47 protein-coding genes and 3 tRNA genes (1 of these 50 only partly in view) are annotated in these 57,522 nt (G+C 64.7%); 23 read left to right on the top strand and 27 right to left on the bottom strand.

From position 1 onward, the window contains the following. The 3 genes in view from ML540_RS17425 to ML540_RS17415 are tightly spaced (at most 49 nt apart) and all read right to left on the bottom strand, a layout consistent with a single transcriptional unit that may run on beyond the window. A protein-coding gene (locus tag ML540_RS17425; RefSeq protein ID WP_243364553.1) for a sigma-54-dependent transcriptional regulator crosses the window boundary here: on the bottom strand, window positions 1-1,309 show its 5' portion. The gene continues 98 nt to the left of window position 1, outside the view; 1,309 of the gene's 1,407 nt are visible here — the first part of the coding sequence; the start codon lies at window positions 1,307-1,309; its stop codon lies off the left edge, out of view. Between the two features lie 7 nt (window positions 1,310-1,316). After that, entirely contained in the window at window positions 1,317-4,328 is a 3,012-nt protein-coding gene (locus ML540_RS17420; protein ID WP_243364552.1) for a PAS domain-containing protein, read from the bottom strand. Window positions 4,329-4,377: 49 nt separating this feature from the next. After that, window positions 4,378-5,286 carry a lipase family alpha/beta hydrolase gene (locus ML540_RS17415; RefSeq protein ID WP_243364550.1) on the bottom strand — a complete coding sequence of 303 codons (909 nt, stop codon included), beginning with the start codon at window positions 5,284-5,286 and terminating at the stop codon, window positions 4,378-4,380. A 180-nt stretch (window positions 5,287-5,466) separates the two neighbouring features. Between ML540_RS17415 and ML540_RS17410 the strand changes: the two genes are divergently transcribed. From ML540_RS17410 to ML540_RS17390, 5 genes are all read left to right on the top strand, one after another. Further along, complete coding sequence (locus ML540_RS17410; protein WP_243364548.1) at window positions 5,467-5,898, top strand: hypothetical protein; 432 nt, start codon at window positions 5,467-5,469, stop codon at window positions 5,896-5,898. Between the two features lie 67 nt (window positions 5,899-5,965). Continuing rightward, window positions 5,966-6,041 (top strand) — tRNA-Val (locus ML540_RS17405). 9 nt (window positions 6,042-6,050) lie between these two features. Continuing rightward, window positions 6,051-6,127 (top strand) — tRNA-Asp (locus ML540_RS17400). A gap of 178 nt (window positions 6,128-6,305) precedes the next feature. Next, a complete protein-coding gene (locus tag ML540_RS17395) occupies window positions 6,306-6,914 on the top strand; it encodes a DUF2238 domain-containing protein (RefSeq protein WP_243364817.1) in 609 nt (202 codons plus the stop codon). A gap of 118 nt (window positions 6,915-7,032) precedes the next feature. Then, window positions 7,033-7,109: transfer RNA gene (locus ML540_RS17390), tRNA-Asp, on the top strand. An 84-nt stretch (window positions 7,110-7,193) separates the two neighbouring features. On the opposite strand, the gene ML540_RS17385 is transcribed toward ML540_RS17390, so the two are convergent. Further along, window positions 7,194-9,344, bottom strand: coding sequence for a methyl-accepting chemotaxis protein (locus tag ML540_RS17385; protein WP_243364546.1), 2,151 nt, complete (start codon window positions 9,342-9,344; stop codon window positions 7,194-7,196). 324 nt (window positions 9,345-9,668) lie between these two features. Here ML540_RS17385 and icd point away from each other — a divergent pair, with 324 nt between their 5' ends. The 3 genes from icd to ML540_RS17370 all read left to right on the top strand — a co-directional run bounded on the left by icd (window position 9,669) and on the right by ML540_RS17370 (window position 12,528). After that, complete coding sequence (icd, locus tag ML540_RS17380; RefSeq protein WP_243364544.1) at window positions 9,669-10,817, top strand: NADP-dependent isocitrate dehydrogenase; 1,149 nt, start codon at window positions 9,669-9,671, stop codon at window positions 10,815-10,817. Between the two features lie 278 nt (window positions 10,818-11,095). Further along, window positions 11,096-11,689, top strand: a complete 594-nt coding sequence (locus ML540_RS17375; protein ID WP_243364542.1) for an O-methyltransferase — start codon at window positions 11,096-11,098, stop codon at window positions 11,687-11,689. 485 nt (window positions 11,690-12,174) lie between these two features. After that, window positions 12,175-12,528: a hypothetical protein gene (locus ML540_RS17370; RefSeq protein ID WP_243364540.1), complete on the top strand. Its 354-nt coding sequence runs from the start codon at window positions 12,175-12,177 to the stop codon at window positions 12,526-12,528. Between the two features lie 31 nt (window positions 12,529-12,559). Here the strand turns inward: ML540_RS17370 and ML540_RS17365 are convergent, their stop codons facing one another. Together ML540_RS17365 and ML540_RS17360 are read right to left on the bottom strand one after the other, a co-directional pair. Next, window positions 12,560-14,779, bottom strand: coding sequence for a heavy metal translocating P-type ATPase (locus ML540_RS17365; protein ID WP_243364538.1), 2,220 nt, complete (start codon window positions 14,777-14,779; stop codon window positions 12,560-12,562). Window positions 14,780-15,075: 296 nt separating this feature from the next. Continuing rightward, window positions 15,076-15,306, bottom strand: coding sequence for a hypothetical protein (locus tag ML540_RS17360; protein WP_243364536.1), 231 nt, complete (start codon window positions 15,304-15,306; stop codon window positions 15,076-15,078). 215 nt (window positions 15,307-15,521) lie between these two features. Here ML540_RS17360 and ML540_RS17355 point away from each other — a divergent pair, with 215 nt between their 5' ends. The 9 genes from ML540_RS17355 (at window position 15,522) to rpsT (ending at window position 26,907) form a co-directional block, all read left to right on the top strand. After that, the gene (locus ML540_RS17355) at window positions 15,522-15,998 is read left to right on the top strand and encodes a chemotaxis protein CheW (protein WP_243364534.1); all 477 of its coding nucleotides are present in this window, start codon (window positions 15,522-15,524) and stop codon (window positions 15,996-15,998) included. 69 nt (window positions 15,999-16,067) lie between these two features. Then, window positions 16,068-19,511, top strand: a complete 3,444-nt coding sequence (gene mfd, locus ML540_RS17350) for a transcription-repair coupling factor (protein ID WP_243364533.1) — start codon at window positions 16,068-16,070, stop codon at window positions 19,509-19,511. Further along, complete coding sequence (locus ML540_RS17345) at window positions 19,508-20,428, top strand: peptidylprolyl isomerase (RefSeq protein WP_243364532.1); 921 nt, start codon at window positions 19,508-19,510, stop codon at window positions 20,426-20,428. Before mfd ends, ML540_RS17345 begins: the two co-directional genes overlap by 4 nt. A gap of 105 nt (window positions 20,429-20,533) precedes the next feature. Further along, window positions 20,534-21,481, top strand: coding sequence for a SurA N-terminal domain-containing protein (locus tag ML540_RS17340; protein ID WP_243364530.1), 948 nt, complete (start codon window positions 20,534-20,536; stop codon window positions 21,479-21,481). Between the two features lie 23 nt (window positions 21,482-21,504). After that, a complete protein-coding gene (locus ML540_RS17335) occupies window positions 21,505-22,539 on the top strand; it encodes a helix-turn-helix domain-containing protein (protein ID WP_243364528.1) in 1,035 nt (344 codons plus the stop codon). 113 nt (window positions 22,540-22,652) lie between these two features. Continuing rightward, window positions 22,653-23,402: a DNA repair protein RecO gene (gene recO / locus ML540_RS17330; protein ID WP_243364527.1), complete on the top strand. Its 750-nt coding sequence runs from the start codon at window positions 22,653-22,655 to the stop codon at window positions 23,400-23,402. Window positions 23,403-23,426: 24 nt separating this feature from the next. Continuing rightward, the gene (glyQ, locus tag ML540_RS17325) at window positions 23,427-24,296 is read left to right on the top strand and encodes a glycine--tRNA ligase subunit alpha (RefSeq protein WP_243364526.1); all 870 of its coding nucleotides are present in this window, start codon (window positions 23,427-23,429) and stop codon (window positions 24,294-24,296) included. Window positions 24,297-24,308: 12 nt separating this feature from the next. Continuing rightward, window positions 24,309-26,393, top strand: a complete 2,085-nt coding sequence (gene glyS, locus ML540_RS17320; protein WP_243364525.1) for a glycine--tRNA ligase subunit beta — start codon at window positions 24,309-24,311, stop codon at window positions 26,391-26,393. Window positions 26,394-26,640: 247 nt separating this feature from the next. Continuing rightward, complete coding sequence (rpsT, locus tag ML540_RS17315) at window positions 26,641-26,907, top strand: 30S ribosomal protein S20 (protein WP_243364524.1); 267 nt, start codon at window positions 26,641-26,643, stop codon at window positions 26,905-26,907. Window positions 26,908-27,173: 266 nt separating this feature from the next. On the opposite strand, the gene ML540_RS17310 is transcribed toward rpsT, so the two are convergent. From ML540_RS17310 to ML540_RS17270, 9 genes are all read right to left on the bottom strand, one after another. Further along, window positions 27,174-28,991, bottom strand: a complete 1,818-nt coding sequence (locus tag ML540_RS17310; RefSeq protein ID WP_243364523.1) for a methyl-accepting chemotaxis protein — start codon at window positions 28,989-28,991, stop codon at window positions 27,174-27,176. Window positions 28,992-29,220: 229 nt separating this feature from the next. Continuing rightward, window positions 29,221-29,841 carry a uracil-DNA glycosylase gene (locus ML540_RS17305; protein WP_243364521.1) on the bottom strand — a complete coding sequence of 207 codons (621 nt, stop codon included), beginning with the start codon at window positions 29,839-29,841 and terminating at the stop codon, window positions 29,221-29,223. A 57-nt stretch (window positions 29,842-29,898) separates the two neighbouring features. Continuing rightward, complete coding sequence (locus tag ML540_RS17300) at window positions 29,899-30,570, bottom strand: adenylate kinase (RefSeq protein WP_243364511.1); 672 nt, start codon at window positions 30,568-30,570, stop codon at window positions 29,899-29,901. Window positions 30,571-30,609: 39 nt separating this feature from the next. Next, complete coding sequence (gene tilS, locus ML540_RS17295) at window positions 30,610-31,644, bottom strand: tRNA lysidine(34) synthetase TilS (RefSeq protein ID WP_243364501.1); 1,035 nt, start codon at window positions 31,642-31,644, stop codon at window positions 30,610-30,612. A gap of 22 nt (window positions 31,645-31,666) precedes the next feature. Further along, entirely contained in the window at window positions 31,667-32,074 is a 408-nt protein-coding gene (locus ML540_RS17290; protein WP_243364492.1) for a bacteriohemerythrin, read from the bottom strand. Between the two features lie 9 nt (window positions 32,075-32,083). Continuing rightward, entirely contained in the window at window positions 32,084-32,419 is a 336-nt protein-coding gene (locus tag ML540_RS17285; protein ID WP_243364491.1) for a hypothetical protein, read from the bottom strand. Then, the gene (gene hemA, locus ML540_RS17280; protein ID WP_243364489.1) at window positions 32,420-33,742 is read right to left on the bottom strand and encodes a glutamyl-tRNA reductase; all 1,323 of its coding nucleotides are present in this window, start codon (window positions 33,740-33,742) and stop codon (window positions 32,420-32,422) included. It lies immediately after the preceding gene. Beyond that, window positions 33,742-34,566 carry a cytochrome c biogenesis protein CcsA gene (gene ccsA, locus ML540_RS17275; RefSeq protein WP_243364479.1) on the bottom strand — a complete coding sequence of 275 codons (825 nt, stop codon included), beginning with the start codon at window positions 34,564-34,566 and terminating at the stop codon, window positions 33,742-33,744. The genes hemA and ccsA overlap by 1 nt, the downstream gene beginning before the upstream one ends. After that, window positions 34,553-35,230 (bottom strand): precorrin-2 dehydrogenase/sirohydrochlorin ferrochelatase family protein, encoded by a 678-nt coding sequence (locus ML540_RS17270; RefSeq protein ID WP_243364477.1) that lies wholly within the window; start codon window positions 35,228-35,230, stop codon window positions 34,553-34,555. Before ML540_RS17270 ends, ccsA begins: the two co-directional genes overlap by 14 nt. A 79-nt stretch (window positions 35,231-35,309) precedes the next feature. Between ML540_RS17270 and ML540_RS17265 the strand changes: the two genes are divergently transcribed. After that, the gene (locus tag ML540_RS17265; RefSeq protein WP_243364476.1) at window positions 35,310-36,536 is read left to right on the top strand and encodes a glycosyltransferase family 9 protein; all 1,227 of its coding nucleotides are present in this window, start codon (window positions 35,310-35,312) and stop codon (window positions 36,534-36,536) included. Beyond that, window positions 36,533-37,807, top strand: coding sequence for a CgeB family protein (locus tag ML540_RS17260; RefSeq protein ID WP_243364474.1), 1,275 nt, complete (start codon window positions 36,533-36,535; stop codon window positions 37,805-37,807). The genes ML540_RS17265 and ML540_RS17260 overlap by 4 nt, the downstream gene beginning before the upstream one ends. Window positions 37,808-37,884: 77 nt before the next feature. On the opposite strand, the gene ML540_RS17255 is transcribed toward ML540_RS17260, so the two are convergent. The 6 genes from ML540_RS17255 to lspA are packed head-to-tail and all read right to left on the bottom strand — an operon-like array spanning window position 37,885 to window position 41,231. Further along, the gene (locus ML540_RS17255) at window positions 37,885-38,619 is read right to left on the bottom strand and encodes a protein phosphatase CheZ (protein ID WP_243364472.1); all 735 of its coding nucleotides are present in this window, start codon (window positions 38,617-38,619) and stop codon (window positions 37,885-37,887) included. Window positions 38,620-38,624: 5 nt separating this feature from the next. Then, a complete protein-coding gene (locus ML540_RS17250) occupies window positions 38,625-39,152 on the bottom strand; it encodes a PilZ domain-containing protein (RefSeq protein ID WP_243364470.1) in 528 nt (175 codons plus the stop codon). 23 nt (window positions 39,153-39,175) lie between these two features. Then, a complete protein-coding gene (locus tag ML540_RS17245; RefSeq protein WP_243364468.1) occupies window positions 39,176-39,604 on the bottom strand; it encodes an NIL domain-containing protein in 429 nt (142 codons plus the stop codon). A 12-nt stretch (window positions 39,605-39,616) separates the two neighbouring features. Then, window positions 39,617-40,474, bottom strand: coding sequence for a tol-pal system protein YbgF (ybgF, locus tag ML540_RS17240; RefSeq protein WP_243364466.1), 858 nt, complete (start codon window positions 40,472-40,474; stop codon window positions 39,617-39,619). Further along, window positions 40,474-40,692 carry a PLDc N-terminal domain-containing protein gene (locus ML540_RS17235; RefSeq protein WP_243364464.1) on the bottom strand — a complete coding sequence of 73 codons (219 nt, stop codon included), beginning with the start codon at window positions 40,690-40,692 and terminating at the stop codon, window positions 40,474-40,476. Before ML540_RS17235 ends, ybgF begins: the two co-directional genes overlap by 1 nt. Window positions 40,693-40,748: 56 nt before the next feature. After that, on the bottom strand, window positions 40,749-41,231 hold the full coding sequence (lspA, locus tag ML540_RS17230) for a signal peptidase II (protein WP_243364462.1): 483 nt from the start codon (window positions 41,229-41,231) through the stop codon (window positions 40,749-40,751). Between the two features lie 199 nt (window positions 41,232-41,430). Here lspA and carB point away from each other — a divergent pair, with 199 nt between their 5' ends. From carB to ML540_RS17215, 3 genes are all read left to right on the top strand, one after another. Beyond that, the gene (gene carB, locus ML540_RS17225) at window positions 41,431-44,661 is read left to right on the top strand and encodes a carbamoyl-phosphate synthase large subunit (protein WP_243364433.1); all 3,231 of its coding nucleotides are present in this window, start codon (window positions 41,431-41,433) and stop codon (window positions 44,659-44,661) included. 78 nt (window positions 44,662-44,739) lie between these two features. After that, entirely contained in the window at window positions 44,740-46,152 is a 1,413-nt protein-coding gene (gene purF / locus ML540_RS17220; protein ID WP_243364424.1) for an amidophosphoribosyltransferase, read from the top strand. A 4-nt stretch (window positions 46,153-46,156) separates the two neighbouring features. After that, window positions 46,157-46,492: a hypothetical protein gene (locus tag ML540_RS17215; RefSeq protein ID WP_243364421.1), complete on the top strand. Its 336-nt coding sequence runs from the start codon at window positions 46,157-46,159 to the stop codon at window positions 46,490-46,492. Window positions 46,493-46,616: 124 nt separating this feature from the next. Here ML540_RS17215 and ML540_RS17210 read toward each other — a convergent pair whose 3' ends face one another. The 6 genes from ML540_RS17210 to ftsY form a co-directional block, all read right to left on the bottom strand. After that, entirely contained in the window at window positions 46,617-46,937 is a 321-nt protein-coding gene (locus ML540_RS17210) for a phasin family protein (RefSeq protein ID WP_243364419.1), read from the bottom strand. Window positions 46,938-46,982: 45 nt separating this feature from the next. Then, window positions 46,983-48,644, bottom strand: coding sequence for an ABC1 kinase family protein (locus ML540_RS17205; RefSeq protein ID WP_243364417.1), 1,662 nt, complete (start codon window positions 48,642-48,644; stop codon window positions 46,983-46,985). A 62-nt stretch (window positions 48,645-48,706) separates the two neighbouring features. Then, window positions 48,707-51,076 (bottom strand): mechanosensitive ion channel family protein, encoded by a 2,370-nt coding sequence (locus ML540_RS17990; protein ID WP_243364414.1) that lies wholly within the window; start codon window positions 51,074-51,076, stop codon window positions 48,707-48,709. A gap of 211 nt (window positions 51,077-51,287) precedes the next feature. Continuing rightward, entirely contained in the window at window positions 51,288-53,219 is a 1,932-nt protein-coding gene (locus tag ML540_RS17195; protein ID WP_243364407.1) for a RecQ family ATP-dependent DNA helicase, read from the bottom strand. Between the two features lie 191 nt (window positions 53,220-53,410). After that, window positions 53,411-53,932: an HD domain-containing protein gene (locus ML540_RS17190; RefSeq protein ID WP_243364403.1), complete on the bottom strand. Its 522-nt coding sequence runs from the start codon at window positions 53,930-53,932 to the stop codon at window positions 53,411-53,413. A 74-nt stretch (window positions 53,933-54,006) separates the two neighbouring features. Continuing rightward, the gene (gene ftsY / locus ML540_RS17185; RefSeq protein WP_341482672.1) at window positions 54,007-55,416 is read right to left on the bottom strand and encodes a signal recognition particle-docking protein FtsY; all 1,410 of its coding nucleotides are present in this window, start codon (window positions 55,414-55,416) and stop codon (window positions 54,007-54,009) included. A gap of 108 nt (window positions 55,417-55,524) precedes the next feature. On the opposite strand from ftsY, the gene asnS reads away from it, so the two are divergent. Next, complete coding sequence (gene asnS / locus ML540_RS17180; RefSeq protein WP_243364393.1) at window positions 55,525-56,901, top strand: asparagine--tRNA ligase; 1,377 nt, start codon at window positions 55,525-55,527, stop codon at window positions 56,899-56,901. Window positions 56,902-57,522: the final 621 nt, after the last annotated feature.

The following is a 57,522-nucleotide window of genomic DNA, read 5'->3' as shown; positions in this document are numbered from 1 at the left end:
AGAGCAGGGCGTCCAGGTATTCGCGCTCCTTGGATTCCTTGAATGCCTTGAGCGTGGGGAGGATGCCCGCGCAGGGCTCCTTGTGCTGGGGCACGGGGAGCTGCACCGGCGTCTCCTCCCTGCGGCCGCGCTCAATGGAGGCCTTCATCACCTGGATGCGCACCTCCGGGGGCAGGTGCTTGGCGTAGAGGGTGGGCTCCATGCCGGCGGCCGCCAGGGCGCGCTCCAGCACCCCGAAGAGCTCGCGTACGTTGCCGGGCCAGGAATAGGCCATGAGCATGTCCGAGAAGTCCGTTCCCACCCCCTTGGTGGGCAGGCCGTAGCGCTGGCACAGGGCGTCCAGGTGGCTCAGGGTGAGCAGCTTGATATCCTCGCGCCGCTCGCGCAGGGACGGCAGGGCGATGACGAAGGTCTTGAGGCGGAAGAGCAGGTCCTGGCGGAACTCGCCGCGCGCGGCCATCTCCTCCAGGTCGCGGTTGGTGGCCGCGATGAGCCGGAAATCGCTCTGCACCTCGGCGCTGGCCCCCACCGGCCGGAAGCGCTTCTCCTGGAGCACGCGCAGGAAGGCCTTCTGGATGCCCATGGGCATCTCGCCCACCTCGTCCAGGAAAAGCGTCCCCCCGTCGGCCAGCTTCACCAGGCCCGGCCGGTCCTGGTCGGCTCCGGTGAAGGAGCCCTTGCGGTGCCCGAACAGGGTGCTCTCCAGCAACGTCTCCGTGAGCGAGGCGCAGTCCACGGCCACGAAGTCCCCGGTGGCCCGGGGCGAGTTCTGGTGGATGGTGCGGGCCATGAGCTCCTTGCCGGTGCCGGTTTCGCCGGTGATGAGCACCGGGCCGGTCAGGCGCGAGGCCTGGGCCACCAGGTCCAGGCAGGCCTCCATCCTGGGGCTCGACCCGATGATGGCCTCCCGGCGCAGAGACACCGTGGAGACGTCCTGGCCTTTTTCCTTGTGGTACTTGAGCGCTCGGGTGAGCGAGAGCATGGTTTGCTTGATGGGCGCGGGCTTGACCAGATAGTCCCACGCGCCGCCGGAGATGGCCATTTCCGCGCCGTCCGGATCGCCGAGGCCGGTCAGGATGATGACCTCCGGCGGATTGTCCCCGCGCCGGATGTCGGGCAGGGCGTCCAGGCCGTTGCCGTCCGGCAGGCGGATGTCCAGGAGGACCACGTCAACGGCCTCCGAGCGGACCAGGGCCAGGCCGTCCGCCAGGTTTCCCGCCCCGAGGAAGCGGTAGTGCATGCGCCTGGAGAGGCTCTGGAAGGTGTCGCGGATTTCCTGATCGTCGTCGATTACGAGAATTGTGGACATGTATTTGCTATTTGCGCCCGGCGTCGAGAACCTGCCCGATGGCCCGGGCCAGGTCGTCGCCGTTGTAGGGTTTGAGAAGCACCGTACGGATGTTGCCCGCGCGTTCCGCCGCGGTCAAGGAGCTGCGCCTGCCGGAAACCAGGATCACAGGCAGTTTCGGGGCAAGGGTGGCCAGGCGTTCGGCGAATTCCACTCCGGAGAGTCCCGGCATGTCGAAATCCGTGACCACAACTTCCACCTGGCCGGGGGTCTTGGCCAGGAAATCCAGGGCGTCGGCCGCGCCGTTCTTGGCCGTGACCGCGTACCCCAGGAGCTTGAGCACCCGGGGGATCACCTTGAGCTGGTCCTCGTCGTCCTCCACGAAGAGAATGTGCTCGTCCCCCCGGCGCACGGGGCCGGCGGCGGGCAGGGCGAGGAGCTTGCCGGAATCGAAGTCGCCCTGCTTGGGCAGGTAGATTTCGAAGCTGGTGCGGCTCCCCGGCTGGCTCACCACCTTGAGCCCGCCCCGGTGGGACTTGACGATGCCGTGCACCACCGCCAGCCCCAGGCCCGTGCCCTCGCCCTTGGACTTGGTGGTGAAGAACGGATCGAAGATGCGGTCCATGATGTCCGGCGGGATGCCCGGCCCCGAGTCGGTGACGGAGAGGCGCAGGTAGCGTCCGGCGGGGATGTTGATCATCTCGGCCTGGACCTCGTCCAGTTCCCTCTCGGTGAGCTCGATGGACATGTGACCGCCCTTTTCCCGCATGGCCTGGAAGGCGTTGGCGCACAGGTTCATGACGATCTGGTGCACCTGGGTGGGGTCGGCGAAGGCGATGGCCGGGTGGACGTCGATACGTTCGCTCAGGGTGATGTTGCGGGGCAGGGTGGCCGCGAAGATGGCCAGGGCCTCGTGCACCACCTCGGCCATGTCCGTGGGGGCGAAGCCCTCCTGGGAGGGGCGGCTGAAGGAGAGTATCTGCTGCACCAGCCGCGAGCCGCGCCGGGCGGCCTTGAGGGTGCGCTCCAGGTCCAGGGCGGTGTCGGATTCCGCCGGCAAGTCCATGAGGGCCAGTTCGGTGGAATTGATGATGGAGGTGAGGATGTTGTTGAAGTCGTGGGCGATGCCCCCGGCCAGCGCGCCGATGGCCTCCATCTTCTGGGACTGCAGCAGCTGGCGCTCCAGGCTGAGCTTTGCGGTGACGTCCTCGGCGGTGCCCAGGACGCCCATGATCTCGCCCTTCTCGTCGTGCAGGGGGACGATGGTCATCTCCAGGCTGACCGGCTCGCGCCCGTCCATGTTCAGGGTCCACTCGCGCCGGTGCACCGGGTGGCCGGACAGGAGCACGCGCCGGTTCGCCTCCTCGATGGAGGCGGTGTCCTCGTCGGGGAGCAGGGCGGAGACGTCCTTGCCCACGATGTCCTCGGGACCCTCCAGTCCGAAAAAGTCCAGGAAGGACCGGTTCACGCCCAGGTAGTTGAGGTCCCTGCCCTTCCAGTAGACCAGCTGGGGGATGTTGTTGAGCACGGTCTGGAGCATGGACTGGGAGCGGCGCAGGGCCTTTTCCGCCTCGCGGCGCAGGGTGATGTCCTGGATGGCCTCCACCACGCCCGCGATCTCGCCCTTGGCGTCTCTGTAGGTGGCTTTGCTGACGATGACGCCGTGGGTGTTGCCCACGGCGTCGAGCATGTCGGTCTCGAAGCTGAGCACTCCGGGCTTGGCCAGCAAGTGGCGCTCGGCGGCGTCGAAGCGTGTGGCCAGCGGGTGCGCGGCGTTGCCCAGCAGGTCGCCCCGCATGACCCCGAACCACTTCTCGAAGGCCATGTTGCAACCCAGGTAAAGCCCGTCCAGGCTCTTGTAGGACAAGGGGAGGGGGATGGTGTCCATGAGGATGGACAGGAACGACAGCTGGTTCTTGATCTGCATCTCCACCGAGCGCTTCTGGATGATGGACGTGGCCAGGAGCACCAGCACGAACACCAGCAGGAAGAAGCCCGAGAGGCTGATCCAGACGATCTGCTTGTTGATGGTGTAGAAGGAGAGGGGCTCGTTGATGAGGGTCGCGCCCATGGGCAGCTTGTCCTCGGGGATGGAGAACCTCTTGAGCACGAGATAATCGAACAGATAGGGATCGTCGAACTTGTCCACCACGGCGATGTGCGACGGCGGCTCCCCGGCCAGGATCTGCAGGGCCATCTTGGCCGCCAGTTCACCCTCGCCCTGTCCCGAATGGAGCTTGCCGCCCACGATGCCGTGGCCCAGCATGAACTGCCATGCACTGTAGATGGGCACGGTGAGGCGCTTGGAGATGATGTCGCAGACTTCCTCCACGGAATAGACCTGGTTCTCGGTCCCCAGGTAGATGGGGATGAGAAAGATCATGTCCTTGTCCGTGAGCTCGGCGGTCCTCTCGTAGAGTTCGGGCAGGGTCCTCACGTCCCAGAACTCGAAGGTCATCTGGCTGCGGAACTTGGCCGCGCTTTTGAGCAACTGCTTGCGGATGGCCTGGCCGGTGAGGGAGTAGTCCCCGATGACCACCATGCGGGTGGCGTCCGGCGTGAGCTTGTTGGCCAGCCGGATGTTGGCCTCGAAATCGGGGTATTCCACCACGCCGGTGATGTTCATGCGGCCCTTGATCTGGGCCGGGTCGAAGTCGTTGACGCCGCAGAAGATCACCGGGACTCCCGGGAACAGCGACTGGCCGTACGCCAGGATGAACTGGTAGGCGTTGTCGTCGGAGACGATGATGGCGTCGAAGCTGGAGCCCCGGTACTTCTCCCGGTAGAGGGTCTCCAGGGTGGAGTCCATGTTCGGGCCCGTGAACCGCTTGGAGTCCATGTACTCGATCTGGAGGTCGTAAGGCACGGTGGACTTGTCCAGGGCGGTGCGCATGCCCTCGAGTATCTGGTCGGACCAGGCGTAGCCGTTGTGATAGGAGTTGACGTAGAGAATCTTCTTCTTGTTCACCTCGACCTGGGCGTGGCCCAGGCCGCAGAGGAACACGAACAGGAGGACGGCTGCCGCCGTTAAGCTTTTCATGGTGTGAGTCTCGCCGTGGGGCCTCAGTAGACCAAGGCGAGGCCACATATCAAGCGGTCGCCGACCCGCGCTGGGCCAGGGGCAGCGCCAGACCCTGGCCGCGCTGGCATCCCGGAACGAATTCGTCAAGGAATTCCATGACAAGGCGCACCGTCGGCAGGTGGTAGAGCATGCTCACGTGGCTGATGGGCGCGGTCTCGGCCTGTATCCATCCCGGCTCGTCGATCGTAAGCGACGATGTGGGCAGCACCATGTTGTCCAGGGGCGAAAAGATGTTCAGCTTGGGCATCTGGCGCGGGGAGGGCATGGCGTTCAACCGCCGCACGAGCTCGCCCTGATACGTGATGCTGCGGCCGAGCCGCCCGAAGGCCAGGGCCGAGAGCTTGCTGCCGTGGTGGGGAGAGCCAAGCACCGCCACCGCCCGCACGAGCTGGGCCGTGGCTGGGTCGGCTATGGCGGCCCGGGCCAGCAGGCCGCCCATGCTGTGTCCCACCAGGATGACGGGTTCCCCGCCGCAGAGCCCGGCCGTCTCGCGCACGACGTCCTTGAGCTGGTCGGCCAGTTGCCAGAAGTCGTACTTGAGGGTGTTGTAGCTTAAGCAAAAAACCTTCTCATAGCCGCAGCGCCTGAGCCGCCATTTGTAGAGATACCAGGCCGAGGCGTTGTGGTAGAGCCCGTGCACCAGGAGCACGGGCGGACGGGAGCAGTTCGCCGACGGGGAGGGTTTCCAGAGCCGCCTGGCGAAACCGAGGGGATAGGTCAGGTAGACCATGAGCTGGCTGGAGACACTGGAGAGAAAGCCCACCACCACGCACCGCAGGAGGCCGCGCGGTCCCCGGCAGTTGGCGCTGTGCGACGGGTGCGGGTTGTTTGCGGCCTCGTACCAGAAAAAGGTGTAGGTCAGCGCGGAGACGAAGCATCCGGCGCCGAGCAATGTGAGAAGCAGGGTGATGAGCATCGCGTTTACTCCGAATCGTGCCGGATGGCCCTCCGGCGTGAACGCCGCCCCTGTACACCAGGGTGGAGAGTGTGGCAATACGAAGGCGAATGTTACGAATGTTACATTTTCGCCCTCGCCTTGACGGGGGCTGTCGAAAAGAGGACCAGTGCGCATTCACTCATAATGAAGGAGTCCACGATGGCGGCTGTGTTTCGGGAGTTGAGCCGGTGTTTCACCGCCGGGGTCTTCGGCGGGCTGGTGAACAGCGTCTTCATATGGGGGGCCGGCGCGGCGGGCCTGAGCGCGCTCGTGGGCGTGAACATTGCGCCGGCCTGGACGCCGCCGTGGCTCTACCAGCGTCTTGTCTGGGGCGGCGTGTGGGGATTTCTCTTCATGCTGCCGGTATGGACCGGGTCCGTGTTTTTCCGAGGCCTGGTCTTCGGACTGGCCCCAAGCGCGGTGCAACTGCTGGTGGTCTTTCCGGAGATGCTGGGCAAGGGCATGTTCGGGCTGGCGCTCGGCGGCATGACGCCCGTGTACGTGCTGATCGCCAATACCTTCTGGGGAGTGGGCGCGGCCTGGTGGGAGATCATGAATCACGACCGGATGCGCTTCTCGAACCGGCTGTAAGAAGGTGCGAAAAAACGGTTGACCATTTTGAGGCGCGGATATAGAAGTCTCTTCCTCGTGAGGGCGGGGGCGGGTAGCTCAGTTGGAAGAGCACCGGCCTTACAAGCCGGGGGTCACAGGTTCGAGCCCTGTTCCGCCTACCACGAAAATGCGCGGGAGTAGCTCAGTTGGTTAGAGCGCTGGCCTGTCACGTCAGAGGTCGCGGGTTCAAGTCCCGTCTCTCGCGCCAGTAAAATCTGAAGAGCCCGGAGTGATCCGGGCTCTTTCTTTTTTGCGCGATCCCGGCGGATTTCGCACGGGGGAGGTCGGGCAAAGCCGATGCGTGGTCAGGCTCCGGGGCCATGCGGGTGGGCAAGACCCTCGTCGCAGGACTGGGCTTTCCCCCGCGCACGGTGTACGCGGGGCACATGAACACGCGTTATCCTCTTCTTCTCGGGTTGGCCTTCGCGGTCTTCTGGTCGATCCTGGCCGTTTCCCCGGTGTCGCGCGATGTCTGGTGGGCGGAGAACATCCCGGTGATGGCTGTTTTCGCGTTCCTGGCGGTTTCGTACCAGCGTCTTCGTTTTTCTTCCCTGGCCTGCACGTTCATGGCGGCGTGGCTCTTCCTGCACACGGTGGGCGGGCATTACACCTTCGCCCATGTCCCGTTCGGATGGGTGACGGACCTTTTCGGATTCCAGCGCAACAATTACGACCGCATCGCGCATTTTTCCGTGGGATTTTACGCCTTCGCGCTCGCGGAATACCTCCAGCGCAAGCGGTTGGCGCACCCGGCGGTGGTGCTGGCGTTCAGCCTCGCGTCGGTGATGGCCGTGGCATGCGCGTACGAGATCATCGAGTGGTGGTACGCGGCCCTTGAGGGCGGAGAGGCGGGAGTCGAGTTCCTGGGAAGCCAGGGAGACCCCTGGGATGCCCAGAAGGACATGCTCGCCGACACCCTGGGAGCGGTATTCGCGCTGGTCGTGTTCGTGGCGCGCGAGAAGAGGGGTGCGCTCTTGAGCGCTCAGGGGGAATGAAAGTCGGGCAACCGACCGGTTTCTCTGCGCGAAAAGTTTTCAAAAGAACGCTTGACGGCGGGCGCGCGTCGGTATAGTTACCGCTTCCCCGTGGCGGTGAAGCCGCTACGAGGCATGCGCGGGAGTAGCTCAGTTGGTTAGAGCGCTGGCCTGTCACGTCAGAGGTCGCGGGTTCAAGTCCCGTCTCTCGCGCCACTGAAATCAAGGGGAACATCCCCACCACGAACCGGCCTGGATCAGCTCCAGGCCGGTTTTGCTTTTGCCGTCCGTCGGACCGGTTCACCGCCGTCCGGCCGTGAGCTGCCTGGCGGGCGGCGGGCAGGCGCCCGGGGCTCCCGCGTCGGACTGGAGTTCGTCGATGAGCGACTGAAGCACATGGGCCTGCCCCGCCAGCTCGGTGACGGCCTTGGCCGCTTCGGTCATCGCCTGGGACGTCTCCGCGGAAATCGTGCTCACGTCCTCGATGGAGCGGCTGATCTCCTCGCTTGCGGCGGATTGCTCCTCCGAGGCGGTGGCGATGGACCGCACCTGGTCCGAAGCCGAATCGACCAGCTGCACGATCTCGCCGAGGGCGTCTCCGGATTTGCCAGCCAAGGTCGCGGCTTCAGAAATGAGGGACACCGAGCGCTCCACGTTTTCGACATTGCGCCGGGTGCTCTGCTGGATGTTGGCGATGGCGTCGCCCACCTCCTTGGTGGCGGTCATGGTCTTTTCCGCGAGTTTGCGGACCTCGTCCGCCACCACGGCGAACCCTCGTCCGGCCTCGCCCGCGCGGGCGGCTTCGATGGCGGCGTTCAAGGCGAGCAGGTTGGTCTGGTCCGCGATGTCCGTGATCACGGTGAGGACCCGGCCGATATCTTCGGCCTGGCGGCCCAGCTGGTGCATGTCGTCCTTGAGGCGGGCCGACTGGTTCTGGACCTCGGTCATCCCCGCGAGGACGGTGCTGACCACCTGGGATCCTTCCTGGGCTTTCAACCGTGCCGATTCTGACGTTTGGGCCGCCTGGGAGGCGTTCCTGGCCACTTCCAGCACGGTGGAGTTCATTTCCTCCATGGAGGTGGCGGTTTCGGCGACGCGCTGGGCCTGTGTTTCGGCGCCCCGGCTTGATTCTTCGATCTGCGACGAGAGCTGCTCGGACGCGGACCCCACCACCGCGACAATGTTTTCGAGCTTGGACGCGGCCTGGAGCATGCCCTCGCTCCTGGCCTGCTCGGCCTTGCACCTGGCGTCCTCGGCCTCTTTCGTGGCCTGTTCCGCGGCCAGCGCCTTCTGTTCGGAATCGAGGGTCTTGCGCTTGATCTCCTCGATATTCTCTCCGAGCATGCCGGCCGTGCCGTTGAGCGCGTCCAGAATGGCGCCGAGTTCGTCCGTGCGGGTGTGCCGAACCCGGTGGGCGTAATCGCCGCGCGAGATGCAGGCCAGGAATTCGCTCACCTGCCGCAACGGGTTGATTATCACCCGCGTCGAGAACAGCCACACCATGACGGTGATCACCGCCAGGCTCGCGAGGACCACCAGGGCGAGGTTCAAGATGGTCTGCTTCACCGGGGCCATGATTTCGTCGCGCTCGATGAACCCCAGCAGCTTCCAGCCCGTCTTGGGGGAGGTCGCCACCAGGCCCAGATACTCCTTGCCGTCCACGGTCAGGGACTTTTCACCCGTGCCGAGCTTGAAGAGTTCGTTCAGGTGTTGCGAGGCAATGTCCGTGACCTTCTTGAAGTTGTACTGCTCGTGCCTGGGATCGGCCATGATGACGCCGTCATCCTGTATGAGCACCAGATAGCCGGTCTGGCCCAGTTTGATGGATTTGACGAGGTCGGTGAGCTTCTTGAGCGAAATGTCGATCCCAATCACGCCGATCGTCTCGGAACCGCGTTTCACGGTGCGCGTGACGCTGGTGACCGCCTCCCCAGTGGTGGACATGTACGCCTTGGACATGGACGGCCTGTCGGTGATTGGCAGGGCCTCGATGTACCAGGGACGTTTGCGCGGATCATACCCGGCGGGCATGTCGGAGTCCTGCAGGGCGCTGATGAAGCCTCCGTTCTTGTTCCCGAGGAAGACCTCCACGAAGGCGGGGTGCGATGCCTGCATGGCGGTGAACAGCTCGACGAGTTGTTTTCCCGCCTGGTCGTCAGGATCCACCCGCGCCTTGCGCGCCTGCGTGCTTTTGACGTGGCTCGTGGTGACTTCGTCGAGTTTCATGGCCAACGGGTCTCTGGCCATCATGTCCACGTTCATTTTGCTTTCATCGAGAAAGAGGGTGATGGAATAGTCGACATGGGCGAGTTCCTTCCTGGCCGACTGGATGAATGACTCAAGCGATTGGTTGCTGAAGTTGAACCCCACCAGCAGGAAGATGGACGCCATGATCACCGTTATCACGAGCAGCAGACCGGTGATCAGTTTGGTCTTGATCGAAAGCTTCATGCGGCCACCTCTTCTGGTTTGGAGTTGAAACGCCACCGGCCCAATCCAGACCGGCGAGCTCCGAATTTGAGCGCCGGATAACGGTATGTACTTTCCCCTACATTTTTGCATGAATGAAGGCCCGAGGCAACAAATACAGGAAGAATCCTGAAGCGCCCGGGTGCGCCTGGGTGCCGGAAATCATCCGCCAGGCCTTGCCGTCAGACCTCTTCATCCCGGGTTCTTTTCCGTCTCGGCGGCCGCGTCTTCCCACTCGGCCGCGGTTGACATCAGCTCCCCCAAGCCCGTAAGCGCTTTTTCTCACATGAACTCCAGGAGCGCCAAATGAACAAAACCGTCCATTACATCATCGGAGACGGCATCGGACCCGAGGTCTTCGCCGCCGCCCGCCCCGTCATCGACGCCGCCGTGGCCAAGGCCTACGGCGATTCCCGCAAGCTCGAATGGAAGGAGCTGCTGGCCGGCGAGAAGGCTTTCAAGGAAACCGGCAACTACCTGCCCCAGGAGACACTGGATACCCTGGCCAAGGCGGAGCTGGCCATGAAGGGCCCCCTGGGCACTCCGGTGGGCGGCGGCATCCGCAGCCTGAACGTCACCATGCGCCAGGTGCTGGACCTCTACGCCTGCATCCGTCCCATCAAGTATTTCAAAGGTATTGAGTCTCCGGTGAAGCGCCCCGACCTGGTGGACATGATCGTGTTCCGCGAGAACACCGAGGACGTCTACGCGGGCATCGAGTGGGCCTCGGGCACTCCCGAGGCCAAGCGCCTCATCGAGTTCCTGGCTTCGCTGGGCAAGAACGTGGACGAGACCGCGGGCGTGGGCATCAAGCCCATGACCCCCAAAGGCTCCAAGCGCCTCATCAAGAAGGCCATCGAACACGCCATCGCCCAGAAGAAGTCCAGCGTGACCATGGTGCACAAGGGCAACATCATGAAGTTCACCGAGGGCGCGTTCCGCGCCTGGGGCTACGAGATGGCCGCCGAGGAGTTCGCCGCCGAGGTCATGACCGAGCAGCAGGCCAAGGAAGGCGGCACCAAGCCCGTCATCCTCAAGGACCGCATCGCCGACGCCATGTTCCAGGAAGTGCTCATCCGCCCCGAGCAGTATTCGGTGATCGCCACCACCAACCTGAACGGCGACTACCTCTCCGACGCCCTGGCCGCCCAGGTGGGCGGGCTCGGCCTGGCCCCCGGCGTGAACATGAGCGCCAGCCTGGCCTTCTACGAGGCCACCCACGGCACCGCCCCCACCATCGCGGGCATGGACAAGGCCAACCCCGGCAGCCTGGTGCTCTGCGGCGCCATGATGCTCGAGCACCTGGGCTGGTTCGAGGCCGCCAAGAGCATCCACGACGCCATGGACGCCGCCATCAGCGCCAAGACCGTCACCGTGGACCTGGCCGGACAGATTCCCGGCAGCACCACCGTGGGCTGCACCGCCTTCGGCGAGCTGCTCCAGAAGAACCTGTAGCAGGCAGCGGCAGGGGCGAATATGCCTCCGGCGGCCAAAGGGACTTCGTCCCATTGGAATCCCGCTTCGCTTCGCAGGGATCTGCCCGCCGGGCATGAGGAGGCGTATCCGTTAGGACCGGGCAAATTGCCGATCGAAACAGGCCGGGAGGGCGAAAGCCTTCCCGGCTTTTCATTTTCCCGCAGGAGTTGTACGCGAAGGGACGCCCGGAAGAAGCCGCCGCACGCGGGAAAAGGGGCTTCTTCGAACCGTTTCCCGCCCTTTCGCAAGGAGCCGGCATGTTCCACGACCTCTCGCCAGCCATGCTCGAAAGAATGCGCGTGCTGGAAGCACGCGACGCCGAGGATCGCACCGATGGCACCCCCCACGCAGACCGCCTGCGCCAGATCCCCCCGGATACGGGCAAGTTTCTGGCCATCCTGGCCGCATCGACCCCGGAGGGGGACTGGGTGGAGGTGGGGTCGGGGGCGGGCTACTCGGCCATGTGGCTGTCCCTGGCCTGCAAGGCCAAAGGGCGCGGGCTCACCACCTATGAGCTGTCGGAGAAGAAGGCCGCCCTGGCCCGCGAGACCCTGCGCCTGGCCGGGATAGAGTCACAGGTGGAGCTCGTCCAGGGCGACGCTCTGGAAGAACTGGAGAAGCGCCGTGGCGTGGCTTTCGCCTTCCTGGACGCCGAGCGCTCGATCCTTGCGCCCTGCTACGAGTTGCTCCTCACCCGCATGGTCCCGGGCGGGATCATCTGCGCGGACAACGTCATCAGCCACAAACATCAGATCGAGGATTTTCTGGCCATGATTCCCCAGGACTCGCGGGTGGATAGCGTCATCGTGCCCATTGGGTCCGGGGTGCTGGTCTGCCGCTTGCCCGGCTGACCGGCAGGGCTCAGCGGGGCCGGGCGCGAGCGTTCCCGCCCAGCCTCGCTGGGCGTCTGGTTCATCCTCCCCCCTTTCATATCCAGAAAGCTTCGCCTCCCGGGCTGTGCTCCCGCTTGGGGCGCGGGGCCGGCTTTTCCGCATTCCAATTTCCCGCAAAATTACCCTGGTTGAATGTACTTATATTTTGAAAGTTTATCCGGGGAATGCGCAGCCCGTGGCTCTTGAAGGCCGGATCTTCCTGAGAGGGAGTCCCGCATTTCTTGCCGAAACGGATGGTCGCGGGTGATTTGTGTGTTATACAATCGAGGAACTCAGTCCCATTTTTTAGGGGGCCAGTCTGGATGGATCGCATATGCTTTGGATGTGCTTGTTATAGTTTATCGTTTTGAGGCGATGGTTCCTTGGCAGTGAATCGCCGTTCCCGGGAAGGTCCTGTCCGTTGACACGGCCCGGGGGCACCACTCCTGAACAAAGGAGCATCCATGTATTATGTCAACAGCAAAGGGAAAACATTTTGGTGGGATTTGGCACTCGAGTGGCTTCTCGAAGATGATCCCGAACTGGCGAAAAGGTTGATGAAGGAGGGCCGCTTGATCCGCTATCTGGACGAGCGCCCAGGCCGTGGGGCAGGGAATGGCCCTGCGTACGCTCGGGGTCCTGTTGCTGAAGATGTGTTCGTGGAGCATCTGTTGTCGACAATTCCCCATCATGCGCGGGATTCATCCGGGAGACGGGTGGATTCGCAATTCTGCCGAACCGGCGAACACGATGAATTCAGCGCCTTGATCGGCGAAGTGTTGCGCGACTCTGACAAGAACTCGCGAAACGCTGTTTAGGGCTGGTTCATTCCAGAAGGCCAATCCGGCTTCATTTGCGGATGCGCAGCAGGCGCAGTCCGTTGAAGATCACGATGAGCGACGCCCCCATGTCGGCCAGGATGGCCATCCAGAGGGTGGCCAGCTGCAGAAATGCCATCGCCAGGAAGAGCGCCTTGAGCCCCAGCGCGAAGCCGATGTTGCACTTGATGGTGCCAAGCGTGCGGCGCGAGTGGCGGATCAGCCAGGGCAGCTTGGACAGATCGTCGGACATGAGGGCCACGTCGGCGGTCTCGATGGCCACGCCGGTGCCGATGGAGCCCATGGCCACGCCCAGGTTCGATGCCGCCAGGGCAGGGGCGTCGTTGACGCCGTCGCCCACCATGGCCACCTTGACGCCGCCTTCCGCCATCTCGGACACGATGCGGGTCTTGTCCTGGGGCAAGAGGTCCGCCTCGTAGCCGGTGACGCCGGTGCGGCGCGCCATGGTTTGGGCCGCCGCTTCGTTGTCGCCGGTGAGCATCACGACGCGCTCGACTCCCAGTTTCAGCAGTTCGGCCACTGCGGCCGGGGCTTCCGGGCGCACCTTGTCCTCGATCGTGAGGATGCCGAGTACGCCCGACTCGTTCCAGACCGCCACTGCGGCCGCCGCCTCGCCGGCGCATTTTTCGAAGCGCCCGGCCAACTCCGGCGTGAGGAGGGCGGGCGACTGCTCGCGCAGGAGCCGCGCGTTGCCCACGAAGTGGAGCACCCCGCCGATGAGCCCTTGCGCGCCCAGGCCCGGTATGGCCCGGGCGTCCTCCACCACGGGAGGTTCGACGCTCTCGCGCCGGGCGTGGGCCAGCACGGCCCCGGCCAGGGGGTGGCTGCTGCGGGATTCCAGGGCCGCCGCCGCAGCCAGGAGCTCCCGCGCGGAGACCTTCCCGAACGCCTCCATGGCCGTGACCGAGGGCCGGCCGAGTGTCAGGGTGCCGGTCTTGTCCAGGGCCACGGCGGTCACGGAGGCGGGCGCTTCCAGGTAGGCCCCGCCCTTGACCAGCACGCCGTTGCGCGCGGCCGAGGCCAGGGCGGCCACCACGCTCACGGGCGTGGAGATCACCAGGGCGCACGGGCAGGAGATCACCAGCACCACCAGGGCTTGGTAGAACCACTGGGCCCACGCGCCACCGAAAAGGAGCGGGGGGATCACGGCCACCAGAAGCGACAAGCCGATCATGGCCGGGGTGTAGACCACGGCGAATCTGTCCACCCATTGCACGGCCTTGGCCCGGCGGGACTGGGCGGCCTCCACCATGTGCATGATGCGGGCGAGGGTGGTGTCCGAGGCGGGCCTGGTGGTCTCGACCTCCAGGGCTCCCTCGGCGTTGATGGTGCCGGCGTAGACCGCGTCGCCCGGCCCCTTGGGCACGGGCATGGATTCGCCGGTGATGGGCGACTGGTCCACGGCCGAGGCCCCCTTGCGCACAACGCCGTCCAGCGGGACCTTGTCGCCCGGGCGCACCAGCACCGTCGCGCCCACGGCCACCTCCTCAACTCGCTTCTGAACCGGGGTGAGCATGAGCGGCTCGAGCACCAGGGCCGTGGCCGGCGTGATGTCCGCCAGGGACTGGATGGCCCGGCGCGCCCGGCCCATGCTCCAGGATTCCAGCTCGTTGGCCAGGGCGAAGAGGAAGGCCACGGACGCGCCCTCGGAGTAGTCGCCAAGGGCCATGGCCCCTACCGCCGCCGCCACCATGAGCAGGTTCATGTCCGGGCGGAGAGTTTTGAGTGACGCCCAGGCGCGGGGCAGCACGTGCCACATGCCCGCCAGGGCCGCGAACAACCAGAAGGCCATGGAGGCGGCCGGAGCGTTCGCGCCTTCGCGGAAGGCGGCCAGGAACGATCCTCCGGCGACGGCGGCGGTGACAAGCCCGGCGATCCAGGCCGTTCCGCTGGCCGCGCAGGCGATGGCCCGCCGGTTGCGGCGGAGGTAGCTTTGCTTCTGGCTCCCGGTGGAGCACGACCCGCCGCAACAGGAGCAGCCGTCGAGCATCCCGCCGCCGGTCCCGGACTGTTCCGATGCGGCAAGACCCGTGGAGGCCACGGCCGCCAGGATGCGCTCCCGGGACACGTCCAACCCGTCCAGGTTCACGGTCATGCGCCGCCCGATGAAGTCGAAGTCCAGGCGGTCCTCATCCTGCACCAGCGGGGCGAGCGCCCTCTTGAGGAGCGCGGCCTCCTCCATGCAATCCATTTCAGGTACCGAGAACGTCATCTTGTCCGGTGCATTCATGCGTACTTCCTGATGGCCGGCCAGGTCCCCCGGCAGTGTCAGCAGCCGGGGGAATTCTGTCTGGTGTTTCGATAAAAATGAAAGTCATTCTCAATGTGTTTCTTGGGTAATCCCTCGGCGCTCGCGAGTCAATCCCAAGGAGGGTATTCTGGAAGGGGGCGTGGTCGGCGATCGGTGGGCGAGGTGTCGGTGAGAAGGGCCGGGCCGAGCAAGGGGGCTTCGCAGCCGAATGGAAAGAAAAAGCCCGGCCTGGGCCGGGCTTGAAAAATGTGCGTGGCGTCGCGAAACGCGCGGGGCTACCGGATGCCTTCGGTGCCCGCGCCGCGGATACAGGATCGCAGCATGAGCTCCTGCAGGATGATGCGCTCGTACTCGAGTTGGTTCACCGGCACGGGGGCCGATTCTTCGGCGAACGGGCGGTCGAGGAATTGGGCTTCCTCCCAGAAGTCGAGCAGTTCGTCGTCGGCTAGGGTCTTGACCTGTTCTTCCAATGGGAATCGATCATTCTCGGGAAAGTACTGTCCCATACCGTCAGGGCGCCTCCGCCGGAAGCATCCGGCGCGCCACCATGTAGCAAGCATGAAATTTTTGCAAGTATGCATATTGGGTCAAGGTGTTCAGATCAGGTATGAAATAGGCGGTTGCCACTGCCTGGAAATCCGGTTACGAAATAGACCTTCCATGTTCCCGCGGAATGCCCCGTGCCGCGGGAACTCAACGACCTGTCCGGGAGGAACCCAGGATGGACGAGGTTTTGAAGAAACAAGACGCTGAACTCATGCAGCTGGTGACTTTCAGCATCGGCGAAGAGGAGTTCGGGGTCGACATCCTCAAGGTACAGGAGATCATCCGCATGATGGAGATCACCAAGGTGCCGCGAGCCCCCGAATTCGTCGAGGGTGTCATCAATCTTCGCGGCAAGGTCATCCCCATCATCGACCTGCGCAGGCGTTTCGGGCTTTCTGCGCGTGGGCACGATAAGCATACCCGGATCATCGTCATCGAGATCAACAACATGATCGTCGGTTTCGTCGTCGATTCGGTCTCCGAGGTGCTGCGGATTCCTTCGAGCACGGTGGAGCCGCCTCCGCCGGTGGTCTCGGGCATGGAGTCCGAATATATCAGCGGCGTGGGCAAGCTGGAAGACCGCCTGCTCATCCTACTCGACCTGGACCGCCTGCTCTCCCACGAGGAGAAGGAGTCCCTCACCGGCGTCTAGAACCGGTGCGCAACCCGAACCCGACGCCGCCGGGCCGAAACGGCCCGGCGGCTTTTCCACGTTAGGCCCATGGCCATCCAGATAAACCCCGTCCACGACATCCTCTCCGGCAGAACCCAGTCCGTAAGCGTCTACAAGAGCGGGCCGGGCAGCCTTGTGACCTTGTGCCGCGACATGCTGGCCAAGGGGCGCACCGTGGTCCTGGTGACCCCGGGCGCCGCCGACCTGGCCCAGATCTCGGCGCTTCTGCATCTTTTTTTCCCCGCATCGGATGAACCGGCCGTACTGAAGCCCTGGGCAGCCCTGCCGTCCTACATGCCGGGACTGCCCGGCCAGGCCTCCTGGGCCAAGCGCTGGGCCTTCCTGCACGCCTGCGCCGACTCTTCCAGACCCAAGATTCTGTGCATGAGCGTGGAGAACCTGCTGCCCAAGTGGCCGCCCTTGCAGGCCCTGGAGCACAACATCCTGGACATCCGGGCGGGGGAGGACCTCTCGCCCGAGATGATCCTGGAGCAGGCCGCCGCCTGGGGGTACCGCCGCATGGGCATGGCCTCCCAGTTGGGCGACCTGGCCCTGCGCGGCGACCTCATGGACATCTTCCCGCCGGGTTACGACCACCCCGTGCGCCTGGAGTTTTTCGGCGACACTGTGGAGAACATCCGCCTCTTCGACGCTGCCAGCCAGCGGTCGCTGGCCGACATCCGCGAGGTGTCCATCCTGCCCGTGGCTCCGGCCATCCTGGCCGAGCCGTTCCTCTCTCGCGCCAGGGCTGTCTGGGCCAAGCTTGCCCAGACCGGCGAACTCAGCCGCGCCACCCAGGCCCACCTGGAGGACATGCTCATCAAGGGCGACGGCAACATCTGGCCCGGGCTCTTCTACGACGCCCCCGCCACCCTGGAGAGCTGGCTGCCCAAGGATGCGGTGTTCGTGCTGGCCCAGTCCACCAGCCTGCGCCCCCGCCTGGAGGAGCAGGAATTCGGCTGGGTGACGGAGTTCGAAAAGCTTTCCTCCTCCCATGGCGTGTCCTGGCCCCGCCACCAGGTCCTCTGGCCTGAGGCCATGGCCCGGCGAGCCTGGCAGGGCAAGCCGCAGATCGTGTTCGAGGACATGGTAATCGGTCACGAAAAGCACGGCCAGGACCTGCCCGAGCGCAAGATCGAGAACTTCCAGGACCTCTTCTGGCGCCCCGACGAGGGCCGCCGCCCCTGGAGCACCCTGGTCGCGGCCATGAAGCAGTGGGAGGAGGAGCGCCGCCAGGTGCTTCTGTCCTTCCATTCCAAGCAGTCGCGGCGAAAGTTCCTGAAGCTTTGCGAGCACGAGGGCATCACCCTCACCCAGGATCCGGCCACCGGCAAGCCCGGCCTGCACGCCCTCATCTCGCCGTTGCGCCGGGGCATGGAACTCGGCTGGAACAACTGCCTCATCCTGCCCGAGGACGTCATCCAGCCGGGCAGCACCGCGTCCGCGCGCCCCAAGCCCGAAAAGGGCTTCAAGGGCATGACCGCCTTCGACGACGTCAATCCCGGCGACCTTCTGGTGCACCGCGACTACGGCCTGGCCCGCTTCGAGGGACTCTCGCGCCTCTCAGTTGACCAGGCCGCCAACGACTACCTGCTGCTCGTCTTCGATGGCGGGGACAAGCTCTACCTGCCCGTGGACCGCCTGAGCCTGGTGCAGCGCTACAAGGGCCCCGAGGGCACGGATCCGTCGCTTGACCGCCTGGGCGGCACGCGCTGGAAGTCCAGCCGCGAGAAGGCCAAGAAGGCCATCGAGAAGATCGCCCAGGATTTGGTGGAGATGTACGCCTACCGCCGCGTGGCCAAGGGCTACGCCTACGGGCCGGTGAGCGAGCTCTACTGGGAGTTCGAGGCCACCTTCGGCTTCGAGGAGACCCCGGACCAGGAGCGGGCCATTTCGGAAGTGCTCGATGACATGGAGCGCCCCGAGCCCATGGACCGCCTGGTCTGCGGCGATGTGGGCTTCGGCAAGACGGAGGTGGCCATGCGCGCCGCCTTCCGCGCCGTGCTGGACGGCAAGCAGGTGGCCCTGTTGTGCCCCACCACGGTCCTGGCCGAGCAGCACTACCAGAATTTCATGAAACGCCTGGAGGGGTTCCCCGTCAATGTGGGCATGCTCTCACGCTTCGTGCCCCCCAAACGGGCCAAGATGGTCACGGCGGCCGCGGCCAAGGGCGAGCTGGACATCCTGATCGGCACCCACCGCATGCTCTCCAAGGACGTGAGCTTTCCCCGCCTGGGGCTCATCATCCTGGACGAGGAGCAGCGCTTCGGGGTCAAGCACAAGGAGAAGCTCAAGGCCCTCAAGATGAACGTGGACGCGCTCACGCTCTCGGCCACGCCCATCCCGCGCACGCTCCAGCTCTCGCTCTCGGGCATCCGGGGGCTCTCGGTCATGGAGACTCCGCCCGCCGACCGCAAGGCCGTGGACACCGCCCTGGTGGACCGCGACGAGCGCATGCTGGCCAACATCGTGGCCCGGGAGCTCGAACGAGAGGGCCAGGTGTTCTGGGTGCACAACCGGGTGCAGAGCCTGCCCCAGGTGACGGACTTCGTGCGCAAGCTGGCCCCGGGCGCGCGCATCGCCGTTGCCCACGGCCAGATGAACGAGAAGGAGCTGGAAGAGTCCATGCACAAGTTCTGGCACGGCGAGATCGACGTGCTGGTGTGCACGGCCATCATCGAGTCCGGCCTGGACTTCCCCCGCGCCAATACCCTCATCGTGGACAACGCCCAGATGTTCGGGCTGGGACAGCTCTACCAGCTGCGCGGCCGAGTGGGGCGCTCGGACCGCCAAGCCTACGCCTATTTCGTGGTGCCCTCCATCGACCACATCCCAGAGCTTGCCCGCAAGCGCCTCCAGGTCATCCTGGACATGGACTACCTGGGCGCGGGCTTCCAGATCGCCATGGAGGATCTGCGCCTGCGCGGCGCTGGCAACATCCTGGGCGAGGCCCAGTCCGGGCACATCGCCAAGATCGGCCTGGACCTGTTCCTGGAAATGCTCGACGAGGAAGTGCGCCGGGTCAAGGGCGAGCCCGCCCGTGAAGAGGTGGAGACCGAACTCAACCTGAGCGTGCCCGCGCGCATCCCTGAGCAGTACGTGCCCGACTCCAAGGAGCGACTGCGCCTCTATAAAAACCTCACAGCGGCCCAGACCGAGGCCGGACTGGCCGAGGCCATGGCCGACATCAAGGACCGCTTCGGCCATGCCCCTGAGGAGCTGGAGAACTTCGCCGCCGTGCTGGCCTTGAAGCGCGTGCTCACCAAGCTCGGCGTGCGCCGGGCGGACATCCACGCCGCCAAGGTGGCCCTCACCTGGGACGAGGGGGCCAAGGCCGTGTCGCCCGAGGCGCTCATCGCCTGGATCACTCCCAGGCAGCCCCAGGCCAAGCTCCTGCCCCCCGCCAAACTGGAATTCAGGCTCGACCAGGGTGCGCCGCTGCGCAAGGCCCTGGAACAGGCCACGGCCGAACTGGCCAAGCTGGTCGCATGAAGTTCGTTCTTGCACTTCTGATGGCGCTGTGCCTCTCGGCCTGCCAGGACGACCCCCTGGAAAAGGGGCTGGCGGCCAAAGTCAACGGAAAGCCCATCGACCTGAAGATCCTGGAGTTCGCCCAGGGCCTCAAGGTGTCCACCGCCTCGGCCGTGCCGGGCGAGGCCATGTCACGCCTCCGGGATGAGTACGGCGAAACCCTGGCCGGGCTCATCGTGGAGGAACTGGTCTTCCAGGAACTGGAAAAGCGCGGCATCGAGGTGGGCGAGGCCGATCTCAAGAACGCCGAAACCGCGGTACGCGCCGGGTATCCTGGCCGCACCTTCGAGGAAACCCTCCGGGAAGAGGGGCTGGACCTGGACGTCTGGCGTGAACGGCTGCGGGCCAGGGTGGGCATGGACGTCTTCGTGGCGCGCGTGCTCCGGCCCAGGGTCTCCATCGCCTCCTGGGAGGTGCAGCAATACTACAAGACCCACGCCCAGGAATTCGCCCAGCCTGCCCGGGTGCGCTATATCAAGGTTGAGTCCAAGACCGCCGACGCCCTGAAGAAGGCCCTGGACTCCGCCAGGAAGGCCCCGGATCCGGCCGGCATGCTCACCGTGTTCGAGGACGTGGCCATGGACATCCAGGCCCTGCCCGAGGAATCGCTCCCAGTCCGGACGCGCGAAATGCTCAAGGGCGTCCAGCCCGGGCAGGCGAGCCCGGTGACGCAGGGGGGGATGGGCTTCCAGGCCTATCTTGTGCTGGAGCGCTCCGAGTCCAAGGTGGAAGGGCTCGTGCAGGTCTACCCGCTGGTGGAAAAGCGCCTGTCGGAAGCCAAACTCGCCCAGGAGTTCTCCCTCTGGCTGGCCCAGGCCCTGGAACGGTCGGTAATCGCCATCAGTCCGGGGCTTGTTCCCGAAAAAGCGAAGCCCTGATCACGGGTTTCGTTGCAAGGTTTCAAAAAAGCGCATACAAGGGCCTCGCCGTAAGGCCGGGCGTTGCCCGCCAACCCGCCTCCGTGGAGGATGCCATTGTCCGCCGTGTCCCGATTCATCATTGCCGCAGCCGTGTTTCTTTCCTTGGCCACCTCGTCCTTCGCCGCCCAACAGGTGGTGGACAAGATCGTGGCCCAGGTCAACGGTGAGATGATCACCCTGTTCGACCTCAATGAAAGGGTGCGTGGTTACATCACGCAGGTCGAAAAAAAGGCTTACAACCCGGATAGCCCGGGCTTCAAGGAGATCCAGGATCGCATCCTGCGCACCATGATCGAGGACATCCTGCTCAAGCAGGAAGGTGTCCGGCTCAAGGTCAACATCTCGGACACCGAGGTGGATTCGCGTATCCGAGAGATGCGTGAAAAGGCTGGCCTGAGCGAGGAGAACTTCACCCAGCAGCTCAGGGTCGAAGGACTGACCCGCAAGCAGCTGGCCGAGAGCCTCAAGAAGGACATGCTCAAGAAGCAGATCCTGGGTTACATGGTGCAGCGCAAGGTCGTGGTGACCGAGGATGAGATCAAGAGCTTCTACGACGCCAACAAGGGGTCCCTGCGAGTCGAATCGGGACAGCGTATCGGCCTGATCATGGTCGCCAAGATGGACGAGGCCAAAGCGCTCAGGCAGCGCATCCTCTCCGGCCAGATCGCCTTTCCCGATGCCGCCCGCAAGTTCTCCATCGGGCCCGGCGCGGACCAGGGCGGCGACCTGGGCAAGGTCGAACTCAAGGACCTGGCCCCCGAACTGCGCCAGGCCCTGGAAAACGTGAAACCCGGCGGGGTGAGCGAGCCCGTGCTGCTCGACGGCAAGCCCGTGCTGCTCACCATCGGGGGCGACTCCGGACAGGCCGCTGCCAAATCCGGCGGCGCTCCGGATTTCGAGGCCGTGAAGGACTCCATTTACGAGCGCCTTTATCGTGAAAAACTCGAGAAACAGTTCACCGAATACATGGACAAGCTGCGCGCCAAGTCCGTCATCAAAGTGAACCTCTGATTCGTCTCACCTTCGGAAGGTACATGATGACCCTCGAGGAAATGGGCGCTCTTTTGCGCCAAGAGCGGGAACGCCAAGGGATAAGCCTGGAGAAGGCCGCCACCGAGATCAAGATCAGCAAGAAGTACCTGGTCGCGCTCGAGGAAGGCTACACCAAGGATTTGCCCCATCCGGTCTACGCCAAGGGCTTCGTCAAGAACTACGCCCGCCTGCTCGGTCTCGACCCCGAGGAGATGGGTGCGGTGCTCTCCAATCATTACGCCGTGGACGACGACCAGCTCCGGGAGACCCACCGGACGGAGATCCGCGAGCCCGTGGCCGCCATCAAACCCCGCAAGGAACGCCGCGATCGCGGATCGTCCATGGGGGCGTCGTCCGGCTCCTCCGGGTTCAGGCCCTCCTTGTGGCTTGGACTGCCCCTGCTGCTCGTCTTCGGCGGCTTGGTCTGGTACTTTTTCTTCTCAAGCGCCGGCAAGAGCTTCAACATCGAGGAGATGACCGGGTTCCTGAAATCCAAACTGGAGAGCCAGGCCCCCGAAGCACCCCAGCCGTCCAAGGCCCAGCAGGGCAAGACGGACGCCAAGTCCGCGCCCGCAAAGCCTGAGCCCAAGCCCGAGCCCAAGGCCGAATCCAAGCCGGAGGCCAAGCCCGAGCCCGCCCAGGCCTCCGCGCCGGAACCGGCTCCGCTCGTCCCTCGCGACCTGTTGGCCACCACTCCGGGGTCCGGCGGCGTGAAGCCCGCTCCCGCCCCGGCGCAGCAGCCGTCAGCCGACCAGGACATCACCCCGGAGAAGCTGGCCGCCGAGGCCCAGTTCGCCGCAAGCGGCAAGCAGGTGGTGGAGATCAACGCCAGCCAGCCGGCCACCCTCGAGGTTTCAACCGAGGACGGCCAGAAGCGCTCCTTCACCCTGGTGAAGGGCCAGCGCCTCACCCTACGCTTCGATGACAAGGTGGGCGTGCGCTTCCAGCAGGCCCCTTCGGTTGACGTGAAGCTGAACGGCAAGGCCTATCCGCTGGAAGGCGGCAAGGCGGAGGGGCGCAGCATCCAGTTCCCCTAGCCGTGCTCCTGCGGGAGTTCGCTTGCGCGGATTTCCGGCCTGACACGCGTAAATCATGAACTCGTTCCTGGATGAGGCCGTCGCGCCTCCCAGGAATGCCACACCGGGTCCCCATGGAGTCCACCGAAAAAGCCCTGGTGCTCAAGGTCGGACGCTTCCGCGAAGTCGATGCCTGGGTACGCCTGTTCTCGCCCCGCAAGGGAATATTCAATGCCTTCGCGTTCGGCGGCTCCGTGAGCCGCCGCCGCTTTTTGGGCTGCCTGGACCCGTTCAACCTGGTGGCCTTCAAGGTGCGCACCGATTCGGCCAAGGGCTACACCTACCTGCTGGAAGGCTCGCTCATCGCCTCCCACCCCAGGCTGCGCCAGGACACCGAGCGCCTGGGCATGGCCGTAAACTGCGTGAAGTTTCTCGAGGCGGCCCACCTGGGGCCGTCCGGGTCCGATGCCGCCTTCAGCCTGCTCCTGGAAACCCTGGCCGCCCTGGAGGAGAGCGAGGAACCGCCGCGGATGATGCCGCTGTATTTCCGGGCGCGCATGGCCTTCGACCAGGGATTCGCCCTTCAGCTCGACGCCTGCGCCCGCTGCGGAGTCGACCTGACGGCCTCGGGTGACGCGCAGCTCCTGGTGGAGCAGGGAAGGCTGCACTGCATGGACTGCCGCCGCTGGGGACACGGGGCCAGCGTCCATCTCGGGCGCGAGGCGCTTCTCGTGCTGCGGGCGGTGTCCGTGCTTCCCCCCGCCGGATGGGCGGACATCCCCGTGACCGGGCAGGCCCGCATGGAGTGCGGGCGCGCCCTGGACCTGTTCGTGGAGTATCACCTGGGCTTGACCTGGGACCACGGCTCGTTTAGGCGCATCTGACGCCTTTTACTCCGAGGAGTTCTCATGCACTTTCAAGACGTCATTCTCACCCTGCAGAGCTACTGGGCCAAGCAGGGGTGCCTGATCGTCCAGCCCTACGACCTTGAAGTGGGCGCGGGGACCTTCAACCCCTCCACCTTCTTTAGGGTCATCGGCCCCGAGCCCTGGCGCGTGGCCTACGTGGAGCCCTCCCGCCGCCCCACCGACGGGCGTTACGGCGAGAATCCCAACCGCCTGCAGCACTACTACCAGTTCCAGGTGATCCTGAAGCCTTCGCCCGACAACGTGCAGAGCCTCTATCTGGAGAGCCTGCGCGCCCTGGGCGTTCCCCCCGAGGCCCACGACATCCGCTTCGTGGAGGACGACTGGGAATCCCCCACCCTGGGCGCTTCCGGCCTCGGCTGGGAAGTGTGGCTGAACGGCATGGAAGTCACGCAGTTCACCTACTTCCAGCAGATCGGCGGCATCGAGCTCTCGCCGGTGGCCGTTGAGATCACCTATGGCCTGGAGCGCATCTCCATGTACCTGCAGGAGAAGGAGTCCGTGTACGACCTCTCCTGGAACGACAAGGTCACCTACGGCCAGGTGCACCACCAGGGCGAAGTGGAGCACTCCAAGTATAATTTCGAGCTGTCCGACCCGGACATGCTGCTTTCCTTCTTCAACGCCTGCGAAGCCGAGTGCAAGCGCCTGTGCGAGGCGGGGCTTCCCTGGCCCGCCTACGACTACTGCCTGCGCTGCTCGCATACCTTCAACATGCTCCAGGCCAGGGGGGCCATCTCCATCACCGAACGCACCGGCTACATCGCCCGCGTGCGCGCCCTGGCCTCGTCGCTTGCCCGGCTCTACGCCGCCCAGCGCCGCGACATGGAATACCCCCTTCTCAAAAGCTAAAGGACGCCATCCATGCCCGCCTTTCTACTGGAAATCGGCTTCGAGGAAATGCCCTCGCGCTTCCTGGCCTCCCTCACCGGGGAGCTGCGCCAGGGACTCGCCGGGCTTCTGGAGCAGAACAAACTGGGATTCGTCGAGGTCAAGGCCTGGGCCACCCCGCGCCGCCTGACCGCGCTGGTGGAAGGTCTGGACGCCGTGCAGCGCCGCGAGGAAGAGGTCGTCACCGGTCCGCCCGTGAAGGCCGCCTACGACGCCTCCGGCAACCCCACCCCTGCCGCCCTCGGGTTCGCCAAGGGCCAGGGCGCGCAGATGTCCGACGTGTTCACCGTGGACACCCCAAAGGGCCAGTACCTCGCCGTGCGCAAGGCCACAGGCGGGACCGAGGCCGCCGCGCTCCTGCCCGGCATCTGCGCCGCCGTGTTCAAGTCCTTCAACTTCCCCAAGAAGATGCACTGGGGCAGCCTCGACTACACCTTCGGCCGCCCCATCCGCTGGATCGTGGCCTTGCTGGATAACGAGGTCATCCCCTTCGAGGTGGCCACCGTGGCCTCCGGGCGCGCCACCTACGGCCACCGGGTCATGGGGGCCGGCCCCTGGGAACTGGCCACTGTGGCCGACTATTTCCCTACTCTTGAGAGCAAGGGCTGCGTGACCCTGGACCCCGAGGTCCGTCGCGCATCCATCGTCAAGCAGTGCGAGGAGGCCTCCGCCTCTGCCGGGGGCAGGGCCATCATCGGCGAGCGCTTGCTGGAGGAAGTCTGCGGACTGGTGGAATACCCGCTGGTGATCCTGGGCAATTTCGACAAGCGCTATCTCGAACTGCCCAGGCAGGTGCTGCTCACCAGCATGGAGAGCCACCAGAAGAGCTTCGGCGTGGAGGACGACAAGGGCCGCCTGCTGCCGCACTTCCTGACCACGGCAGGGCTCAAGCCCACCGACGTGGCCCTGGTGCGCAAGGGCTGGGAGCGCGTGCTCAAGGCTCGCCTGGAGGACGCCCGCTTCTTCTGGGAGACCGATCTGGCCTCCAGCTTCGACACTTGGCTTAACAAGCTCGACAACGTCACCTTCCTGGCTCCGCTCGGGTCCATGGGGAGCAAGACCCGGCGCATCGAGGCCCTGTGCGGCAAGCTGGCCGAACTGGCCGCCCCCTCCATCATGCTGGACCTCTGCCAGGCCGGACGGCTTTCCAAGGCCGATCTGGTGTCCGAGATGGTGGGTGAATTCGCCGACCTCCAGGGCGTCATGGGTGGCGTCTACGCCCGCAAGAAGGGCGAGAACGAGCAGGTTGCCCAGGCCATTTCCGAGCAGTACCTGCCGCTCGGCCCCGACAGCCCCGTGCCCGCGAGCTTGGCCGGAGCGCTCCTGTCCGTCGCCGACAAGATCGACACCCTGGCTGGATGCTTCGGCCTGGAGATGATCCCCACCGGCGCGGCCGACCCCTACGCCCTGCGCCGCCAGGTGCTGGGCATCTGCCGTACCGTCATCGAGCACGGCCTGCGCCTGAATCTGGAAGCCCTCGTGGACGCGGCTTTCGCGGGCTACTCCGGTGTGGCCTGGAAGCTCAACCCCGCCGAGGCAAAGACCAAGCTGGTGGAGTTCTTCGGATCGCGCCTCAAGGCCTGGTACCAGGGCAAGGGCGTGCGCCCGCAGGTGGTGGAAGCCGCCATGGGCGCGGGCTTCACCGACGTCTGGGCTCTGGACGCCCGCGTGGCCGCCCTGGTGCGTTTCAGCGAGGGCGTGGGTTTTGACCAGGCCGTGCTGGCCTTCAAACGCGCGGCCAACATCATCCGCAAGCAGGCCGCCGAACTCACGCTGACCGGTTCCGTGGACAAGGCGTCCCTGGTTGAGCCTGCCGAATTGGCCTTGGCCGACACCCTGGCCGCCACGGCCTCCCGCTTCGAGGAGCTGTGGGCCGCCGACGACTTCGACGCCCTGTTCGGTTTGCTTGGCGAACTGCGTCCGGCCGTGGACGCGTTCTTCGACAACGTCATGGTGATGTGCGACGACGAGACCTTGAAGATGAGCCGCCTCAATCTGCTGAAATCGCTGGTGGACCGCCTGGGACGCCTGGCGGACTTCGCCGCGCTGCAGGTGTAGGGCGCAGGGGATTCGCCGTGGGGGAGGCCTCCGGCGGCCAACGGGACAAAGTCCCTTTGGAATCCCGTATCGGGTATGGTTTGCTTCCGGTACGTCCGGCATCGCGCGAATGGTTGACGCGGGCCGGATGCGGAAGCGTATGGAGAATTGCCGGTTTGATGGCCGTTTTGCCAACTGGATGCTTGACAGGGTTGGCGTTCGCGTCTATCAAGTCCGTCTTTGAACTTGCTTTGAGGAGGGAGATCCCTTGGCCAATCATAAGTCCGCGCTGAAAAGGCACCGTCAGAGCCTCGTTGCCCGCGCCCGCAACCGTTCCGCTAAGACCCAGGTGAAGAACGTCATCAAGGCCGTGCGCGCCGCCATCGACCAGAAGGACGCCGCCGCTGCCACCGCCGCTCTGAAGGAAGCCACCGCCGTCCTCGACAGCGCCGCCTCCAAGAAGATCATTCACTGGAAGACCGCCGCTCGCAAGGTCTCCCGGCTGAATCTGGCCGTCAACAAGATCGGCGCCTAGCTGGTCTGGACGATTGTTCCCAAGCCCGCCGGCCCTGGGCCGCGCGGGCTTTTCGTTTTGCCTGCGGGATGCCGGGGAGGGAAGAGGATGATGCCTCCGGCGGCCAAAGGGACAAGTCCCTTTGGAATCACCAATAGCTTCGCGAGCTTTACCGGCATGCCGGTAAAGCTCGCGAAGCTCATTGAGGGGTAAGGCGGGATCATCCCCCTGGCGGGTGCAGGGCGGAGCCCTGCCGGGGTCTGGGGCGGAGCCCCAGGTCATCTCCACTACGTCCCACCGGCTTCGTGCTGTAGGTCCTGGATGAGTTCCTGGAGCTTGTGGGCCTGTCCCGCCAGTTCGGCCACTGCCGTGGCCGCTTCGTTCATGATGCGCGACGTGTCGGCGGAGATGGCGTTCACCTGCTCGATGGAGCGGCTGATCTCCTCGCTGGCGGCTGACTGTTCTTCGGAGGCGGTGGCTATGGAGCGCACCTGATCCGAGGTCGATCCAACCAGCCCGACGATTTCACTGAGCGCCTGGCCTGATTTTCCCGCGAGCCCGGCCGCGTCGCCGATGAGGGCCACGGAGCGTTCCACGTTCTCCACGTTTCGCCTGGCGCTTTGCTGGATGGAGGTGATGGCGTCGCCCACTTCGCGGGTGGCGGTCATGGTCTTTTCGGCGAGCTTTCTCACCTCGTCGGCCACCACGGCGAAGCCGCGCCCCGCGTCCCCTGCGCGGGCGGCTTCGATGGCCGCGTTCAGGGCCAGCAGGTTGGTCTGGTCCGCGATGTCCGATATGACAGTGAGCACCCGTCCGATGTCCTCGGCCTGTTTGCCCAGTTGGCGCATGTCCTGCTTGAGCTGGTCCGACTGGGCCTGAACCTGTCTCATGCCCGCCAGCACGTCGCTGACAACTTGCGACCCCGATTCCGCCTGGGTCCGGGCCGAATCGGACGTCTCGGCGGCCATGGCCGCGTTCTTGGCCACCTCCAGGACCGTGGCGGTCATCTCATCCATGGCCGTGGCCGTTTCCGCTATGCGGTCCGCCTGGGAGTGGGCTCCCCTGTTCGAGTTCTCGATCTGTTCCGTGAGCTGGTCCGAGGCCGCGCCCAGCACACCCACGATGGACTCGAGGCGGCCGGCAGCCTGCAGCATGCCTTCGCTCTTGGCCTGCTCGGCCTGGCACTTGGCCGCCTCGGCTTCGCGCGAGGCCAGTTCGGCTGCCTCGGCCTTCTGTTCCGCTTCCCGGGTTTTAGCGGTGATCTTTTCAATGCTTTCGCGCAGGGTGCCTGACATGGAGTTCAGCGCCCGGGCGAGCTTGGAAGCTTCATCCCGCCCGGCCTCGTCGACGCGGATGTCGTAGTTGCCCTCGGCCACCTGTTGCGCCGCGTCGGTGGCCAGCGCGATGGGCCGGGTGATGCTGCGCACGACGAAATAGGTGGATGGCAGAACCAATAACAGGATCGCGAGGCAGACGCAGACGAGAACAGTGGTCGTGTTCTTTCGGATCACACTCGTTATGACATCCCCGATGCGGGCCTTTTCCGCGTCGATGTTGTCGATGTACACGCCTGTTCCGACCCAATAAGGAGTGTCCGGGATGGTTGTTGCGAACGACAGCTTGGGCTGGTCTCCTTTGCCGGGCTTGGGGAAGGTATATTCGACGAATCCACCGCCTTGCTTGGCTTTCTGCTGCATCTCGTTGGTGAAGTAGACGTTGTTCCTGTCCTTGACGTCGGACATGTCCTTCCCCTGGAGTGCCGCGTTGACCGGGTGAACCCGGATGGTGTTGCCTTCGTTGATGAAGAGATACCCGGATTTGTCCTCTTCGTAGCGGAACGTCGAGATGGCCTTGCGCAGGAAGTCGAGCTGCTGCTCCTTGGGGACGGACTGCAAGAGCTGTCCGAAGGTTTCGGCCGCCCCCCGCGTGGCCACTTCGATTTTGGCTTTCTGGGCGTCGAGCATCATCACGCCGACCTCTGTGAGGATGAGATCGCGGATCCTGTCCGCACCGAAGAGGAATCCGCCTACCGTGGCTATCAGGAAGAACGCAAGGCCAAGGAGCGACAGGTATATGCGGGTGGAGATGGACAACGAACGCAGCATGGGAACCTCCGGGAAACAGTCCTCCTTTCTCTAGAACACAGTCTGGATGCCGTGCCAAGCCGGAAGTGGAAATGCCGGACAGGTGCGCGCGGAAGCCTCTCTCCGGCCGTGAAGAGTGCGGCCTGGGGGAGGCGAAGGCGTGTGGGACGACGGCGAAGCGCGCCGCGCTCATGAGCAGATGCGCGCCGACGTACAGGATGCGAAGGCTCGGCTGCCTCGGTGGAAAGTGTCAGGAGGTCTTCAGAATCGCGGCCATCTGGGCCTTGAAGAGCGTGCTGCCGCCCATGGCCGGGTGGCGCACCGTGGTGAACTCGAGACCGGGGTAGAGCTTGCGCAGGGACTGCTCGGCCTTCTTGCCCACGGCTACTACGGCGCTGGGCGTGAAGATGTCCAGAATGGCGGTGAGGAAGGGCTCGCCCATCTCGAGTTCGGCGTTGGTGGGCGTGCGGTTGGAGCGCGGCTTGCCGGGCTGGTGCGGGTGGAAGGGCAGGGCGTTCCAGAGCAGCGGGACGATGCCGTGGGCGTCGGCCACGCCCCACACGTAGCGCCCGCTCTGCTCAAAGATCTCCCCCTGGCGGAACATCCGCTCCCGGTGGGAGGCGAAGAAGGCGTTCGGGCAGTCGCGCAAGGTTTCCGGGCTGGTGAAGGGCATGCCGGTAAGCGCACAGCCCCGGTGTCCGGCGGCCTCGCCGATCAGGGCCAGGGGCGCGGGGCGCGCCGCGAGAAAATTCAGATACAGCTTGAGATTGCCCGCGAGCCGCGAGTCCGCGAAGGGGTTTCCCAGGGACCGGGTGGCTGGGACAGCCGCGAGGCGGGCGAGCAGGGCGTCGATGGAGGCGGTTTTGGTCATGGCCTAAAAAAAGCCCCGGGGCGCAAAGCCCCGGGGCCGTGATGGCATGGCTTGGAACTAGGCCAGCTGAGAGAGCAGCTTGTCCTTGATGTCCCCGATGGAGCCTTCGCCGTTCAGTTCAATGTACTTGCTCACGCCCTTGGCTGCCAGGTCCTTGAAGAAGTAGGCGGCGGCCAGGGTGCCGGTCTTGGTGTCGTAGTAGATGTCGTGGCGCTTGCCGATGGCGCCCTCGTCCTGGTCGTCGGCGCGGGCGGAGAGATCGCCGCCGCAGACCCGGCACTTGTCGCCGTTGGGCTTGATGGCGTCGATGAAGATATTGTTGGGGTGGTTGTTGTCGTTCTTGCAGAGGCGGCGGCCCATGATGCGGTTCTTGGCCACTTCGCGGGGCAGCAGGATCTCGATGACGTAGTCGAGCTTCACGTTCGCGGCCTGCAGGGCTTCCCAGAGCTTCTGGGCCTGCACGATGCTGCGGGGGAAGCCGTCGAGGAGCCAGCCGCTGCCGCCCTTGGACTTCAGGGTCTCAAGCACCATGGGGATGGTGATGTCGTCGGGCACGAGGTCGCCGCGGTCGATGTACGCCTTGGCCTTCTTGCCCAGCTCGGTGCCGCCGCCGATGTGCTCGCGGAAGATGCCGCCGGACTCGATGTGAGCCAGGTTGTACTTGTCTTTCACCAGGGAACCCTGGGTTCCCTTACCGCTGCCGTTGGGCCCGAAGATCAGGATATTCACGCGCCGCCTCCTTGTATAAAAAATAACAATCGGGAATCTCTACCCCCCGGACCCCGAAGTGTCAACGCCGGGTTCCGGTCCGGGTTGGAAGCGGATGCCGCCGCGTTCCACATGGGCCTCTTTGCCGCCCGGAAACTGAAAGCGCTTTCCTGTCGCACGGTTGCGCCAGGCTTCGTCCAGGCCGTGCAGGGCGGCGGAGAGGGGTTGCCCGGGGCCCAGGGCCTCCACGGCCCGCTTGTAGAGGCGCAGCCGCAGGGCCTGGCTCGATGCCCGCAGGATGGCGTCGTCCAGAAAGCTCCAACCTGGGCCTCCAGCCTGTGGTGTGGCCTTCAACACCTCTTCATTCCAGTGGTTTTCGTCCATCCTGGCCTGCCTCCAGAGCTCGGCCGCGCTGCCGAGATAGTCCGGATTTTCACGAGCCATGAGCGGAAGGATGTTCAGGCGCACCCGGTTGCGGGTAAAGTCGTGGTCTGCGTTGCTCGCGTCCTCGCGCCAGGACAGGCCGGACTCCGCCAGCAGGCGGCGCAGGTCCGCCTTGGGGGTGAGGAGCAGGGGGCGCAGCACATGCCTGCGCGGGTCCCAGGCGGGCATGCCGCCCAGGGCGGGCCAGCCGGCCCCCCGGATCAGGCGCATGAGCTGGTCCGCGGCCAGGTCGTCCAGATGATGGGCGCAGCTCACGGCGCAGGCCCCGGCGTTATGGCGGATTTCCTCGAGCCAGGCGTAGCGCGCCCGGCGTCCCGCGTCCTCGATGCCGGTCTTCCAATCGGCGGCAAGGGCCTTCACGTCCCGGGAGGCATCGTCCAGGGGGATGCCCAGCTCCCCGCAGAGGGAGCGGCAGAAGAGGGCGTCGCCGCCTGATTCCGGACGAAGCAGGTGGTCTAGGTGCGCGGCCCGCAGGCGAACGCCCAGGCGGGGGGCGAGAAGCTTTGCGATCACGGCCATGGCCGTGGAGTCCAGGCCGCCAGATACGGCCAGCACGAGCGTGCCGCCTTCCAGGCCCTGCGGGCCCAGTTCCCTGATGAAGGCTTCCGTGCGCAGGCACAGACGCGCCCCCCAGGGAGTCAGGTCACTCAAGCCCGCCGGGATCGGCATGGGATCAGACGAGGCCCCGCTCCAGGAAGTAGCTGGCGTAGAGCTGGTCGAAGCCGGTGACGTGCACTTTGAGCCAGTCCATGAGGTAGTCGAAGAGGTCTTCGGGGAGGTCGGCCTTGCCGCCCAGGTAGTCGAGCTCCACGTGGAGGAGCTTTTCGATGAACGCCTCGTGCTGCGCTGCGTGGGCCGGAAGGCCGGGGAAGCCGTACTTGCGCATCAGGCGCTCTTCGGTGGTGAAATGCTCACGCACGTAGGCGTTGAGCTCCTTGATGACCCCTCCGAGGACGTCCTTGCCGTGGCCCTCGGCCAGGGCCGTTTCCAGCTCCGCGATGAGCGCCACCAGCTGGCGGTGCTGCAGGTCGATTTCCTGGATGTTTACGGAAAGCTCTTCGGACCACTGGACTTTGGCCATGGGGCACTCCTAGACGGCGATGTCGAGATCCCGGATGAGGCTGTCGATCATGTCCACCATGTGTTCGCGCAGGCCGGGGTTGGCGTAGGCGATGCACGAGCAGCGCAGAATCTGGCGCGCCCTGACCAGAAGCTCCAGGCGCACCCAGCCGTCGCCGGTCTCCAGGGGCAGGAAGAACGGCCCGCACGACTCCAGGTGCTCGCGCTGCTCGGGCCCCAGGAACTCCTCCGGGATGGGCACATAGTACATGCCTTTTATGGATCCGGTCCAGCCTTTCTGCGTCAGGCGGTCTTCGATCCGGACGACGTCCTCGTCGCTCAGTTCGTCGATGGTGTAGGCGCGCATCTAATCCTCCGAGCCTGGTTTGCGGTCCTGGTGCGCGTCTGGCGGCACCGTGTCCTGGTCGAGATTGAACATGCGCCGGGCCAGGTCCAGGAATCGCTCGCCGGATTCCTCCTGGGCGCGGCGCTTCAGGAACACCAGCGGATCGTGGTGGAGCTTGCGGGCCACGGCCAGGGCCAGGGTCTCCATGGCCAGCCGCACCTCGTCCGGACAGTCCGGCCCCAGGCGCTTGAGGGTCCTCTTGAGTTCCTTGCGGGCCAGCGCCTCGCCGCGCGAGAGAAGGTCCACGATGGTGGGCTGCAGGTCCAGCGAGTCAAGCCAATGGCCGAATTTGATCGATTCGCTCTTGACGATCTCCCGGGCCTTTTCGGCTTCGGTCTGGCGCTGGGCCTTGTTCTCCTCCACCACTTCCTTGAGGTCGTCGATGTCGTAGAGGTAGATGTTGTCCAGGCTGTTGATGTCCGGGTCGATGTCGCGCGGCACGGCGATGTCGATGAAGAACATGGGCCGGTACTTGCGCTTCTTCAGCACGTCCTTGATGTCGCGCGCCCGGATGATGGGCTCGGTGGAGCCGGTGGAGGTGATGACGATGTCCACCTCGGGCAGCCGGTCGATCAGCTCGGCGAAGGCGTAGGCCTTGCCCTTGAAGCGTTTGGCCAGCTCCTCGGCGCGCGAGAGGGTGCGGTTGACCACGCACAGCGAACGCACGCCCGCGCCCACCAGATGGGTGGCGGCAAGCTCGGCCATCTCGCCTGCGCCTATGAGCATGGCCTTCTTGTCGGCCATGTCCCCGAAGATGCGCTTGGCCAGCTCCACGGCGGCGTAGCTGATGGACACGGCGCTGGTGCCGATGCCGGTCTCGGTGCGCACCCGCTTGGCCACGGAAAATGTCTTGTGCAGCAGGCGGTTGACCACCACCTTGGCCTGGCCCCGGTCCACCGAGGCTTTGTACGCCTGCTTGAGCTGGCCCAGGATCTGCGGCTCGCCCAGCACCATGGAGTCCAGCCCCGAGGCCACCTGGAAGAGGTGCTCCACGGCCTCCAGGCCGCGATGTTCGTAGACGTGGGGAGCCAGGTCCGGCGAATGCCTGCCGCTGGCTCGCGCCCAGCATTCGAGAACCTTTTCCGAAACCCCCGAGCCGCGTGGGGAAACCACCAGTATCTCCACGCGGTTGCAGGTGGAAAGCACCATGACCTCGTCCACGGCGCGCCCCAAGGAGAGAACGCACTCCTCGAAACGCTCCTGGTCGGACAGGGCGAAGCATTCCCGCACCTCGACGCCGGCCGTGCGGTGGTTCAGGCCGAAAAGATGGATGTCGTGCTGCATCAGGCGAAACTATGGTGCGTCTTGACGAAGAAGTTGATCCCGAGCATCGAGGCCAGGCACAGCCCGAAAACCCAGATGGCCAGCCACGCCGTCTTCCTGCCGCGCCAGCCCAGGGCCATGCGCTGGTGGAACAGGTAGGCGAAAAGGAGCCACACGAACACCGCCGCCACTTCCTTGGGATCCCAGGAGAAGAAGTGCTTCCAGGTGATCCCGGCCCAGAGGAATCCGGAGACGAGTCCGATGGTGTAGAGCGGGAACCCCACGGTCACCGCCAGGCGGTTGGCCGCGTCCAGCTTGTCCAGCGACGGCAGCGACGCCCAGACGCCGGTGAGTTTTTCCTTGGATTTGATGCGTTTTTCCAGCTTGAGATAGGCGATGCCGGCCGCGCAGGCCATGGCCATGAGCCCCATGGAGGCGAAGAGCGTGCCGATGTGCAGCCCGAAGAAGAGCCCGGCAAGGGCCGGAGGCAGGGGAAGGCGGGCCGCCGTGACCGCCTGGGAGCCCAAAAGGATCACCAGGGCCAGGGGCGTGGCGATGAGCCCCAGGAACGAGAGCTTGAGCTTCACCCACAGGATGAAGAGAACCAGCAGGAGGCTCCAGGAGAACAGGCTCAGGTAGAACTCGCCGCTGGCAAGGGCCAGCGACGGGGTCTGGGCCAGCATGATCCCCAGGGAAAGCCCGTGCAGGGCGAAGCCCGCGCCCGAGACCACGCCGCCCAGGGCCCGGGGGCGCTCCTTGCGGGTGAGGATGCCGCAGATGTGCCCGCCGCTGCCCACGAGGTACAGGGCGAGCACGAAGTAGAGGATCAGCTCAGCAAAGCCCATCCAGAATCTCCGGGATGCGGGAATGCAGTTCAGTGGGGATGTGCGCGGCCAGAAGCTCGGCCGCCTTGGCCGAATCCTTGCTCTCCAGGGCTTCCAGAAGCCCCGAGTCCAGAAGCCCCCGGAAGATGACGGCGTTCTTGGGCGAACCCAGGCCCAGCTCCAGCACCTGGGGGCGCAGGCGGCTCATGAGCGTAAGCACCGCCCCGTATTCCGAGCCCAGGAAATCGCCCAGGCCCTTGCGGATCTTGCGGGCCAGGGCCGGGGAGCCGCCGCCGGTGGAGATGGCCACGGTGAGGTCCCCCTGGGTGAACAGGGCCGGCACGATGAAGCTGCACTTCTCGGGCTGGTCCACGATGTTGCACAGGATGCCGCGTGACTCGCAGGCTCGGCTGATGCGCCAGTTGAGCTCCTCGTTGGACGTGGAGGCGATCACCAGGAAACGCCCGTCCAGGTCGGAGTCCTCGAAGGAGCGCTGCTCGAAGGTCACGGCGGGCAGGGCCAGGGTTTCCTGGAGGTCGGCGTCGGGGGCGCGGGTGTCCAGGACCAGGACTTCGCTGGCTCCGCAGGCGGCCAGGGTGCCGATCTTGCGGCGGCCCACCTCGCCAGCGCCGACCACGAGGCAGCGCTTGCGGGTAAGGTCCGCGAATAGGGGATAGTATCGCATGGGCGGGCACCATAACAAATCCCGCCCCGCGCGCAAAGCCACTTTCTTTCCCCCCGGCCTTGGGATAATCCAAAAGACCATGAAGCCCGTCCTGGTCATGCAGCTGGCCCGCTTCGGGGACCTGATCCAGACCAAGCGCCTGGTCAGGGGCCTGCAGGCGAAAGGCCTGGGCGTCCACCTGCTGGTGGACGCATCCTTGGCCCGTCTTGCCGCCCTCGTCTATCCCGGGGTCACCGTCCATACGGTGAACTCCCATTCGCAGCCCGACCCCATGGCCCTGAAGTCCACCCTGGCCGCCCTCGCCGAGGTCCGGTTCCACCGGGTCTACAACCTCAATTTCGCGGGCATGAGCCTGGCGGTGAGCGCCCTGTTCGATCCGGACGCGGTGCGCGGCTACCGCCTGGACGCGGGACAGCCCGTGCGCGACCCCTGGGCGGCTATGGCCTTTCGCTGGACCAAGAACCGCAGGCAGGCGGCGGTCAACCTGGCCGACTTCTGGGCCGGATTCTCGCTGCCCATGGCCGACACCGCGGGTGTGAACCCCAACGCCGCGCCCAAGGGCGGCGGGCTCGGCGTGGCCATGGCCGGACGCAGCGCCCGGCGCTCGCTCCCCCCGGAGGTGCTGGCTTCCGTGGTGCAGGCCATGGTGCCGGTCGCGAAGACGCCGAAGATCTACCTTCTGGGCACGGCGGCGGAACGCGCCTGCGCCCGTGAGCTCACGGTGCGCCTTCCGGCCAGGGTGGCCGAGATGGTGGTGGACCTGACCGGCAGGACCGGCTGGGACGAGCTTGCCGACGTGGTGTCCGGCCTGGACCGCGTGCTCACCCCGGACACCGGCATCATGCACCTGGCCGCCCACCTGGGCGTGCCGGTGACGGCCACGTTCCTCTCCTCGGCCTGGTGCCACGAGACCGGCCCCTACGGCGCCGGACACACGGTCTGGCAGGCGGTGCTGCCCTGCACGCCGTGCCTGGAGTCCGCGCCGTGCCCCTGCGGGCAGGCCTGCCTGGAGCCGTTCAAGCGCCGCGAGTTCCTGCGCCTGGTGGCCGAAAAGGCCAAGGGCGATCCCCCGGCCGGGATGATCGGATTCCGCACGGAGCTGGACGCGCTGGGCGTAGTCTGCAAAGCCTTCACGGGAACCGACGCCGGGGCGGCCGAGCGCGCCCGGGTGCGCTCGTTCCTGTGCCGCCACCTGGGCATCGAGGCCGGTCAGACGGCCTCCCCTGCGCCGGACCTGGCCGAACGTCTGGTTGAAGAGCCCGATTTCATGCTGGATAAACCTCAAGGGTTGCGTGAACACCTATGAACCGTCCCCTGCGCGTGCTCGTGGTCCTGCCGCTCTACGGCGGCTCGCTGCCCATAGGCCGGTATTGCGCCCGGGCCCTGGCCGGGCTCGGCCACGTGGCCGAGACTTTCGAGGCCCCGGACTTTTTCGGCGCTTTCTCGGCGCTCAAGAATCTGCGCGTCACCACCGAGCGGTTGGACTACCTGGAGCACGCCTTTTTGCAGGTGGTGGCCCAGGCCATCATGAGCAAGGCCGAGACCTTCCAGCCCGATCTGGTGCTGGCCATGGCCCAGGCCCCCCTGACCCGGCAGGTGCTCAAGCGCCTCAGGCAGGCGGGCATCCCCTCGGTCATGTGGTTCGTGGAGGATTTCAGGCTCTTCACCTACTGGGAGAGCTACGCCGCCCAGTACGACGCCTTCGCCGTGATCCAGAAGGAGCCGCTGCTCTCCAAGCTCGGGGAGGTCGGCCAGAAGAACGGGCTGTATCTGCCGCTTGCAGCCGACCCTGAGTTCCACAAGCCCTTGGAGCTCACCTCGGCGGAAAAGCGCGTCTTCGGCGCGGACGTGGCCTTTTTGGGCGCGGGCTACCCCAACCGGCGGGCCGCCTTCAAGGAACTCATGGGCACTGGCCTTAAGATCTGGGGTTCGGACTGGGAGGGAGACGAGGTGCTGGCGCAGCTGGTGCAGCGCGGCGGCGAGCGCATATCCTCCGAGGACAGCGTGAAGATTTTCAACGCCACCAGCGTGAACCTGAACCTGCATTCGAGCGTTTCGGCCAAGGAGCTGGTGTCCGGCGGCGATTTCGTGAACCCCCGCACCTTCGAGCTGGCCATGTGCGGGGCCTTCCAGTTGGTGGACGAGCGGACGCTTCTGCCGGAGCTGTTCGCCCCGGACGAACTGGCCACGTTCACCTCCATGGAGGGGCTGAAGGACGGCGTGCGGCGCTTCCTTGCCGCTCCGGAGGAGCGCGAGGCGTACGCCCGCAGGGCCAGGGAGCGGGCGCTCAAGGAGCACACCTACCAGGCGCGCATGAAAACCCTGCTCGCCTTTCTGGAAGAGCGCCTGGATGGCTGGCCCGCGCCGCGGGAGGGCCAGGGAGCGCTTGCGGCCCTGCCCGAAGCCTACCGCGAAGAGGCCAGGGGGCTCCTGGCCGGGCTCGGACTCACCGAAGACGCGCCCTTCAAGGATCTGGTCTGGGCGTTACGGGCCAAGGCGGGCAAGCTGACGCCCGTGGAGACGGCGATTCTCTTTCTGGACGAGTGGCAGAAGCAGTACGGCGCCAGGGCGGAATGAAGACGGGGGCGCGAAGCCCCCGTTAAACATTCGTCCGCACTGCGCCGCCGATAGCCCGGCGGCAGCACCTGATCCTCCTACATGCCAAGCGACGCCAGCAAATCGTCCACGCTGGCCTGGCTGGTCCCCACCTGGGGGCCTTTCAGCTCGTTGACCTTCTTGTCCGCCTCGGCTTCGATCTGGTCCAGGTCCATGTCCGGAGCCTCCTCGTGGGCCTTCACCTTGAGCCCCGTGGAGAGGTAGAGGTCCAGCACGATGGCCTCCACGTTCTTGATGGCCCCGATGATGCGCTTGATGCGCTGGCCGGTGAGGTCCTGGAAGGAGAGGGTGGTCATGATGGTCATGAGGTCGGCGTTGAGCGAATCGCTCATCTCGCGCAGGTCGCCCAACTGCTCCTTGGTGACGCCGCCGGACTTCAGGCTGTGCAGGATCTGGTTGGACTTGGACTGCATATCCATGTGCTTTTCCACGATGTCCATGATCTCGCCGGTGGCCTGCTCGGTGGTGGAGAGGATCTTGTCCAGCTGGTCGGCGGCCTCGCTGAAGAGCTGGTCGGCGCGTTTCTTCTCCTTGACGATGCCGGTTCCGGACTCCTCCTGGCGGGCGTTGGAGAGCTCCTTGTAGATGGACTGCAGGCCGTTGCGCATGTCGTCGCTTATGCGCTTGTAGAATTCGCTCTGCAGAAGCGACCGGGTGAGCGAGCGCGAAAGTTCCTTTTCCACGGCCTGGGTGATGGCGGACTTGAGGCTGTCCACCATGTCATCCATGTACTTGTCCATCAGGCCGTCGATCATGGTGTCGGGTCCGGTCATGCGCGCTACTCCCACTTCTTGACGCGAAGCTCGTCCCGCTGCGTTTGGAAAACGAACTGCACGATGGTTTCCAGATCGCGGTCGCGAATCTTCGTGAAATCGATGGCCCAGATCTGGCGTCCGTCCTGGACCTCTTCGCGGATCACCCGGCCGATGGCTCCGGCCATGCGCACGGGCAGCTGGGTCAGGGTGAAGACCATCTCCACCAGCTGGTCAACGGCCAGGGGCGATGCGCTGGAGACCTTCACCCCGGCTCCGGAGATCTCCACCACTTCCATGGGGTAGGGGAAGTCGTCCTGGATGCTGTCCTGGGTGTGGATGCCGATGAGCATGTCCAGCTTGCGGTCTATGTCCTGCAGGGCGTGGACCAAGGCTTCGTTGATGCCCGCGTTTTTGAGCTCCATGACGGTGACCGTGGAGCTGGTGATGGGGGCTTCGCGGAAGAGCTGGAGTTCGCTCTCCGACGCCACGAAGCGCATCCGGCCATGCAGCTTGGTGGGGATGCGCAGGAAGGTGCGTTGCTCCTCTCCCATAAGCGAGCCTCCTGAGGCGGGGGTTAGAGGGCCCCGTTCTCCAACTGCGTTTCCATGGCCTTGACCGGGCAGACCTTCACGCACAGCCCGCAGGCCACGCACTTCTCGGAGTCGAAACAGACCTTCCAGGTCTTGCGGTCGATCTCCAGGGCGCGGGGGCGGCACAGGGCGGTGCACACGCCGCAGTGCATGCACAGCTCTTCGTCCTTGCGGACCTTCTGGGCCACGGGCGTGACCTTGACCCCGTGCTCCTTGAGGTACTCCAGGCCGTCGCGCACGGCGGGCTCCAGGCCGTGGATCTCAAGGATCATCTCGCCCACCTCGCGGGGATTGATCTGGGCCTTGAGGATGTTGAAGCACAGGTCGAACAGCTTGATGATGTTGCACACCACCGGCTTGCCGGATGTCTCCGGGGAGAAGCTCAGGTGGACGATCTTGCGTATCTCGCTCATGGCGTCGAATCCTTACAGAAGGGCCTTGGCGCGGCGCGCCTCGGCGGAATCGGGGAATTTCTTGATCAGGTCCTGGAACATGAGCCGGGCGGCGTCCTTCTTGTTCAGCTTCTGGAAGGCCATGCCCATCTTGAGCATGGATGAGGGAGCCTTGGTGCTCTTGGGGAACTTTTCCACGACCTCGTTGTAGTTGAGCACGGCCTGGGCCATGTCGCCCTTCTGGAAGTAGGCTTCGCCCATCCAGAAGTAGGCGTTGGAGGCCAGGTTGTGCTTGGGATAGTTCTTGGCCACGTCGCGCCACATGGAGGCGGCCTTGTCGTAGTCCTTGGCCTGGAATGCCTGCATGCCCTTGGTGTAGATGGCTTCGGCCGGGTCGGCGTTGTTGGCGGCGGGCACGTCGGTGCGGCCGGGGGCCTGGGGAGCAGGCGCGGCCGGAGCCTGCGGGCCGGAGCCGACTGGCGAACCCGGGGGCAGCGAGGCCTGCTGGGCCTGGGGGTCGATGCCCGAGCCGGGGCCGGGCTGCTGTCCGCCCGCGGGCTGCTGGCCGTCCACTTCGACGCCCAGTTGCGAGCCCATCTGGCGCAGGTTGCCTTCGAGCTTCTGGAGGCGCTTGTTAAGCTCCGGCAGGGTGGCTCCGCCCGAGGCGTCGCCGCCCTCGGTCAGGCTGCGCACCTGCGTGTTCAGGTCTTCAACCTCGACGGCGAGGGCCTGCACCCGGGACTTGAGCCCGTCCACCTCGGCGGCGAGGTTGGCCTGGGCCTGGGCCTGGGGATCGATGGGCTTGCCCTTCACCGGCGCGCTGGACGTTTCGGAACCGGCGCAGCCGGAGAGAAGAAACAGTGCTGCGAATATGGCGAGACGAGTCTTCATTACGGTTTACTACCTCTTTTACGGCCCACGATCAGGTAGATGAGCCCGCCCAGCACCGGCACGAAGACCGCCAGGCACAGCCAGACCATCTTTTCTTGGACCGTGGGAAAGTTGCGATAAAACGCGTGGGCGATGGCCCAGAAGTTGAAAAAAACCGGCAGGGCCAGCACCAGGAAAAACCAGAGGGGATAGCCCCCGATGGTGGTCATGAGAGACATAGTCCGTCCTTGCTATCTCCGCGCGGGCCGTTTGGCAAGGCCGCCGAAGGTTTCGCTTATTTCGGCCGTTTGCGTCCGTAGAAGGATAAAATCATGGCCAGGGACCCCAGCGTGATGGCGATGTCGGCCACGTTGAAGGCCGGCCACACGAAGGAGCCCAGGTAGAACTCCAGGAAGTCCACCACCTGCCCGGTGCGCATCCGGTCGATCAGGTTGCCGAGAGCCCCACCGAGGATGAGGCCCAGAGCGATGATGAAAAGCTTGGCCCCGGGCTCGGCCTTGGAGAGCAGGTTCAAGACGATCACCACGGCCAGGGCCGTGGCCGCGATGAAGAAGTAGGTCTGCCAGGAGGTGTCGGGCCGGTTCAGGAACCCGAACGCCGCCCCCTTGTTCAGGGTGTGGACCAGGTTGAAGAAGCCGGGGATGATCTCCCGGGATGTGTAGAGCACCAGGTGCTTCTGCACCTGGAGTTTGGTGATCTGGTCCAGCAGGGTCACGCCTGCTGCAATGCTTCCGGCCAGGATGTACTGGGGCTTCACGGGCTTTTTCCTCCGGGTTTGTCCGGCTGGCACTCCTTTAAGCGAGCTGGCCGGGAAGTCAATCGTTCCGGGGGGCGAAAGTGTCTTGCAGGCGGGGGATAAGTTGCGTAAACCCTCGCCCGGGGCAAAGTCCCGTTTTGACATTTCGCGCATCTTTCCGGCATTAAGAGACGTTCCGCAACCCTAACCCCGCCCAGTCATGCCCAAACGCACGGACCTCAAGAAGATTCTCATTATCGGCTCCGGCCCCATCGTCATCGGTCAGGCCTGCGAGTTCGACTATTCCGGTTCCCAGGCCGCCAAGGCCCTCAAGGAAGAGGGCTACGAAGTGGTGCTCGTCAATTCCAACCCTGCGACCATCATGACCGATCCGGGGCTGGCCGACCGCACCTATGTCGAGCCCATCGACCCGGACATCGTGGCCAAGATCATCGAGCGCGAGCGCCCGGACGCCCTGCTGCCCACACTGGGCGGCCAGACCGGCCTGAACACGGCCGTGGCCCTGGCCGAATCCGGCGTGCTGGACAAGTTCGGCGTGGAGCTCATCGGCGCGAACCTGGCCGTGATCAAGAAGGCCGAGAGCCGCGAGGAATTCAAGGCGGCCATGAAGAAGATCGGGCTCAACGTGCCCGAGTCCGGCATCTGCCGCACCATCGAGGACGTGCGCCACTGGGGCAAGAAGATTCCCTTCCCCATCATCATCCGTCCGGCCTTCACCATGGGCGGCTCCGGCGGCGGCGTGGCCTACAACATGGAAGACCTGGAGAAGATCGCCGCGCGCGGCCTGGCCCTCTCCATGAAGTCTGAAGTGATGCTCGAGCGTTCGGTGCTGGGCTGGAAGGAGTTCGAGCTGGAGGTGATGCGCGATAAGAACGACAACTGCGTCATCATCTGCTCCATCGAGAACATCGACCCCATGGGCGTGCACACCGGCGACTCCATAACCGTCGCCCCGGCCCAGACCCTCACCGACGACGAATACCAGATCATGCGCGACGCCGCCCTGGCCATCATGCGCGAGATCGGCGTGGAGACCGGCGGGTCCAACGTGCAGTTCGCGGTGAACCCCGAGGACGGCGAGCTTATCATTATCGAAATGAACCCCCGGGTGTCGCGCTCCTCGGCCCTGGCCTCCAAGGCCACGGGCTTTCCCATCGCGAAAATCGCGGCCAAGCTGGCCGTGGGCTACACCCTGGACGAGATTCCCAACGACATCACCCGCGAGACCATGGCCTCCTTCGAGCCCACCATCGACTACACGGTGGTCAAGATCCCGCGCTTCACCTTCGAGAAGTTCCCCGGCGCCGAGGACTACCTCACCACGGCCATGAAGAGCGTGGGCGAGGCCATGAGCATCGGGCGTACCTTCAAGGAAGCCCTGCAGAAGGGCCTGCGCTCGCTCGAGATCGGCATGCCCGGCCTCTCCAAGGAGTACGACAAGTGCTCCTGGGACAAGGAAGCCATCCTGGCCTCGCTCAGAAAGCCCAACTCCCGCAGGCTCTTCGACGTGCGCTCGGCCATCCTGTGCGGCATGTCCCTGGAAGAAATCTTCGACGCCTGCAAGATCGACCCGTGGTTCCTGCGCCAGATCAAAGAAATCGTGGACATGGAAGGCGAGCTGCACGCCTTCGCCCTTGAGGATTCCATCAGCGCGGCCAACCCCAAGCTGGCCCAGGTCATGCTTAAGGCCAAGCAGTACGGTTTCTCCGACCGCCAGCTGGCCTCGCTCTGGAAGAAGTCCGAGCTCGACATCCGTGACATCCGCAAGAAGCTCGAGGTGAAGCCCACCTACTATCTGGTGGACACCTGCGCCGCCGAGTTCGAGGCCTACACCCCCTATTTCTACTCCACCTATGAGACCGGCTCGGAAACCGCGCCTTCGGCCAACCGCAAGGTGGTCATCCTGGGCGGCGGTCCCAACCGCATCGGACAGGGCATCGAGTTCGACTACTGCTGCGTGCACGCTTCCTACGCGCTGCGCGAGATGGGCATCGAGTCCATCATGGTCAACTCCAACCCTGAAACCGTATCCACCGACTATGACACGTCCGACAAGCTGTATTTCGAACCGCTGACGTTCGAGGACGTGCTGAACATCATCGAGCACGAGAAGCCCGAGGGCGTCATCGTGCAGTTCGGCGGCCAGACTCCGCTGAATCTGGCCGTGCCGCTCATGCGTGCGGGCGTGCCCATCATGGGCACCTCGCCCGACGCCATCGACCGCGCCGAAGACCGCGAGCGCTTCCAGGCGCTGCTCAAGAAGCTCGACCTCAAGCAGCCCCCCAACGGCACGGCCAAGTCCTTCGACGATGCGCGCAAGATCGCCCAGGAGATCACCTACCCCGTGGTGGTGCGCCCCTCCTACGTGCTGGGCGGGCGGGCCATGGAAGTGGTCTACGACGAGGAGGGCCTGGCCAGCTACTTCAAGCGGACCGTGGCGGTTTCCCCCGAGCATCCCATCCTCATCGACAAGTTTTTGGAGAACGCCATCGAGGTGGACGTGGACGCCATCTGCGACGGAACCGACACCTACGTGGCGGGAATCATGGAGCACATCGAGGAGGCCGGCATCCATTCGGGCGACTCGGCCTGCGTGCTGCCCCCGCACACCCTTTCCGCCGACATCGTGTCCGAGATCGAGCGCCAGACCGTCGCCCTGGCCCTGGAGCTGGGCGTGGTGGGCCTCATGAACATCCAGTTCGCCCTCAAGGACGGCGTGGTGTTCATCCTGGAGGTCAACCCCCGGGCTTCGCGCACCTCGCCCTTCGTGTCCAAGTCCACGGGTGTGCCCCTGGCCAAGCTGGCCACCAAGGTCATGATGGGCGAGAAGCTTAGGGACCTGGACCCCTGGGGACAGCGCAAGGGCGGCTACATGTCCGTTAAGGAATCCGTCTTCCCCTTCAACCGCTTCCCCGGCGTGGACGTGCTGCTCGGACCCGAGATGCGCTCCACCGGCGAAGTCATGGGCGTGGACGTGAACTTCGGGCTGGCCTTCATGAAGAGCCAGTTGGCCGCGGGGCAGCGGCTGCCCATGTCCGGGACCGTGTTCATCTCCGTCAACGACCGTGACAAGGAGGGCATCCTGCCCGCCGCCCGGATGTTCGAAGAGCTCGGCTTCAGGATCGTGGCCACCGGCGGCACCTGCAAGCACCTGGTCGACAACGGCGTCAAGGCCGAGAAGGTGCTCAAGGTCTACGAAGGACGGCCCAACGCGGCGGACATGGTCATCAACGGCGACATCCAGCTGATGATCAACACCGTCTCCGGCAAGATGACCGTGAAGGATTCCTCGCAGCTCAGGCAGACCACGCTCCTCTACGGCGTGCCCTACACCACCACGGTGGCGGGGGCCAAGGCCATGGCCCTGGCCATCAAGGAACTCAAGGGCTCCGGGCTCGACGTCAAGAGCCTGCAGGAATACTACGCCTAACCCCGCGCGGGCCCGTTGACAGGGCCCGCGTACGCCTTATCTGAAAGCCTTCTTGAAGGAAGGCGGCGAGTACGTATTATGAAAAAAGAGTATTGCGGATTGTTCGGCATCTACGGCCATCCCGAGGCCGCGCGCATGACCTACTTCGGCCTCTACGCCCTGCAGCACCGGGGCCAGGAGTCGGCAGGCATCGTCACCTGGGACGGTGATAAGATCCGCGAGCAGAAGGGCATGGGCCTAGTGGCGGACGTGTTCAGCGAACGCCACCTCGGCAAGGAGCTCAAGGGCACCATCGCCGTGGGCCATATCCGCTACTCCACCACCGGCGCCTCGCTTTTGCGCAACGCCCAGCCGTTCCTGGTGCGCTTCGGCGACTGGCACCTGGCCATCGCCCACAACGGCAACCTGGTGAACACCTACGAGCTGCGCGCGGAACTTGAAGCTTCCGGCTCCATCTTCCAGACTACCATCGACTCCGAGGTCTTCGTCCACCTCATCGCCAAGAACTTGAACGGCGGCACCATCGAGGACGCGGTCATCAAGGCCTGCCAGAAGGTGAAGGGCTCCTATTCGCTCCTCATCCAGGCCAACGACAAGATGATCGCCGTGCGCGACCCCAACGGCATTCGCCCCCTGGCCCTGGGACGCCTGGACGACAACTACGTCATCTCCTCCGAGTCCTGCGCCTTCGACCTCATCGAGGCCGAATACCTGCGCCCCATCGAGCCCGGCGAGATGCTGGTCATCAAGGACAAGTGCCTCAAGTCCTACCGCATCAGCGAGTCCCAGCCCGTCAGGCGCTGCATCTTCGAGCTGGTCTACTTCGCCCGTCCGGACTCCCTGGTGTTCGGCGAGGTGGTCTATTCCCGCCGCAAGCAGATGGGCCAGACCCTGGCCTTGGAAGCGCCGGTGGACGCAGACTTCGTCATGCCCTTTCCCGATTCCGGCGTGTACGCGGCCGTGGGCTACGCCCAGCAGTCCGGCCTGCCCTTCGAGGTGGCCATGATCCGCAACCACTACGTGGGCCGCACCTTCATCCAGCCCTCGCAGAACATGCGCGACTTTTCCGTCCGGGTGAAATTGAACCCCGTGCGCTCCATGATCAAGAACAAGCGCATCATCATCGTGGAAGACTCCATCGTGCGCGGCACCACCATCCGCACGCGCATCAAGAAGCTTCGCGAACTGGGCGCGCGCGAGATCCACATGCGCGTGAGCTGTCCGCCCATCAAGTTCCCCTGCTTCTACGGCATCGACTTTTCCTCCAAGGGCGAGCTCATCGCGGCCAACAACTCCGTGGAGGACATCGCCCGCTACATCGGCCTGGACAGCCTGCACTACCTGTCCATCGACGGCCTGCTCAACTCCGTGGGCGCCAATATGAGCGACCCGCAGTACTGCATGGCCTGCTTCAACGGCGAATACGTCATCCCCCCCTGCGCGGAAGGGACCAAGCTCTGCATGGACGAGTCCAACGCCCTGACCTGGTAGCCGTATGTTCGGAGCACTCAAGGACATGGCCGTGTCGTCGGCCATCACCAGCAAGCTGGCCCCGCTGGTGGACAGCTATTGCCACTCGTTCAAGCTCACCGTGAACTCCTCGGCCAAGGTCATGACCGTGGAGGCGTTGCCCAGGGGCGAGGCCGCCCCCGTGCAGGTGGAGATCGTGGGCTACAGGCTCTTTCAGGAAGAGGGCAGGGCGGTGCTGGCCTTCGAGAGCTTGAAAGTGAGCCGGGAATGGCTGGGGGCGCTGGCCTCGACGTTCCTGCCCGACAACCGCATCAAACTGCCGGAAGATACGCCGTACGACCTGCTGAAGCAGCATATTTAAGAGTAGGAGCCTCCGGCGGCCAAAGGGACCAGTCCCTTTGGAATCCCCTATCGCTTCGCGTCGATCGATGAGAAAATTATTGGGGCCGGAAGCGCGCAAAGCCGCGCTTCCGGCCTGTTTTAATTTATTTCTTCTTCCCGGACTTGAGCTTGGCCTCAAGGTCCGCAATGCGGGCCTTCAGCGCCTCCACGTCCTCGGCCTTGGCCAGGCCGAAGCGTTCCAGCAGCCCGGCCAGCTCCGCTTCCCCGGCATCCTTGAGGGCGTCCACGCCCTGGCCCATGTTGCCAGCGAGCTTGCCGAGAACGGTACGCAGCTGTTCGCGGATTTCCTCGACGGGCTGGTCGTCCACCTTCACCGGAGGGTTCAGGGCGTTCAATATTTCGTCCTTGAGCAAAAGGCCCGCGCCCAGTCCCGTGTAGAATCCCTTTTTCAGCAGATCGCTCATGGCAGTGTCTCCTTGGGACGCAGCCGTTCAGGGCGTCCCGGATGTTTACGTATCGCGGAACATCTTGAAGGTCAGGAATATGCCCAAAAGCCCGGCCAGGGCGAAGCCGCACAGGCCGATGACCGGCATGCCCCACATGTGCGGGCCGAGCCCGGAGTTGAACACGACGGCCGAGCTTACGGCCAGGGCTGCCGTCACCAACGCCCCACCGAGGCGGTTGCCCACCAGCCTGAAGGTGGCGGGCATCTTGCCGAAGTCGTGCTGCTTGAGCTCAACGGTGAGCTGCCCGGCCGCGAGCTTGCGCAGCACCGAATCCATCCGGCGCGGGAACCCGGCCATGACCCTGGCTGCTTCCTCCAGTTCCGCCCACAAGGAACGGTCCGACAGGCCGGGGATCAGGCGGCGTATCGAGAAGGCCTGGGCCAGCCCGGAGAGGTCCGCCGCTGGGCGCAGGCCGGGAGCCAGGGACTTGAGGGCCGATTCCGTGGCCAGCATGGCCCGGGCCACCAGGACGAAGTCGGGCCTGGGCGTGAGGCCGTGCTCGCGGCAGACGTTGGTCACGTCCAGCATGTGCCGGCCGAGCAGGCCTTCGCCGCAGGGCGTGCGAAACTTCTGGATGATGAACATGAGGTCCGATTCAAGGCTCATGACGTCCAGGTCCGGCGGCACCGAGTAGGACATTTCCTCGGCGACGCGGGTCAGCTTGACCGGATCGCCCCCGGCCAGGGCGATGACGCAGTCCGTAAGCGCCGAACGCAGGGCCGGGGCCAGGCGGCCGCACATGCCGAAATCCAGGTAGCAGAGCCTGCTTGCGCCCACGATGCGCAGGTTGCCCAGGTGCGGATCGCCATGAAAGAAGCCCTCATGCATGATCTGGCGCACGGCGGCCTCCATGCCGAGGGCCGCCAGTTCGGCACGCTCGGCATCGGAGCCGGTGAACTGGTCCAGGCGCTCGCCCTCGATGAAGTCCATCACCAGCACGTCCGGGCGCACCAGGTCGGCGTGCACGGCGGGGGCGAAGACGCGCTTGTTGTCCGCGAACATCTCGTTGAAGGCCAGCATGTTCACGGCCTCGTTCATGAAATCAAGCTCCCGGCGGACGTTCTTGCGCAGCTCGCGCACCACGTCCACGGGCTTGAAGGCCCGCACCGAGGGAGCGCGCTCCTCCAGAAGTTCCGCGATGAATTCCAGGATGTCCAGGTCCGCGGCCAACGTGTCCGAGACGCCCGGCAGGCGCACCTTCACGGCCACCAGGCTGCCGTCGGAGGCTAGGCGCGCGCGGTGCACCTGGGAGACCGAGGCCGTGGCCACGGGCACGCGCTCGAAATTGGTGAAGACGTCTTCAAGCGGGCGGGAATAAGCCAGCTCAATGGCTGCCCGGATTGCGGGGTAGGGCGCGGGGGGCAGGTTCTCCTGGAGGGTCTTGAGTTCGTCGCAGAGTTCTCCCGGGATCATGTCCGGGCGCATGGAGAGCAGTTGGCCGATCTTGATGGCCGTGGGGCCGAGTTCCTCGATGATGAGCTTCAGGCGCTTCCAAATGGGGAGGGCGTGAGGCTCGGCGCGTGGCTTGCGCCAGAAGGGGAGACGGCGGAGCCCCAGGCGGTCCAGGAGTTCGTCGAAGCCGTGCTTGGCCAGCACCTGAATGATGATGCGCAGGCGGTTGGCCGTGGCCAGGGGAGTGTAACGGATAAGGTCGGATGCGTTCATGCTACCCTGTTGATAGCGGAGAAGTTACCCGGGAACAAGCCGGGAGGGGACGCGACGCCGCGCTAATCCTCCGTGTCGTGTGTCGCGACCGTGGCCACGTTCCATCTCAGGCGCGTGTACACACTCCGAAGCGGACGCACGCGGCTCAGAACTTTTTTGCGCTTGGCCCGTATTGCTTCCCGCTGCGATTCCAATTGCTGTTCCTCGTTGCCTTTGGGCTTGTATTTGATTTTGACGCCCTGGAACGACAGCATCACTTTTTCGTCCTGGAACTGTCGGTCTATCTTGGTCACCAAATCTGCTTCCGTCTCAAATTTTTTGAGGAAGTTTTCGATCCATACGTAGAGTTCGAACTCCAATCCCATCCTGCCGAAGCGGACCAGGGACGCCTCCGGGGGCGGGTCCTTCAAGACGTTTTCGTTCTTCCTGGCGGCCGCCAACAGAATTTTGATGACCTTTTTCACTTTGGTGCCGGGTACGACGGTAACCGGTATGGTCAGACGCGTCTTGGTGTCCTGGTAGCTCAGGTTGATGATCTCCCCGCGCAGAAACGTGGAGTTGGGAATGATGACCATGGTGTTGTCGGGCGTGCGGATGGTGGTGTTGCGCACGGACACGTCTATGACCTCGCCCAGATTTTTGCCTTGCTGGATGACGTCCCCTTTTTTGATGGCCCCCCCAAACAGGATGATCAGGCCGCTGATGAAGTTGTTGACGATGTCCTTGAGGCCGAAGCCCACGCCGACCGAGAGGCCGCTGGCGATCCAGGTCAGGGATGACAGGGGGACGCCGAGCAGGTGGATGGACAGGAGGATGAACAGGGTCCAGGCGAAATAGGAGACAGTGGCGTTGACCGTATGGGCCATCGCGGGATTGAGCCTTTCCCCTTTGAACCGGGTGTGGACCGAGGCCAGTTTGATCCAGGCCATGGCCAGCCGCAGGGCGAAAAAGAGGATCAAAATCATGCCCAGGGATTCGATGCTGAGCGACATGCTGCCGATGGCCCATTTATGGGCAAGCATATGCTGCAAAAATCCCGGACCGCCGATGAACATGAACACCCACAGGATGAACAGAAAACCCAGGACGGCCGCGACCAGGGGGTAGGCCATGACGGAGACCCCGGGCGCTTTCCGGCTGTCATCCTCGGTCGTGTCGGCCTCGTAGAGCCTTTTTTTTGCCGCATCCATGGCGCGCAGCGTAAGCATGAGCATGAACAGGGCCTGACCCAGGATGAGTGTCTGGGGCCCGAATCCGAACGGCGCGATCATCGCGAACAGGATCAGCAGCGCCGTCAACAGGGAGAGCGAGGTGTTCCGGGCGTCCTTTTCGCCGTGCGTCTTCAATCTGTACAGATACAATGCCGCAAGGAGGGACGAAACGGCTGAATACAACCCCAGCGGCGTGGGGGGGACGCTCATGGCCAGGGCCAATGCCCCGGCGGCGAAAAGCGTCCACAAGGCGAACAGGCGGGATCCCAGGCAAAGCCAGGAGCGCCGGGAATCGTTCCCGGGTGTGTATTCCAGGGCAATCACCAAACCAAGGGTGCACAGCGTCAAGGCTCCCAGGCTGGTGAACTGGTTCAGGGTGAAAAGCCCGATACGAAACGCCATGACCGCTGCCAATCCAAGACTGAATACGAGCCAGCCAGGGTTGCGGGGTGACGGGCGCGTCCTGCCTTCCCCTTGGCCGCGCGAGCGCCGCCAAAGGCCAGGCAAAATCCAATACAGGACAATGAAGCAGGTCAAAGTGAACCCGAGTGCTTCGTCCCAGCGTATCCAGCGGATCAGCATGGTGGCGAATTGCGGGAAATCGTTGGCCCAGGTTCGCATCTCCGACATCGCGGTGTCCCGTCCCGCGGCGGTGAGCAAGGATTCGTACTGCTCGAAATAATACGCGGACAACGCCCTGATGACGTGTTCTCGTTCCCGCTCCTGGGCGGCGGCGACACGGTCGAGAAGTCGCACCGCGCTTGCAAGGCCCGCGTCGGCGTCCTTGAGAACCGCCTCTTCCTCCATCCTGAGGGTCTTGAGGCGCTCCAGCGTGGGCTTGAGTTCCTCAAGTTCGTAAGAGGTGGGATCCTTGGCCGCGATGTCTTCCTGGATGTCCAGGAAGGAGGGATCGTCCCCCCGCGACCGGACCAGCTGCTCCTTGAGTTGGACCAGGGGACGGGCCTTGAGGTTCAGGTCGTCATGAAGGTCCTGGAGCTGGAGGAGGATCGAACGAACGGCCCAGGGGGTATCTCCCGAGACGTTGCGCAGAAGCTGCACCTGATGGAAGCGGCGGCTGCTTTTGGCCAGGTCGGCTTCAAGCGATTGAAGCAGCACGGCCGTCTCCCTGCGTGTGGCGTTCAATTCATCCGAGCGGATGGCGAGACCCTGGGTGATTCTTTTGACCGTGTCGCGCCAGGCGGATTGATCGGCGACGTCCACGGCCGGCGCCGACGATGCGAGATTCAAGACTGCCAGGCCCAAGGCCAAAAACGCCACGACGCACCGGTGTCGGAATGGCCGCCAGAATATATTGGTGCTCAAGGTGCTCTTCTCCAGGGTATGGCTGTGCCTGAGTGTACTGTGTATTTTCCTCTCACAACCCCCTGGTGAAGAGCAAGGCCATGCGGTCTGTTTTTGAACAAACGGCCATTTACAATGTCACGCGCTCGGCCATCTCGAGCACCATCTTGAAGGGGACGCGCTCGAAGAGTCCAAATGCCTCGTGGTCCTTGAGCCGCGACGTGGCCGGAGAGGACAGGCCGCAGAGGAATTTGGCCAGCCGCCTGGACGTGGAAAGCTGCGGCAGTTTCTCGGCCAGTAGGGCGTCCAGCTTGGTGATCGACCGGTCACGCGGCTTGCGCGGGGCAAACGGAGGCGGCACGCACGGGTCCTCGCCCAAGCACGGGCCGCAATGCCCGCACGGCCCACTTTTCTCTCCGAAGTAGTCCAGTAGCCGCATGGTCAGGCAGTGCGGCTCCCCGGCCAGCACCAGCATCTGTCGCACCCGCTCCAGCTCGCGCCCTTCGCGTTCGGCGAAGCGTACCTCAAGCTCCCGCGCCAGGCCCTCCAGGTTCCCCGGCCGCCTTTCCACGCGATAACGCTGGCGCGTGCCGCTGGCCTTGAGATCGATGTCGCCCTTGCCTTCCAGGTATTCCAGGGCGGTCAGGATCCTTTCGCGTGGCTCGCCGATGGATTGGGCGGCCTCTTCCACGTCCAGAGTGTAACTGCCGTTGCGTTTCTTCTTGCAGCGCGCGAGCACCTTTTTCAGGAACGCCCGGCGCGCCTCGTCGAAGGGAGCCAGCATCTCGGAGGAGGGCTTGTTGGGGGTGAGGGTGTAGCTGGTGTAGATGTGCCCCAGCGCCCGCATGTAGCCGTCCAGCTCCAGGTAGGTGAGCAGTGTGCGCACCACCAGTTCCCGGATGTCGTGGCGGTTGGCCAGGGCGGGCGGAGAGAGCAGCAGGGGCTCCTCGCCGCCGAAGAGTTCACCCAGGATGGAGCGCAGGGATTCGATGTCCGGCGTGTCGCCCAGCACGAAGTTTTCCAGCACCAGCGTGTCCTGCAGGCAGACGAACATCTCGCAGATGGAAGGCTTGCCGTCGCGTCCGGCTCGGCCCACCTCCTGGGCGTAGCTCTCCACTCCCTTGGGCAGGTTGTAGTGGTAGATGGCGCGGATGTCGGCCTTGTCCACACCCATGCCGAAGGCGATGGTGGCGGCGATGACCATGGAGTCCGAGGCCATGAAGGCTTCCTGCACGGCGTTGCGGCTTTCGGTGTCCATGCCCGCGTGGTAGGCGCGCGCCGGGGTGCCGTGTTCGGTGAGATACGCGGCCACCTTCTCGGCGGTGCTTTGCAGGGTGACGTACACGATGGCCGAGCCCTTGGGGCGGGAGCGCAGCCGCTCGAGCAAGAGCGCCTTCTTGGAGCCGGGCGTGGCCGGAGTGGCGCGAAGCTCCAGGTTGGGCCGGTAGAACCCGGTGTGGACGATGTCTTCTTCGTTGATGTCGAAGGCGCGGGCGATGTCGGCGGCCGTTTCGCGGTCGGCGGTGGCGGTGAGGGCCAGCACGCGCGGGATGTTCAGTTCCTTGGCCGCCCGGGCGATCTTCAGATACTCCGGCCGGAAGTTATGCCCCCATTGGCTGATGCAGTGGGCTTCGTCCACTGCCAGAAGCGACACTCTAGCGCGCCGGATGGTCTGGAGGAAACGCTCGTTGGCCAGGCGCTCGGGCGAGATGTAGAGGAGCTTCAGCGTCCCATCCCGGAGCCTCCCCAACACCTCGCGGGACTGCTGGGCGTCCAGGCTGGAGTCATAGCGTTCGGCGGCGATGCCCCGCGCCTTGAGGAAGTCGATCTGGTCCTTCATCAGGGCGATGAGGGGCGAGATGACCAGGGTGACGCCGGGCAGGGCAAGGGCGGGCAGCTGGTAGCACAGGCTCTTGCCGCCGCCGGTGGGGAAGATGGCCAGGACGCTTTTGCCGTTTAGAAGGCGGCTGATGGCCTCGTTCTGGCCCTGGCGCAGGGAATCGAAGCCGAAGGCGTCGCGCAGCAGGCTTTCGATATCGGGTGAAACGGTCGGTTCAGGCATGGGGGCTCGCTGATGAAGTGATTATGGCCGGGGGCCGCTGGGATCCGGCAGAGGGATGATTTCACTGGCCCTCCAAGATGCTTCGCGTGATGCACCGGTCATTCCGGTGCATCACGCGAAGCTAAAGGGTATTCCAAGGGGACTGGTCCCTAAGGCCTAAGGAGGCTCTTACTCTTCTCTCTTTCTTGGCTTTAAATATCTCCCAACGTCTTCCCCATCGCCTTTTCGATCCTCTCGCGCACGGTCTTGGCCCGGTTCTCGCCGCGAGTCAGGCTCTCCAGGCGCGTCGGGTTGTCCTTCCAGGTGTTGCGCCAGATGCCGTAACGCTCCTCGATGGTGACGCGGTTCACGCGGCGGTAGCTCTTGTCGGCCATGTAGACCACCTCGGCCTCGGAGATGGGCTCCTCGGGAGCGGGGGTGCGTCCTCCCAGGCGGGTGTGCACCTCCACCACTGCGGCCACCTGCGCGTATCCCATGGATCGCAGCATCTCGCCGCCTGCGTGGTCGTGGGCGGGCTGGCCCTTGAGGATGTCGTGCAGGATGGCGGCGGCCTCGATGAGGCCCAAATCAAGCGAATGGCCTTGGGCGACCAGTTCGCGCCCCAGGGCCATGGCCAGTTCGGCCACGGCCATGGAGTGGGCTATGCGTTCGGGCGAATCGCCCTGGTGCTTTTCGAGTATCTCGATGGATGTGGTTCTGTCGGGTATATGCATGAATTATCAGGTGTTATGGGTGAAACCGTCTGCCTGTTTCCTCAATCTTCCTACATGATACCCATTCGCGGAGTTTAGACAAGCAGGGCCTTGGCGAAATCCTCTCCGGAGAAGGGGCGCATGTCTTCCATCTTTTCGCCAAGCCCCACGAAGGTGATGGGAATGGCGTGCTCCAGGGCGATGCCCACCACCACGCCGCCCTTGGCGGTGCCGTCGAGCTTGGTGAGCACGATCTCGTCCACGCCCACGGCCTCATGGAAGAGTTTGGTCTGGGACAGGGCGTTCTGGCCGGTGGTGGCGTCCACCACGAGGATGGTGCGGTGCGGCGCTCCGGGGTGCTTCTTGCCGAGCACGCGCTCGATCTTCTTGAGCTCTTCCATGAGGTTGATCTTGGTGTGCAGTCGTCCGGCAGTGTCCAGCAGCATCAGGTCGTAGCCCTCGGCCAGGCAGCGCTCCATGGCCTCGAAGGCCACTGCGGCCGGGTCGGCCCCTTCGCCCTTGGAGAAGAACCCCGCGCCCACGCGCTTGGCCCAGATCTGGAGCTGCTCGATGGCGGCGGCGCGGAAGGTGTCGCCCGCGGCGATGAGCACCTTGCGGCCCTGCATTTGGGCGCGGTACGCCAGCTTGGCGATGGTGGTGGTCTTGCCCACGCCGTTGACGCCGACCATCATCACCACCTCGGGCGGGTTGACCGCCTTGATGGTTTTGGGGGCGCGGAAGATGTAGGCCAGCTCCTCGCGCAGGATGTCCTTGAACCCGGCGGGCTCGCTGACCCCGGCCTTGCGGGCGCGGTTCTTGAGCTGGGAGAGGAGCTTCCCGGCGGGCTCGAAGCCCACGTCGGCCATGATGAGGATTTCCTCCAGTTCGTCCCAGAAGTCGTCGTCCATCTTGGCATGGGAGGTGAGCAGGCCGTCGATGCGGGCCGCGATCTGCTCGCGGGTCTTGGCCAGACCCTCGGAGAGCTTCACGAACAGGCGCGAACGCTCGTCCTCCTCGTCCTCCAGGTCCAGGGCCAGGGCCAGGCGGTATTGCAGCTCGGAGCGGAACTCCTCGACCTCCTCGTAGCCCATGTTGGCCAGCCACTTCTCGAAGGAGGAGACGAACTCCTCGGCTTCGGCGGCTGGGGCCTCCAGGCACTGGAAAAGGAAACTCAGACGCTGCCACAGCTCGGGGCCGGGCTTGTCCACGCCCTGCAGCAGGATGCCGAGCCAGACAGAGAGCTTGGGCTCGGCCTCACGCAGGGTGAGGGTGAGTTCCTTCTGCCAGTTTTCGCTGACGAGATTGGGGGCAGGGCAGGCAGGCGCCTCGGCCCCGGCGGGAGCTTCGGGCGCGGTCTCGGCTGCAGGGGCTGCGACCGGTGCGGCCTCCTGAGCCTCGGCGACGCCTTCGGCCGGAACCTCCGGAGTTTCAGGAGCTTGCGCTTCGGGAGTCTCTTCCGGTTTCTTGCCGCCCAGCCAGGAAGTCAGTTTGGAGAAAAATCCCATGGATGTTCCTTATATGGTATGGAGAACGCCGCCGGAGGCTTCCTAACCTACAGTCGCCCTGGAGACAAGGCTTGCCCCCCGAACGGCCCCTGCGTTATCTGCCTGTGCATGAAACGCACGAAAATCGCATCCCTGCTCTCGGCCGACGGCCCCAAGGAGCAGGTTGTCGTCAAGGGCTGGGTGCGCACGCGCCGCGACGCCAAGGATTTCTCCTTCCTGGAGATCAACGACGGCTCCTGCCTGGCCAACATCCAGGCCGTGGTGGACGCGGGCATCCCCGGATACGAAACCGTCAAGGACATGGGCACGGGAGCCTCCGTCGCCGTGACCGGCGCGCTCATCGCCTCGCCGGGCAAGGGCCAGGCCTGGGAGATCAAGGCCACATCCGTGGAGATGATCGGCGCGGCCGCCCAGGAGACCTTCCCCCTCCAGAAGAAGCGCCACTCCGACGAGTTCCTGCGGGCCATAGCACACCTGCGTCCGCGCACCAACAAGTTCGGGGCCATGTTCCGCATACGCTCCGAGCTGGCCCTGTCCATCCACCGCTATTTCCAGGACCGGGGCTTCTTCTACCTGCATTCGCCCGTCATCACCGGCTCGGACTGCGAGGGAGCAGGGGAGATGCTGCGCGTGACCACCCTGCACCCGGGCCAGCCGCTCGGCGCCGAGGGGGCCAAGGCCGACTTCTTCGGCAAGGAAGCCTTTCTGACGGTGTCCGGCCAGCTCTCGGCCGAGCCCTTCGCCCTGGCCCTGGGCGACGTGTATACCTTCGGCCCCACGTTCAGGGCCGAGCCGTCCGACACGGCGCGCCACGCCGCCGAGTTCTGGATGGTGGAGCCCGAGATGGCCTTCGCTACCCTCACCGACAACATGGACCTGGCCGAGGACCTGCTCAAGCACTGCATCTCGGACGTTATGGATCGTCGCGCGGGCGATCTGGAACTCTTCGCCAAGTGGGTGGACACGTCCCTCATGGGGACGCTCGAGAAGCTGGTGAGCGAGCCCTTCGAGCGCATCCCGTACGGCGAGGCCGTGGAAATCCTGCGCAAGGCCACCAAGAAGTTCGAGTACGAGGCGGCCTTCGGCAAGGACATCCAGACCGAGCACGAGCGCTACCTGGCCGAGGAACACTTCAAGAAGCCGGTCATCGTGTACGACTACCCCAAGGATATCAAAGCCTTCTACATGCGCCAGAACGAGGACGGCAAGACCGTTGGGGCCATGGACGTGCTGGTGCCGCGCATCGGCGAGATCGTGGGCGGCAGCGCCCGTGAGGAACGTCTGGACCGCCTGGAGGCCCGCATCGCCGAAATGGGGCTGGATATGGAATGCTACCAGTGGTACCTGGACACTAGGCGTTTCGGAACGGCCCCTCATGCAGGGTTCGGCTTGGGCTTCGAGCGGCTGGTGATGCTGGCCACCGGGGCGACCAACATCCGTGACGTCATCGCCTTCCCCAGGACGTACAAGCATTTGGAATTCTAACGACGCGCAGGCCGCGGGGTGTGCCGCGATGGGAGGCCGGGTGGTCCCGAATGGGGTCCCCGGCCTCTTTTCGTTTGCGGAGTTGACCGGCGTCTTTTCTGTCGTACGAAGATACTTGGGGCCTCGTCCGCATCGAACGCGGCGAAGCGAGAGGGGATTCCAAAGGGACTGGTCCTTTTGGCGGCCGGAGGCATCCTGCTCCTCACGCTTCCACCGTCCGTCCGGGCATTTTTACTCTTCGCACTTTCGAGGTGTTATGAAGAAGTTGTCGAAAAGTTCGAAAAAGTCGTTGACGTTTTGGCTTCGTGCCCATAAAAGCCTCCTTCTGCCTGACGGGGACAACGTCTTGGGACGGCGGAAGTAGTTGAGATCTTTCACAATCGATCTTGAGTGCAGAGGGAGAGCGCCTGGCGGCGCCGACCGTTCCGGGTGCGAATCTGGGGCGGGAAAAAGGTGAGCGACTTTGAAAAAAAAGGAGTTGACCTGACGGCGGCCGGCGGGTAGTTAGCCCCTCCGCCTGCGACGGAAACCCGAGAGGGTGGTCGGAGCGGGCGCGGAGAAAAGGTTGACGGCAGATAAAAAAGTCGTTGACGCCGCGACCGGGTGGGGGTAGATAGCTCC

This window comes from Fundidesulfovibrio terrae, assembly GCF_022808915.1.
In the GTDB taxonomy this organism is placed as follows: Bacteria; Desulfobacterota; Desulfovibrionia; order Desulfovibrionales; family Desulfovibrionaceae; genus Fundidesulfovibrio; species Fundidesulfovibrio terrae.
The sequence above is the reverse complement of the archived record's forward strand: the minus strand, read 5'-3'. Positions and strand labels throughout refer to the sequence as shown.

Coding starts and splice junctions, on each gene's coding strand:
- ML540_RS17190 (WP_243364403.1), bottom strand. CDS start 53,932: ATGCATATACCCGACAGAACCACATCCATCGAGATACTCGAAAAGCAC.
- ML540_RS17195 (WP_243364407.1), bottom strand. CDS start 53,219: ATGCCTGAACCGACCGTTTCACCCGATATCGAAAGCCTGCTGCGCGAC.
- ybgF (WP_243364466.1), bottom strand. CDS start 40,474: ATGAAGACTCGTCTCGCCATATTCGCAGCACTGTTTCTTCTCTCCGGC.
- ML540_RS17265 (WP_243364476.1), top strand. CDS start 35,310: ATGAAGCCCGTCCTGGTCATGCAGCTGGCCCGCTTCGGGGACCTGATC.
- ML540_RS17345 (WP_243364532.1), top strand. CDS start 19,508: ATGAAGTTCGTTCTTGCACTTCTGATGGCGCTGTGCCTCTCGGCCTGC.
- ML540_RS17420 (WP_243364552.1), bottom strand. CDS start 4,328: ATGAAAAGCTTAACGGCGGCAGCCGTCCTCCTGTTCGTGTTCCTCTGC.
- ML540_RS17310 (WP_243364523.1), bottom strand. CDS start 28,991: ATGCTGCGTTCGTTGTCCATCTCCACCCGCATATACCTGTCGCTCCTT.
- ML540_RS17385 (WP_243364546.1), bottom strand. CDS start 9,344: ATGAAGCTTTCGATCAAGACCAAACTGATCACCGGTCTGCTGCTCGTG.
- ML540_RS17365 (WP_243364538.1), bottom strand. CDS start 14,779: ATGAATGCACCGGACAAGATGACGTTCTCGGTACCTGAAATGGATTGC.
- ML540_RS17255 (WP_243364472.1), bottom strand. CDS start 38,619: ATGACCGGACCCGACACCATGATCGACGGCCTGATGGACAAGTACATG.
- ftsY (WP_341482672.1), bottom strand. CDS start 55,416: ATGGGATTTTTCTCCAAACTGACTTCCTGGCTGGGCGGCAAGAAACCG.
- ML540_RS17305 (WP_243364521.1), bottom strand. CDS start 29,841: ATGACCAAAACCGCCTCCATCGACGCCCTGCTCGCCCGCCTCGCGGCT.
- ML540_RS17235 (WP_243364464.1), bottom strand. CDS start 40,692: ATGTCTCTCATGACCACCATCGGGGGCTATCCCCTCTGGTTTTTCCTG.
- icd (WP_243364544.1), top strand. CDS start 9,669: ATGAACAAAACCGTCCATTACATCATCGGAGACGGCATCGGACCCGAG.
- ML540_RS17335 (WP_243364528.1), top strand. CDS start 21,505: ATGATGACCCTCGAGGAAATGGGCGCTCTTTTGCGCCAAGAGCGGGAA.
- ML540_RS17415 (WP_243364550.1), bottom strand. CDS start 5,286: ATGCTCATCACCCTGCTTCTCACATTGCTCGGCGCCGGATGCTTCGTC.
- ML540_RS17215 (WP_243364421.1), top strand. CDS start 46,157: ATGTTCGGAGCACTCAAGGACATGGCCGTGTCGTCGGCCATCACCAGC.
- ccsA (WP_243364479.1), bottom strand. CDS start 34,566: ATGGGCTTTGCTGAGCTGATCCTCTACTTCGTGCTCGCCCTGTACCTC.
- purF (WP_243364424.1), top strand. CDS start 44,740: ATGAAAAAAGAGTATTGCGGATTGTTCGGCATCTACGGCCATCCCGAG.
- ML540_RS17270 (WP_243364477.1), bottom strand. CDS start 35,230: ATGCGATACTATCCCCTATTCGCGGACCTTACCCGCAAGCGCTGCCTC.
- hemA (WP_243364489.1), bottom strand. CDS start 33,742: ATGCAGCACGACATCCATCTTTTCGGCCTGAACCACCGCACGGCCGGC.
- ML540_RS17210 (WP_243364419.1), bottom strand. CDS start 46,937: ATGAGCGATCTGCTGAAAAAGGGATTCTACACGGGACTGGGCGCGGGC.
- ML540_RS17360 (WP_243364536.1), bottom strand. CDS start 15,306: ATGGGACAGTACTTTCCCGAGAATGATCGATTCCCATTGGAAGAACAG.
- ML540_RS17205 (WP_243364417.1), bottom strand. CDS start 48,644: ATGAACGCATCCGACCTTATCCGTTACACTCCCCTGGCCACGGCCAAC.
- ML540_RS17245 (WP_243364468.1), bottom strand. CDS start 39,604: ATGAGCGAGATACGCAAGATCGTCCACCTGAGCTTCTCCCCGGAGACA.
- ML540_RS17375 (WP_243364542.1), top strand. CDS start 11,096: ATGTTCCACGACCTCTCGCCAGCCATGCTCGAAAGAATGCGCGTGCTG.
- ML540_RS17370 (WP_243364540.1), top strand. CDS start 12,175: ATGTATTATGTCAACAGCAAAGGGAAAACATTTTGGTGGGATTTGGCA.
- recO (WP_243364527.1), top strand. CDS start 22,653: ATGGAGTCCACCGAAAAAGCCCTGGTGCTCAAGGTCGGACGCTTCCGC.
- ML540_RS17355 (WP_243364534.1), top strand. CDS start 15,522: ATGGACGAGGTTTTGAAGAAACAAGACGCTGAACTCATGCAGCTGGTG.
- carB (WP_243364433.1), top strand. CDS start 41,431: ATGCCCAAACGCACGGACCTCAAGAAGATTCTCATTATCGGCTCCGGC.
- ML540_RS17410 (WP_243364548.1), top strand. CDS start 5,467: ATGGCGGCTGTGTTTCGGGAGTTGAGCCGGTGTTTCACCGCCGGGGTC.
- ML540_RS17260 (WP_243364474.1), top strand. CDS start 36,533: ATGAACCGTCCCCTGCGCGTGCTCGTGGTCCTGCCGCTCTACGGCGGC.
- glyQ (WP_243364526.1), top strand. CDS start 23,427: ATGCACTTTCAAGACGTCATTCTCACCCTGCAGAGCTACTGGGCCAAG.
- ML540_RS17285 (WP_243364491.1), bottom strand. CDS start 32,419: ATGCGCGCCTACACCATCGACGAACTGAGCGACGAGGACGTCGTCCGG.
- glyS (WP_243364525.1), top strand. CDS start 24,309: ATGCCCGCCTTTCTACTGGAAATCGGCTTCGAGGAAATGCCCTCGCGC.
- ML540_RS17250 (WP_243364470.1), bottom strand. CDS start 39,152: ATGGGAGAGGAGCAACGCACCTTCCTGCGCATCCCCACCAAGCTGCAT.
- ML540_RS17395 (WP_243364817.1), top strand. CDS start 6,306: ATGAACACGCGTTATCCTCTTCTTCTCGGGTTGGCCTTCGCGGTCTTC.
- asnS (WP_243364393.1), top strand. CDS start 55,525: ATGAAACGCACGAAAATCGCATCCCTGCTCTCGGCCGACGGCCCCAAG.
- ML540_RS17290 (WP_243364492.1), bottom strand. CDS start 32,074: ATGGCCAAAGTCCAGTGGTCCGAAGAGCTTTCCGTAAACATCCAGGAA.
- mfd (WP_243364533.1), top strand. CDS start 16,068: ATGGCCATCCAGATAAACCCCGTCCACGACATCCTCTCCGGCAGAACC.